Source organism: Pseudomonas sp. GZD-209 (assembly GCF_049310485.1).
Lineage (GTDB): Bacteria > Pseudomonadota > Gammaproteobacteria > Pseudomonadales > Pseudomonadaceae > Aquipseudomonas > Aquipseudomonas sichuanensis.
Window position 1 is genome coordinate 1 of the sequence record NZ_JBMOWQ010000091.1, and the last position, 44,700, is coordinate 44,700.

General features: G+C 67.4%; 35 protein-coding genes. 12 read left to right on the forward strand and 23 right to left on the reverse strand.

Going from position 1 to position 44,700, the window contains the following annotated elements; all coding sequences use genetic code 11:
- The first annotated feature begins 127 nt into the window (after window positions 1-127).
- From glyA to lipA, 3 genes are read left to right on the forward strand one after another with little or no spacing between them, the layout of a single operon-like run.
- Complete coding sequence (gene glyA, locus ACO6VM_RS11950; protein ID WP_422403308.1) at window positions 128-1,381, forward strand: serine hydroxymethyltransferase; 1,254 nt, start codon at window positions 128-130, stop codon at window positions 1,379-1,381.
- A 26-nt stretch (window positions 1,382-1,407) separates the two neighbouring features.
- Complete coding sequence (gcvT, locus tag ACO6VM_RS11955; RefSeq protein WP_401060403.1) at window positions 1,408-2,532, forward strand: glycine cleavage system aminomethyltransferase GcvT; 1,125 nt, start codon at window positions 1,408-1,410, stop codon at window positions 2,530-2,532.
- Between the two features lie 14 nt (window positions 2,533-2,546).
- Window positions 2,547-3,521: a lipoyl synthase gene (lipA, locus tag ACO6VM_RS11960; RefSeq protein WP_401060405.1), complete on the forward strand. Its 975-nt coding sequence runs from the start codon at window positions 2,547-2,549 to the stop codon at window positions 3,519-3,521.
- A 47-nt stretch (window positions 3,522-3,568) separates the two neighbouring features.
- Here the strand turns inward: lipA and chrA are convergent, their stop codons facing one another.
- A complete protein-coding gene (chrA, locus tag ACO6VM_RS11965; protein WP_422403309.1) occupies window positions 3,569-4,933 on the reverse strand; it encodes a chromate efflux transporter in 1,365 nt (454 codons plus the stop codon).
- Window positions 4,934-5,299: 366 nt separating this feature from the next.
- Here chrA and ACO6VM_RS11970 point away from each other — a divergent pair, with 366 nt between their 5' ends.
- Window positions 5,300-7,201: a potassium transporter Kup gene (locus ACO6VM_RS11970; protein WP_422403310.1), complete on the forward strand. Its 1,902-nt coding sequence runs from the start codon at window positions 5,300-5,302 to the stop codon at window positions 7,199-7,201.
- A 16-nt stretch (window positions 7,202-7,217) separates the two neighbouring features.
- Here the strand turns inward: ACO6VM_RS11970 and ACO6VM_RS11975 are convergent, their stop codons facing one another.
- The 12 genes from ACO6VM_RS11975 to ACO6VM_RS12030 all read right to left on the reverse strand — a co-directional run bounded on the left by ACO6VM_RS11975 (window position 7,218) and on the right by ACO6VM_RS12030 (window position 21,770).
- Window positions 7,218-8,003 (reverse strand): ABC transporter ATP-binding protein, encoded by a 786-nt coding sequence (locus ACO6VM_RS11975; RefSeq protein WP_347151389.1) that lies wholly within the window; start codon window positions 8,001-8,003, stop codon window positions 7,218-7,220.
- A gap of 11 nt (window positions 8,004-8,014) precedes the next feature.
- Window positions 8,015-8,770: an ABC transporter permease gene (locus ACO6VM_RS11980; protein WP_125858366.1), complete on the reverse strand. Its 756-nt coding sequence runs from the start codon at window positions 8,768-8,770 to the stop codon at window positions 8,015-8,017.
- Window positions 8,771-8,780: 10 nt separating this feature from the next.
- A complete protein-coding gene (locus ACO6VM_RS11985; RefSeq protein WP_401060411.1) occupies window positions 8,781-9,536 on the reverse strand; it encodes an ABC transporter permease in 756 nt (251 codons plus the stop codon).
- Window positions 9,533-10,708 (reverse strand): MFS transporter, encoded by a 1,176-nt coding sequence (locus ACO6VM_RS11990; RefSeq protein WP_422403311.1) that lies wholly within the window; start codon window positions 10,706-10,708, stop codon window positions 9,533-9,535. Before ACO6VM_RS11990 ends, ACO6VM_RS11985 begins: the two co-directional genes overlap by 4 nt.
- Complete coding sequence (locus ACO6VM_RS11995) at window positions 10,705-12,099, reverse strand: amidase (protein WP_422403312.1); 1,395 nt, start codon at window positions 12,097-12,099, stop codon at window positions 10,705-10,707. Before ACO6VM_RS11995 ends, ACO6VM_RS11990 begins: the two co-directional genes overlap by 4 nt.
- Window positions 12,092-13,507: an amidase gene (locus ACO6VM_RS12000; RefSeq protein ID WP_422403313.1), complete on the reverse strand. Its 1,416-nt coding sequence runs from the start codon at window positions 13,505-13,507 to the stop codon at window positions 12,092-12,094. The genes ACO6VM_RS11995 and ACO6VM_RS12000 overlap by 8 nt, the downstream gene beginning before the upstream one ends.
- Window positions 13,507-14,292 (reverse strand): ABC transporter permease, encoded by a 786-nt coding sequence (locus ACO6VM_RS12005; protein WP_422403314.1) that lies wholly within the window; start codon window positions 14,290-14,292, stop codon window positions 13,507-13,509. Before ACO6VM_RS12005 ends, ACO6VM_RS12000 begins: the two co-directional genes overlap by 1 nt.
- Window positions 14,289-15,071, reverse strand: a complete 783-nt coding sequence (locus ACO6VM_RS12010; protein WP_401060421.1) for an ABC transporter ATP-binding protein — start codon at window positions 15,069-15,071, stop codon at window positions 14,289-14,291. Before ACO6VM_RS12010 ends, ACO6VM_RS12005 begins: the two co-directional genes overlap by 4 nt.
- On the reverse strand, window positions 15,068-16,126 hold the full coding sequence (locus ACO6VM_RS12015) for an ABC transporter substrate-binding protein (RefSeq protein WP_422403315.1): 1,059 nt from the start codon (window positions 16,124-16,126) through the stop codon (window positions 15,068-15,070). The genes ACO6VM_RS12010 and ACO6VM_RS12015 overlap by 4 nt, the downstream gene beginning before the upstream one ends.
- A gap of 366 nt (window positions 16,127-16,492) precedes the next feature.
- Complete coding sequence (locus tag ACO6VM_RS12020; protein WP_422403316.1) at window positions 16,493-18,748, reverse strand: TonB-dependent receptor; 2,256 nt, start codon at window positions 18,746-18,748, stop codon at window positions 16,493-16,495.
- An 818-nt stretch (window positions 18,749-19,566) separates the two neighbouring features.
- A complete protein-coding gene (locus ACO6VM_RS12025; protein ID WP_125463773.1) occupies window positions 19,567-20,625 on the reverse strand; it encodes an ABC transporter substrate-binding protein in 1,059 nt (352 codons plus the stop codon).
- Window positions 20,622-21,770: an LLM class flavin-dependent oxidoreductase gene (locus ACO6VM_RS12030; protein WP_258706394.1), complete on the reverse strand. Its 1,149-nt coding sequence runs from the start codon at window positions 21,768-21,770 to the stop codon at window positions 20,622-20,624. Before ACO6VM_RS12030 ends, ACO6VM_RS12025 begins: the two co-directional genes overlap by 4 nt.
- A gap of 265 nt (window positions 21,771-22,035) precedes the next feature.
- On the opposite strand from ACO6VM_RS12030, the gene ACO6VM_RS12035 reads away from it, so the two are divergent.
- Window positions 22,036-22,776: a class II aldolase/adducin family protein gene (locus ACO6VM_RS12035; protein ID WP_422403317.1), complete on the forward strand. Its 741-nt coding sequence runs from the start codon at window positions 22,036-22,038 to the stop codon at window positions 22,774-22,776.
- Between the two features lie 41 nt (window positions 22,777-22,817).
- On the opposite strand, the gene ACO6VM_RS12040 is transcribed toward ACO6VM_RS12035, so the two are convergent.
- Window positions 22,818-24,047: an acyl-CoA dehydrogenase family protein gene (locus tag ACO6VM_RS12040; protein WP_401060695.1), complete on the reverse strand. Its 1,230-nt coding sequence runs from the start codon at window positions 24,045-24,047 to the stop codon at window positions 22,818-22,820.
- 282 nt (window positions 24,048-24,329) lie between these two features.
- On the opposite strand from ACO6VM_RS12040, the gene ACO6VM_RS12045 reads away from it, so the two are divergent.
- The 5 genes from ACO6VM_RS12045 to ACO6VM_RS12065 all read left to right on the forward strand — a co-directional run bounded on the left by ACO6VM_RS12045 (window position 24,330) and on the right by ACO6VM_RS12065 (window position 31,248).
- Window positions 24,330-25,415 (forward strand): ABC transporter substrate-binding protein, encoded by a 1,086-nt coding sequence (locus ACO6VM_RS12045; RefSeq protein WP_125463777.1) that lies wholly within the window; start codon window positions 24,330-24,332, stop codon window positions 25,413-25,415.
- Window positions 25,412-27,643 carry a TonB-dependent receptor gene (locus ACO6VM_RS12050; RefSeq protein WP_422403318.1) on the forward strand — a complete coding sequence of 744 codons (2,232 nt, stop codon included), beginning with the start codon at window positions 25,412-25,414 and terminating at the stop codon, window positions 27,641-27,643. Before ACO6VM_RS12045 ends, ACO6VM_RS12050 begins: the two co-directional genes overlap by 4 nt.
- Before the next feature lie 79 nt (window positions 27,644-27,722).
- Window positions 27,723-28,898, forward strand: a complete 1,176-nt coding sequence (locus tag ACO6VM_RS12055; RefSeq protein ID WP_258646305.1) for an LLM class flavin-dependent oxidoreductase — start codon at window positions 27,723-27,725, stop codon at window positions 28,896-28,898.
- A gap of 3 nt (window positions 28,899-28,901) precedes the next feature.
- Complete coding sequence (locus ACO6VM_RS12060) at window positions 28,902-29,726, forward strand: ABC transporter permease (RefSeq protein ID WP_401060699.1); 825 nt, start codon at window positions 28,902-28,904, stop codon at window positions 29,724-29,726.
- Window positions 29,719-31,248, forward strand: coding sequence for an ATP-binding cassette domain-containing protein (locus ACO6VM_RS12065; RefSeq protein ID WP_422403319.1), 1,530 nt, complete (start codon window positions 29,719-29,721; stop codon window positions 31,246-31,248). Before ACO6VM_RS12060 ends, ACO6VM_RS12065 begins: the two co-directional genes overlap by 8 nt.
- Here the strand turns inward: ACO6VM_RS12065 and ACO6VM_RS12070 are convergent.
- From ACO6VM_RS12070 to ACO6VM_RS12085, 4 genes are read right to left on the reverse strand one after another with little or no spacing between them, the layout of a single operon-like run.
- Window positions 31,220-32,176: an ABC transporter permease gene (locus ACO6VM_RS12070; RefSeq protein WP_422403320.1), complete on the reverse strand. Its 957-nt coding sequence runs from the start codon at window positions 32,174-32,176 to the stop codon at window positions 31,220-31,222. The genes ACO6VM_RS12065 and ACO6VM_RS12070 overlap by 29 nt on opposite strands.
- Window positions 32,176-33,756 carry an ABC transporter substrate-binding protein gene (locus ACO6VM_RS12075; RefSeq protein WP_401060705.1) on the reverse strand — a complete coding sequence of 527 codons (1,581 nt, stop codon included), beginning with the start codon at window positions 33,754-33,756 and terminating at the stop codon, window positions 32,176-32,178. The genes ACO6VM_RS12070 and ACO6VM_RS12075 overlap by 1 nt, the downstream gene beginning before the upstream one ends.
- Window positions 33,753-34,943, reverse strand: coding sequence for an LLM class flavin-dependent oxidoreductase (locus tag ACO6VM_RS12080; RefSeq protein WP_422403321.1), 1,191 nt, complete (start codon window positions 34,941-34,943; stop codon window positions 33,753-33,755). The genes ACO6VM_RS12075 and ACO6VM_RS12080 overlap by 4 nt, the downstream gene beginning before the upstream one ends.
- Window positions 34,940-36,019: a PhnD/SsuA/transferrin family substrate-binding protein gene (locus tag ACO6VM_RS12085; protein WP_422403322.1), complete on the reverse strand. Its 1,080-nt coding sequence runs from the start codon at window positions 36,017-36,019 to the stop codon at window positions 34,940-34,942. The genes ACO6VM_RS12080 and ACO6VM_RS12085 overlap by 4 nt, the downstream gene beginning before the upstream one ends.
- 262 nt (window positions 36,020-36,281) lie before the next feature.
- Between ACO6VM_RS12085 and ACO6VM_RS12090 the strand changes: the two genes are divergently transcribed.
- Window positions 36,282-37,352: a sigma-54 interaction domain-containing protein gene (locus ACO6VM_RS12090; RefSeq protein WP_401060710.1), complete on the forward strand. Its 1,071-nt coding sequence runs from the start codon at window positions 36,282-36,284 to the stop codon at window positions 37,350-37,352.
- Window positions 37,353-37,407: 55 nt separating this feature from the next.
- Complete coding sequence (locus ACO6VM_RS12095) at window positions 37,408-38,061, forward strand: SMI1/KNR4 family protein (protein WP_401060712.1); 654 nt, start codon at window positions 37,408-37,410, stop codon at window positions 38,059-38,061.
- 431 nt (window positions 38,062-38,492) lie between these two features.
- Here the strand turns inward: ACO6VM_RS12095 and soxR are convergent, their stop codons facing one another.
- From soxR to ACO6VM_RS12120, 5 genes are all read right to left on the reverse strand, one after another.
- Entirely contained in the window at window positions 38,493-38,942 is a 450-nt protein-coding gene (soxR, locus tag ACO6VM_RS12100) for a redox-sensitive transcriptional activator SoxR (protein WP_401060741.1), read from the reverse strand.
- 73 nt (window positions 38,943-39,015) lie between these two features.
- Complete coding sequence (locus ACO6VM_RS12105) at window positions 39,016-39,642, reverse strand: alpha/beta fold hydrolase (RefSeq protein ID WP_401060714.1); 627 nt, start codon at window positions 39,640-39,642, stop codon at window positions 39,016-39,018.
- Between the two features lie 148 nt (window positions 39,643-39,790).
- Window positions 39,791-41,170, reverse strand: a complete 1,380-nt coding sequence (locus ACO6VM_RS12110) for an APC family permease (RefSeq protein ID WP_422403323.1) — start codon at window positions 41,168-41,170, stop codon at window positions 39,791-39,793.
- Window positions 41,171-41,311: 141 nt separating this feature from the next.
- Window positions 41,312-42,694: an aspartate aminotransferase family protein gene (locus tag ACO6VM_RS12115; RefSeq protein WP_401060718.1), complete on the reverse strand. Its 1,383-nt coding sequence runs from the start codon at window positions 42,692-42,694 to the stop codon at window positions 41,312-41,314.
- 208 nt (window positions 42,695-42,902) lie between these two features.
- On the reverse strand, window positions 42,903-44,276 hold the full coding sequence (locus ACO6VM_RS12120) for an MFS transporter (protein ID WP_401060720.1): 1,374 nt from the start codon (window positions 44,274-44,276) through the stop codon (window positions 42,903-42,905).
- Window positions 44,277-44,700 lie beyond the last annotated feature (424 nt).

Consider the following 44,700-nt stretch of genomic DNA (forward strand, 5'->3'; position numbering starts at 1 on the left):
GGGGTGGGTGGGGAGGTCGGCGATACCCAACCACTCCCCCACCCCCCCCCCCCCCCCCCCCCCCCCCCCCCCACGCTAACCAGACAGATCAGCCGCACGGCCAAACACGAATAACAAGGAAAACACCATGTTCCACAAAAGCCTGACCCTCTCCGATTTCGACCCTGTGCTGTCCGCCGCCATGCAGCGCGAAGCGCAGCGCCAGGAAGACCACATCGAGCTGATCGCCTCGGAAAACTACACCAGCCCCCAGGTGATGCAGGCCCAGGGCAGCGAGCTGACCAACAAGTACGCCGAAGGCTACCCGGGCAAGCGCTACTACGGCGGCTGCGAGCACGTCGATGTGGTCGAGCAACTGGCCATCGACCGTGCCCGCCAGCTGTTCGGCGCCGGTTACGCCAACGTCCAGCCGCACTCCGGCTCCCAGGCCAACGCCGCGGTCTACCTGGCGCTGCTGCAGGCCGGCGACACCCTGCTGGGCATGAGCCTGGCCCACGGCGGCCACCTGACCCACGGCGCCAAGGTGTCGTCCTCGGGCAAGTTGTACAACGCCGTGCAATACGGCATCGACGCCGATGGCCTGATCGACTACGCCGAGGTCGAGCGCCTGGCCCTCGAGCACCGGCCGAACATGATCGTCGCCGGCTTCTCCGCCTACTCCAAGACCCTGGACTTCGCACGCTTCCGGCAGATCGCCGACCAGGTCGGTGCCTATCTGTTCGTCGACATGGCCCACGTCGCCGGCCTGGTGGCCGCAGGCCTGTACCCCAATCCGCTGCCCTACGCCGATGTGGTCACCACCACCACCCACAAGACCCTGCGCGGCCCGCGCGGCGGCCTGATCCTGGCCAAGGGCGATGCGGACCTTGAGAAGAAGCTCAATTCGGCGGTGTTCCCGGGCGGGCAGGGCGGGCCGCTGATGCATGTGATCGCGGCCAAGGCGGTGTGCTTCAAAGAGGCCCTGGAACCTGGCTTCAAGGCCTACCAACAGCAGGTCATCGACAACGCCCGGGCGATGGCCCAAGTGTTCCTGCAACGGGGTTTCGACGTGGTCTCCGGCGGCACCGACAACCACCTGTTCCTGCTCAGCCTGATCCGCCAGGGCATCACCGGCAAGGACGCCGACGCCGCCTTGGGCCGGGCGCACATCACGGTGAACAAGAACGCCGTGCCCAACGATCCGCAGTCGCCGTTCGTGACCTCGGGCCTGCGCATCGGCACCCCAGCGGTGACCACCCGTGGTTTCAAGGTCGAGGAGTGCCGCGCCCTGGCCAGCTGGATCTGCGACATCCTCGAACACCTCGGCGATGCCGACGTCGAGGCCCAGGTGGCACGCCAGGTCGGCGAACTGTGCAAGCGCTTCCCGGTGTACCCGGCCTGAGCCCCCTCGAACCCAAGGAGTCACCCATGTCCACACAAGAACTCCAACACACCCCGCTGCACGCCCTGCACCTGCAACTGGGCGCGCGCATGGTGCCTTTCGCCGGCTACGCCATGCCGGTGCAATACCCGCTGGGGGTGCTCAAGGAGCACCTGCATACCCGTGAGCAGGCCGGACTGTTCGATGTTTCGCACATGGGCCAGATTCGCCTGCGCGGTGCCCAGGCCGCCCAGGCCCTGGAGGCGCTGGTGCCGGTCGACATCATCGACCTGCCGGTGGGCATGCAGCGCTATGCGCTGTTCACCAACGCCGACGGCGGCATCCTCGATGACCTGATGGTGGCCAGGCTGGCCAGCGACGAGCTGTTGCTGGTGGTCAACGCCGCCTGCAAGCAGCAGGACCTGGCCCACCTGCGCCAGCAGCTGGAGGGCCAGTGCGAGGTCGAGTCGCTGTTCGCCAGCCGCGCCCTGCTGGCCCTGCAAGGGCCGGCGGCGGCCAAGGTGCTCGGGCGCCTGGCCTCGCAGGTGGGCGGCATGACCTTCATGCAGTTCGCCAGCGTCAAGCTGCTGGGTGTCGATTGCTATGTCAGCCGCTCGGGCTACACCGGCGAGGACGGCTACGAAATCTCGGTGCCGGTGGAGGCGGCGGCGCTGCTGGCCCGCACCCTGCTGGCCGAACCCGAGGTCGAGGCCATCGGCCTGGGCGCCCGCGACTCGCTGCGCCTGGAGGCCGGCCTGTGCCTGTATGGCCATGACATGGAGGTGCGCACCACACCGATAGAGGCCAGCCTGGCCTGGGCGATTTCCAAGGCCCGGCGTGCCGACGGCGAGCGCGCCGGTGGCTTCCCGGGGGCTGCGCATATCCTCGCCCAGCAACGCGAGGGCGTGGCCAGCAAACGGGTCGGCCTGCTGCCCCGTGAGCGGGTGCCGGTGCGTGAAGGGGCCTTGATCGTCAATGCCCGGGAAGAGGTGATCGGCCGGGTCACCAGCGGCGGCTTCGGCCCAAGCCTGGGCGGGCCGCTGGCGATGGGCTACGTGCAGAGCGAGTACACGGCGTTGCAGACCGAGGTGTTCGCCCAGGTACGCGGCAAGCTGGTGCCGATGCAGGTGGTGCGCACACCCTTCGTGGCCCCCCGTTACTACCGCGGTTGAACAGGAGCCTGCCCATGACCCAGCCCCAGGCTGTCGAGACCAAGCCCCAGCCCCTGCAGGCCGGGGTGAAACTGCGCGGCGCCGAGAAGGTGGCGCGCATCCCGGTGAAGATCCTGCCCACCGAGGACATCCCGCGCAAACCCGAGTGGATCCGCGTCGAGATCGCCACCTCACCCGAGGTGGCGCGGGTCAAGGCGCTGTTGCGCAAGCACAAGCTGCACAGCGTCTGCGAAGAGGCCGCCTGCCCGAACCTGGGCGAGTGTTTCGCCGGCGGCACGGCGACCTTCATGATCATGGGCGACATCTGCACCCGCCGTTGCCCGTTCTGCGACGTCGGCCATGGCCGGCCGCGGCCGCTGGACGTCGATGAGCCGAAGAACCTGGCCATCGCCATTGCCGACCTGGGCCTGAAGTACGTGGTGATCACCTCGGTGGACCGCGACGACCTGCGCGACGGCGGCGCCCAGCACTTCGTCGAATGCCTGCGCGAGATCCGCCGGCTGTCGCCGGGCATCCAGCTGGAAACCCTGGTGCCCGATTACCGGGGGCGCATGGACGTGGCCCTGGCCATCACCGCGCAGGAGCCGCCGGATGTGTTCAACCACAACCTGGAAACGGTGCCGCGCCTGTACAAGGCGGCCCGGCCGGGCTCGGACTTCGAGTGGTCGCTGGATTTGCTGGAGCGCTTCAAGCAACGGGTGCCGGGCGTGCCGACCAAGTCCGGGCTGATGCTTGGCCTGGGCGAAACCGACGAGGAAGTGCTCGAGGTGATGCAGCGCCTGCGCGAGCACCAGGTCGACATGCTGACCCTGGGGCAGTACCTGCAACCGTCGCGCAGCCACCTGCCGGTGCAGCGCTTCGTGCACCCGGACACCTTCGCCTGGTTTGCCGAGCAGGCCGTGGCGATGGGCTTCAGGAACGTGGCGTCGGGGCCGCTGGTGCGCTCGTCCTACCACGCCGAGCAACAGGCGGCGCAGGCGGTGGGGTAGATCTCGTGCTGCATGGGCCGGCCGACACTGTCGGCCGGCCTGCGCGCTCAGCCCCGCAACATGTGCACTGCCAGGCCCGCCAAGGCACAGGCGAGCAGCACTTGAATCACCCCACGGCGCCAGCGGAACAATGCCAGCGCCGCGCCCGCGGCAATCAGCGCCGAAGGCCAGTCGAATGCCCCAGCGAAGCCGTTTGGCCACAGCACGTGGTAGCCGAAGAACAGCGCCAGGTTGAGGATCACGCCTACGACGGCAGCGGTGATCGCGGTCAACGGCGCCGTGAACCTCATTTCGTCGTGGGTGGATTCCACCAACGGGCCGCCGGCCAGGATGAACAGGAACGACGGCAGGAAGGTGAACCAGGTGACCAGGCTCGCCGCGACCGCCCCGGCAAGCAACGGATGCTCGGCACCGAACATCGGTTGCAGGTAGCCACCGACGAAGCCGACGAATGCCACCACCATGATCAGCGGCCCTGGCGTGGTTTCCCCCAGTGCCAGGCCGTCGATCATCTGCGTGGGCGACAGCCAGCCGTAATGGCCGACAGCCCCCTGGTACACGTAGGGCAACACCGCGTAGGCACCGCCGAAGGTCAACAGCGCGGCCTTGGTAAAGAACCAGCCCATTTGCGTCAGGGTGCCGTCCCAGCCGAATGCCAGGGTCAGCAGCCCCATGGACAACAGCCATAGCGCGGCGCCGATCATCACCAGGCGCAGCAGGTGCCGCCAGCGAAAGCGCGCATGTTCGGGTGGGGGCGTATCGTCATCGATCAGCGCCGGCCCGTAGTGCTGCCGGGCGGCGCCATGGCCGCCACCGATGACGAAGGTGCCGGGCGCCAGTCGCCCGCCCGCATAGCCGACGATAGCGGCCACCAGCACGATCAGCGGGAACGGCACATTCAGGGCGAAAATGGCCACAAACGACGCGCCGGCGATGGCCCACAACCAGCCGTTCTTCAGCGCGCGCGAGCCGATGCGGTGGGCCGCATGCAACACGATCGCGGTCACCGCAGGCTTGATGCCGTAAAAGATGCCGGCCACCACCGGCACTTCGCCAAAGGCCAGGTAAACCCACGACAAGCCGATCAGGATGAACAGCGACGGCAGCACGAACAGGGCGCCGGCAATCACGCCGCCCCAGGCGCGGTGCATCAGCCAGCCGATGTAGGTGGCCAACTGCTGGGCCTCGGGGCCGGGCAGCAACATGCAGTAGTTCAGTGCGTGCAGGAAGCGTTTTTCACTGATCCAGCGTCGGCGCTCCACCAGCTCCTGGTGCATGATCGCGATCTGCCCGGCGGGCCCGCCAAAGCTGATGAAGCCCAGTTTGAGCCAGAAGCGCAGGGCTTCGGCCAGGCTTATCGGTTGCCTGGGCGCCCGTGGTTGTTCGCTGATCGGGGTGCTGCCTTCACTCATTGTCGATGCCCTCGTGTGGCAAAACCGTCAGCAGGAGTCACCCACCTTCGGCTGCCGAGCGGCGCCGCAGTCGGTGGGGGTGCGCAGGACATTAATCGATATCCGCTCGAAGTCGAAAGCCCGGTTTCGCTGCCCGACCCACATCCCAGCAGCACCGGCCGCTGCGATTGGCCTGGGGGCGCGGATACCGTGCTTTTTTACGCTCTTTTTACGGCCGGCCAGATCGCTTGCAAGGATACTGGCCGCCTCTGCTGCCCGGTCCGCAGGGCCTCAGGCAGGTAGCCGGGGGCGGAGCGGGCGCCACGCGAGGTCGTCATGCACAGGGAGGGCAGGCGCTTTCCACCCGCCAGCCCAGAGACGTCATCCGTGAGCCAGAGCGTTACCGCTGCAACCCCAACCCATCCCGGCAAGACCACCGCTATCGGCACCCTCGTTGCCGCGGTCGGCGTGGTGTATGGCGACATCGGCACCAGCCCGCTGTACACCCTCAAGGAAGTCTTCGCCGGCCACTACGGCGTCCAGGCCAATACCGTCGGCGTGCTCGGCGTATTGTCGCTGGTGTTCTGGTCGTTGATCTGGGTGGTGTCGATCAAGTACGTGCTGTTCATTCTGCGCGCCAGCAACCAGGGCGAAGGCGGCATCATGGCCCTGACCGCACTGGCGCACCGGGCCGCGGCGCCCTATGCGCGCCTGGGCAAGGGGCTGGTGCTGCTGGGGCTGTTCGGCGCCGCATTGTTCTATGGCGACAGCATGATCACCCCGGCGATATCGGTGCTCTCTGCGGTGGAAGGCTTGCAACTGGCCTTCGACGGCATCGAGCACTGGGTGGTGCCGTTGTCGGTGGTGGTGCTGGTGGCGCTGTTCGTCATCCAGAAGCACGGCACCGCGCGCATCGGCATCCTGTTCGGGCCAATCATGGTGCTGTGGTTCGTCGTGCTCGGCGCGCTTGGCGTGTATGGCATCGCCCAGCGCCCCGAGGTGCTGCAGGCGCTCAACCCGGCCTGGGCGGTGCAGTTCTTCGTCGCCCACCCGGGCATGGGCGTGGCCATCCTCGGCGCCGTGGTGCTGGCGTTGACCGGCGCCGAAGCGCTGTATGCCGACATGGGGCACTTTGGCCGCAAGCCCATCGCCAGGGCCTGGTTCCTGCTGGTGCTGCCGGGCCTGGTGCTCAACTACTTCGGCCAGGGCGCGTTGATCCTCGGCAACCCGGACGCGGTGCGCAACCCGTTCTATCTGCTCGCCCCCGAGTGGGCCCTGCTGCCCATGGTCGGGCTGGCCACGCTGGCCACCATCATCGCCTCCCAGGCAGTGATTTCCGGCGCCTTCTCCCTGACCCGCCAGGCCATTCAGCTCGGTTATGTGCCGCGCATGTTCATCCAGCACACCTCCAGCGAAGAGCAGGGGCAGATCTACATCGGCATGGTCAACTGGGCGTTGATGGTTGGCGTGGTACTGCTGGTGGTGGGCTTCGAGTCGTCCAGTGCACTGGCCGCCGCCTATGGCGTAGCGGTGACCGGCACCATGCTGATCACCACCTTGCTGGCCTCGGCGGTGGTGCTGTTGCTGTGGAAAACGCCACGCTGGTTGGCGATCCCGCTGTTGCTGGGCTTCCTGCTGGTAGACAGCCTGTACTTTGCCGCCAACGCCCCGAAGATCCTGCAAGGCGGTGCGTTCCCGGTGATCGCCGGGGTCGCCCTGTTTGTGCTGATGACCACATGGAAGCGTGGGCGCCGGCTCATCGTCGAGCGGCTCGACGAAGGCGCGCTGCCGCTCGACCTGTTCATTGCCAGCCTGCAGTACCAGCCACCCCACCGGGTCACGGGCACGGCGGTGTTCCTCAGCGCCAGGCCCGAAGCGGTGCCGCACGCGCTGTTGCACAACCTGCTGCACAACCAGGTCTTGCACGAGCAGGTGGTGCTGCTGACGGTGGTGTTCGAGGACCAACCGCGGGTCAGCGTGGGCAAGCGTTTCGAGGTCGAAGCGTTCGGTGAGGGCTTCTTCCGCGTAAGCCTGCATTTCGGCTTCATGGAAGAGCCCAACGTGCCGCTGGCCCTGAGCCGCTGCCAGCGTGACGATCTTGAGTTCGCCGCCATGCGCACCACCTATTTCCTCAGCCGGGAAACCGTCATTGCCAGCAAGCGCATGGGCATGGCCAGGTGGCGTGAGCACCTGTTCGCGTTCCTGCTCAAGAATGCCAACAGCAACCTCAAGTACTTCCAGCTGCCGCTGAATCGGGTGATCGAACTCGGGACCCAGGTCGAGATGTAAGCAGGTCGGGCTCTGTTCAGTGCCCGACCAACTCCCCCAGCAAGCGTTGCTTGAAGCCCTGCAGCAGCGCACTGTCGCGCTGCCGTGGGTGCGGCAGGTCGATGCGCAGGTCCTCGCGGATGCGCCCCGGGTGGGCATCCAGCACGATCACCCGGTCGCCCAGGTACAGTGCCTCTTCGATGTCGTGGGTGACCATGATCACCGTGCAGCGCTCCTGCACCCAGATCCGCTGCAGCTCCTGTTGCAGCCGCACCCGGGTCAGGGCGTCGAGGGCGCCAAGGGGCTCGTCGAGCAGCAGCACCTTGGGCTTGTTCACCAGTGCCCGGGCAATCGCGGCACGTTGGGCCATGCCACCGGAGAGCTGGTGCGGGTAGGCGCTCTCAAACCCGGTGAGGCCCACCAGGTCGATGTGTTCGGCCACCAGGCGGGCCTTTTCGGCGGCGGGCAGGGCGTGGTTCTTCAGGGCCAGGGCGATGTTCTGCTGCAGGGTCATCCACGGGAACAAGCGATGGTCCTGGAACACGATGCCGCGCTCCAGGCCCGGGCCGCGCACCGGCTGCTGGTCGAGCAGGATCTGCCCTTGATAGTCCTGGTCGAGGCCGACGACCAGCCGCAGCAGGGTGGACTTGCCGCAGCCACTGGCGCCGAGGATGCTGACGAACTCGCCGGGGCGGATGTCCAGGTCGATGCCTTCAAGCACCGGCACCTGTTGGCCCTTGAGCGGGTAGCACTTGCTCAGGCCACGGATGGACAGCGCGCCGGTGGCGGTGCTGGGGTCAAGCTTGGGAGCGATGGCGTTCATGGTCGGGCCTTTCAAGGGGTCGGGTGGCCGCGCAGCAGGCGGCGGGCAAGGAGGGTGCAGAGCCAGGACATCACATAGCCGCACAGGCCGATGCACAGCACGCAGACCAGGATGATCTCCATGCGCGCGCCGGCCTCGGCGTTCATCATCAGGCTGCCCAGGCCGGCGCCGGAGGCCAGGAACAGCTCGCTGCCCACCGCCGTCACCCAGGCGAAGGCCAGGGCCTGCAGCACGCCGGCGGCTATGCCCGGCAAGGCGGCCGGCAGCAGGATCAGGCGCAGCTGCTGGCTGCGGCTGAGCATCAGCACCCGGGCCGCCTCGCGGTGCTGGCCCTCGACCTGGCGCAGGCTTTCGAAGGTGTTGAGCACCATCGGGTACAACGCCGCGAGGCTGACGATCAGCAGCTTGGCGCTTTCACCGTTGCCCAGCCACAGGGCGATCAAAGGGATCCAGCCAAGCATCGGCACCTGGCGCAGGGCGTGGAACAAGGGTGCGATCAGGCGGTTGGCCAGGCCAGACAGGGCCATCAGCGCACCCAGTGCGGTGCCAGCGACGATTCCTACGGCCAGGCCGATGCAGGTACGCAGCAGGCTCGCCCACAGGTTGACCAGCAGCTCGCCATTGCCCAGCAGTTCGGCCAGGGCCGCGCCCACCTGGGCCAAGGGTACGAAAGCGTAGGCGCCGGCAGTGCTCTGGCGCGAGGCATATTCCCAGGCGGCCAGCAGCAGTAACGGCAGCAGCAGGCCACGCAGTGCGTTCAGTTTCATCAGCAGCTCCTTAGCGGCTTTGCCAGCCGGACAAGCGTCGTTCGACCCGGCGCAGGCCGACATCCAGGGTGAAACCGATCACCCCGGTGACCACCACCCCGACCATCACTACATCGATGCGCAGCATCTGCCGGCCCATTTCGATCATCTGCCCCAGGCCGCTGTCGGCGGCCAGCAGCTCGCAGGCCACCAGCACCACCCAGGCGCGGGTCAGGGCAATGCGCAGGCCGGTGACGATGCCCGGCGTGGCGGCGGGCAGAGCCACGCTCAGCAGCAGGCTGTACCAGGGCAGGCGATACACCCGGGCCACTTCCAGGTAGCGCTGGGGGATGTGGCGCACCGCCTCGGTGGTGGCCAGGGCCACCGGGAAGAACACGGTCAGGGCGACAATGGCGACTTTGAACAGCTCTTCGATGCCGAACAGCAGCACGAACATCGGGATCAGCGCCAGGCTGGGGAGCTGGCGCAGGGTATGGAACAGCGGCGCGCAATAGGCCTCGACCCGCGCTGACAATGCCAGCGCCAGGCCGAAGCCCAGGCCCGCCGCGCTGCCAAAGGCGAAGCCCTGGGCCAGGCGCAGCAGGCTGAACGCCAGGTGTTCGGGCAGCTCACCACTGGCGCACAGTTCAGTGAAGGTCTGCCAGACCGCTGCCGGTGCGATCAGCAGGTTGGCCGGGAACAGCCCGGCGCTGGCCGCCCAGTGCCAGGCCAGCAACAGCAACAGCGGTGAAGCCAGGCCGCTCAGGCGGTAGCCGATACGCTTCATGCCACCACCTCCTGTACCTGCTGGCGTGGCTGCCGGCAGCACCAGGCCACCAGCAGCAACAGCGGGATCCAGCACAGGAACAGGTTTGCCAGGCCAGCGAAGTGGCTGATCGCGCCACCCAGCAGGGCGCCGCCGAAGCTGCCGGCCATCGATGCCAGGTTGAACAGGCCGGAGAGCTTGCTGCTGTCCTCGCGCCGCTGGCTCAGGCGAGCCATGTTGACCAGGTGCACCGTCGCCGTGGCCAGGCTCACCAGCACCGCCGCCAGCACCAGCCAGCCGTAGCCATGGCCCAGGCCGCACACCAGCAGGGCCGTGATCGCCAGCACCAGGCCCAGGGCATAGGCGCGGCCCGGGCTGATCGAGCGCAACACCCGGCCGAGGCCGAACAGGGCAAGCACCGCGAACAGCGCTTCGATCATCACCAGGCTCACCGCATGGCCCTGAGGCACGCCGCCTTCCAGGGCCAGGAGGATGATGAAGGTGGTGAACAGGCTGGTGGTGGCGCTGTTGCTCAACTCCACGGTGCAGCTCTGGCGGATGCTGCGCTCGCCCAGCAGCTGGCGGACCTGGACCAGCATGCCGCTGGCCGGGGCCGTGCGGCTTGGGCTGGCATCGCCGGCGCCCTCCCAGAAGCGCAGGCTGTACAGCGCCATGCCGGCGAAGCTGGCGGCAATCAGCATGAAGGCCAGGGAGAACGCGCCGCGCTCGCTGAAGGCATTGCCCAGCAGCGGGCCGAGCAGGCCCAGGCCCAGGGTCAGGGCGCCGCGGTACCAGCCGGCCTTGTCGGTGCCCAGGTGCTTGAGCTGGCGCAGGAAGCTGCCGTTCATGGCGACGATGCGAAACGGGATGAACAAGCCGATCAACAGCTGCCCCAGGGCCAGCCACCACCAGGCGGCATACAGCGGGATCGCCAAGTTGACCAGCATCGGCCCGAGGCTGGACAGGGCGTACACCCGGCGCGCGCCGAAACGGGCGATGACGAAGCCGGCGGGCAGGGTCAGGAACAGCATGCCCAGGGCCTCCATCGCTGCGATGACGCCGATCTGCCAGGCGTCGGCGCCCAGCGCCAGGGCGTACAGGGTAATGACGATCTTGGCCATGCCCACGGTGGCGCCGCTGACCAGCGCCAGCAGCAGGAAGCGCGGCAGAAAACCGCTTGCAGGGTGACTCATGGCAGCCAGCGCCCCAGGTCTGGCGTGCCCCAGGGCAGGCGCTGTTGCAGGTGCGCGGCGACCCGCAGCAGGCGGTCTTCGGCGTACCACGGGCCAACCAGCTGCACCCCCAGCGGCCAGCCTTCGCGGCTGAGCCCGGCGGGCAGGCTCAGGGCCGGGTGGCCGCTGAGGTTGAACGGGTGCAGGTAGTGAATCCAGTCGAAGTCGTCGTCCGTGCCGTCGGCGGCCAGTGGCGGCGCCGACAGCGCCGGCGTGAGCAGCACGTCGACGTCGGCGAACAGCCCCTGGATACGCCGCAGCAGGCGGGTCCGGGCGAACTGCGCGTGCTGCAGTTCATCAGCGCTCAGTTGCGGCAAGCGGGCGTCCAGCCAGCCGCGAAAGCTTGGGTCGAGCTGATCGGCCTGGGCCGGGTAGCGCTCGCCGAGGAAGCGGCGCTTGAGGGCCAGCACCGTGGGCTCGAAGGCAGCGCCGCTGTCGCTCAGGTCCAGTTGATGCTGCGCCACCGTGGCGCCGGCCTCGCGCAGGGCGTTGGCCACGCGCTCGCCGGCCTGCAGCACCTGGGCATCGGCCGGGCCTTTGCCGACCTCCGGCAACCAGGCGACCCGCAGGCCGCGCAGGTCGCCGTCGGCCCGGGCGGCGTCGCGCAGTGCCCGCCGGGGTGCACGCAGCGACCAGGGGTCCCTGGGGTCGGGGCCGATCAATACCTCCAGTGCCAGTGCGGCATCCGCCACGCTGCGGGTCAGGGTGCCCTGATGGCCAAGGGCGTTGAACAGGTCGAGGGCATGCACCTGGGGAATCGCCCCGAGGGTCGGCTTGATGCCGAGCACGCCGCAGCAACTGGCGGGGATGCGCACGGAGCCGGCGATGTCGGTACCCACGGCAATCGCCCCGGCGCCCACCGCCACCGCTGCCGCCGCGCCACCGCTGGAGCCGCCTGTGGTGCGGCTGGGGTCCCAGGGGTTGCGGGTGATGCCGAACAGGCGGCTGTCGGTGCTGGCCTTGGCGCCGAACTCCGGCATGGTGGTGGTGCCCAGCAGGATGCCCCCGGCGTTGCGCAGGCGCTGCACGCTGGGGTCGTCGGCGCTGGCGACGTGGTCGCGGTAGAGCGCCGAGCCGAAGGTCTGTGGCGCGCCGGCCACCGGGATCTGCTCCTTGACCGTGAACGGCACGCCCAGCAGCGCCGGTAGCTCACCCCCGGTGCGGTAGCGGCGCTCGGCATCCAAGGCAGAAGCCCGGGCGCGCTCGCGGTCCTGCCAGGTGAACAGGCGCAAGTGCGGGTCGATGGCGTCGATGCGGGCGAAACTCTGGTCGATCAGCTCGACCGGTGACAGCGCACCACTGCGCAGAAGGCTAACCAGTTCGGCGACGGGCAGCAGGGTCGGGTCAGGCATCGAAAGGCTCCAGGTCGGGGTGGCGGTCGGTGAGCGCGAGCAGGGCTTCAAGCTCCGCCGCCACTTTCAGCAGCGGGCCGTCGGCGTACCAGGGCGCGACCAGTTGCAGGCCCACCGGCAGGCCATCGGCGCTGAAACCGGCCGGCAGGCTCAAGGCCGGGTGGCCGCTGAGGTTGAACGGGTACAGGTAGTCGATGTAATGGCGCGCCTGTTGCGCGCCTTCGCTGTTGCCGGCCAGGCCCGCTTCGGCGGCGATGGGCGGCCGGGTCAGGGTAGGGCTGGCGAGGAAGTCGAAGTCTGCGAACAGCGCCTGGACCCGGCCAAACACTCGGTTGCGCGCTTCGCCGGCATCGCCCAGGGTTTGCCAGTCGATGTCGGCGCTGCGCTCCAGGCGCTGGCGGTACACCGGGTCGAACAGCGCGGCGTCTGCGGCCAGGCGCGGGGCGTAGCGGGCGTGGTGCTGGCTGGAAACCAGAATGCCGAAGCGCTCGGCATCGCCGTGCAGGTCGAAGTCGATACGGGTGACCTGGGCGCCGAGGGCACGCAACCGATCCAGAGCCTGCAGGCCAATGGCGATGACCTGTGGATCGACGTCCGGGATGGGCAGGTCGAGCCAGGCGATGCGCACCCCGTCCAGGCGCCCGTCTGGTTGCGCCTGGCAGGCATAGTCCTGGCTCACAAGGCCCAGCGACCACGGATCGCGCGGGTCGGCGCCGGCCAGCAGCTCCAGGACCAGGGCGTTGTCGGCGACCGTGCGGGTCAGCGGCCCGATGTGGGCCAGCTGGGCGAAGCCATCGACGGCTTCCACCACCGGGATCACCCCGAGGGTGGGTTTAAGCCCGACCAGGTGGCAGCAGGACGCCGGGATGCGCACCGAGCCCGCCACGTCGGTGCCCAGCGCCAGCGGGCCGATGCCGGCCGCCACCGCGCCGGCCGAACCGCCGCTGGAGCCGCCCGGGGTGCGCGTGGGGTCCCAGGGGTTGCGGCTGACGCCATGCAGTGGGCTGTCGGTGGTGGCCTTGGTGCCGAACTCCGGCATGGTGGTGATACCGACCACGATCGCCCCCGCAGCGCGCAGGCGCTGGACCGCGACGTTGTCTTCGCGGGCGTGGTGGTCTTGGTACAGCCGCGAACCGAAGGTCTGCGGCGCACCCGCCACACCGAGGTTGTCCTTGATCGACACCGGCACCCCGTGCAACGGGCCGACGCTGCGGCCCTCGCGGTAGTCGGCGGTGGCCTGGCGGGCCTGTGCCAGGGCGTGCTCGCGGTCGAGCCAGGTGAACAGGCGCAGCGTCGGGTCGAGCCGGTCGATGCGGGCGAACACCTGCTCGATCACCGCCAGCGGCGACAGTTCAAGCTGGCGATAGGCCTGGGTCAGTCCGGCGATATCCAGGTACAGGGTGCTCATCAGCGGTCTCCCGAGTCGGTGGTGGCATGGCTGCCACGGGTCCAGAAAATCACCCGCCGCTCAAGCCAGCGCACCAGTTGCGAACCGGCCACCCCGAGCAGGGCGAGCAGCAGCACGGCGGCGAACATCAGCGGCATGTTCATGTTTACCGAGGCGGCCTGGACCAGAAAGCCAAGGCCGCCTTGGGCGGCGAGGAACTCGGCCACCACCGCGCCGATCAGCGCCAGCGACACGGCGATCTGCAGGCCGGCGAAGATGTCGCCGGCGGCGGACGGCAGCTTGACGTGGAAGAACAGGTAGGCGCGTGACGCACTGAACGCCCGGCAGGCGTCGAGCAGGTCCGGGTCGGCGCGGCGGATGCCGGAGAAGGTATTGACGAACAGCGGGAAGAAGCAGGTGAGGGCGACGATGATCAGTTTTGACGTGTGCTCGAAGCCGAACCACACCAGGATCAGCGGCGCCAGCGCCACCTTGGGCGCCGATTGCAGGGCCAGCAGCAAGGGGTAGCAGAAGCGTTCGAACAGCGTCGATTCCGAGAGCAGGGCGCCCAGCAGCAAGGCCAGCGCCGAGCCGCACAGAAAACCGCCGAGCACCTCGCCAAGGGTGATCCACACATGCTTGAGCAGGTCGCCCTGGTGCACGCCCTGCCACAGGGCCAGCAGCACGTCGCGGGGTGAGGCGAGGATGTAGTCGGGCACGCCGAACAGGCTGATCGCCAACTGCCAGGCGAGTAACAGCAGCAGCGTCGAAATCAAGGGGTAGGCGAAAGCGGGAAGGCGGCTCATGGGCTGAAGTACCTGCGCAGGTGTTGGCTGAGTTCGATGAAACGCGGCGCGGCCAGGGTGTCGAGGGTGCGCGGGCGCGGCAGGTCGATGGTGAGGTTCTCGACGATGCGCCCGGGGCGCGCCGACATCACCAGCACCCGGTCGGAGAGGAACACCGCTTCGGCGATGCTGTGGGTGATGAACAGCACCGACTTGGCCTGGGCCTGCCAGATGCGTTGCAGCTCCAGCATCAGGTGTTCGCGGGTCATGGCGTCGAGGGCGGCGAAGGGTTCGTCCATCAGCAGCAGCTGCGGGTCGTGCAGCAGCATGCGGGCGATGCCGACCCGCTGCTGCATGCCGCCGGACAGCTCGAACGGGTAGTTGTCGGCGAACGCCGCCAGCCCGACCAGCTCCAGCACCTGCTCGGCCCGCGCGGCGGCCTGGGCCTTCGGCAGGCCGAGGGTCTGGGCCGGCAGCAGCACGTTGGCGCGCACGCTTTTCCACGGCAGCAGGTTGGGTTTCTGGAACACCACGCCGGTTTCGCGGCGTGGCGCGCTGATGGGTGTGCCGTCGAGCAACAGCTCGCCCTGGCTGGCCGGCAGCAGGCCGGCGGCCAGTTTCAGCAGGGTCGATTTACCGCAGCCCGAGGGGCCGAGGATGGAGACGAATTCGCCGCGGCCGATGCGCAGGTCCACCCCGGCCAGGGCGTCGATCGGGCCGCGCCGGCTGGCGTAGCGCACGCCGACGTCGCGGGCGCTGAGCACGCTGTCGGCCAGGTGGGGGAAGATGGCCTGGTTCATTGGGCCGCCTTGGCGCGGGCGTCGAGGGCTGCGCGGTCATAGTCGGTGAAGGACGCGGCCAACTGGTTGGAGAACAGCGCCGGCAGGTCCAGCGCGATGCCCTTGAAGTAGCCCTGGCCCTGCATGGCCGCCAGGTAACCGGTGATGCGCGGGTGGTCGAAGCGGCCCTGGCTGGCGGCCGGGTCGGCTTCGATCAACTGCAGGCGCCGGCTCAGCAGGGTGACCGCGTCAGCCTCGTTGTTGATCAGCGCGCCCTGGCTCGGCCGGGTTTGCGGGTACTGCTGCCACACCGCGCGCACGCAGAACGCCGGGTTGGCCACGCAGGCCCGTTGCCCTTGGTTGTAAGCGCGGCCGAAGCGGGCCAGCAGCTCGGGCTGCTCGCGCAGGGTGTCGGCATGGGTGATGAATACCCCGGCGCCCAGACCGCGGAAGGCGTCCGGGTAGTGCAGGCGGCGCAGCTTGAAGCCGGTCAGCTCGAACATGTCGTTCCAGCTGTCGTTGAAATTCAGCGCGTCGATGCGCTGGCTGCGCAGGGCGTGGAAGCCCGCGCCGAGCACGCCGACGGCGGAGAAGGTGAAGTCGCGTTCGCCGATGCCTACCGACTTGAGCACCGCGCGGGTGGTGTCCACTTGCGGCCAGTTCAGCGCCCCGGTGCCGACCCGCTTGCCCTTGAGGTCTTCCAGGCGCTGGATGTTCGAGTCAGCGGCGACGGCGAACTCGAAGGTCTGCGGCAGCAGGTTGTAGAAGAAGGCGATGGGCAGCGTCTTGCCGGGGTTCTGCTGGTAATAGTTGAGGATCGGCTCGGGCAGGCCCACCGCCAGGGTCACCCGTTTGCTGGTCAGGGCGGGCAGGGTGTCGGTGATCTCGAAGGCTTCGACGTCGAGGTTGGCGTCCTTGAACAGGCCCAGTGCCTGGGCGGCGGCGAAGGGCGCCAGGCTGACCACGTTCGGCGCCGGGCCGAGGCCGACCTTGACAGTGTCGGCTGCCTGGCTGGAAAGGCTGGCCAACGCCAGGGCGAGGGCACTGAGGGTGGTGCGCACGGTAGTCGGGGTCATGGCGGGCTTTCCGGGAATGTCTTGAGGCTGAGATAGCAGGTTGCATGCCAGGCCCTGTGGGTGCGGGCAAAGCCGCGCCGTTGCTGGGCTGTGGCGTTGGGCAGGGGTGGCGTTGGTGCGGGGTTGCTGCTGGGGCAGCAGGTGTCGGGCGCCGGGGTGTTGCTCCAGCAGCAGCGGTGGGAGCAACTGTCTGTTATTGCCTGTTCAGGCCTCATCGCTGGCAAGCCAGCTCCCACAGGTTTTCCAGCGTCGTTGTGGGAGCTGGCTAGTCAGCTCTCACAGGTTTGCCAGCGTGGTTGTGGGAGCTGGCTTGCCAGCGATGAGGCCCGTATCAGCAGTGCAAGGCCGTTGCTTCTACCCCGTGGCTCAGAACTTGGCAGTAACGCTCACACCCGCAGTACGCGGATCGCCGTAGGCCGCCCAGTACGGCGAGCTGCCGCGGTTCAGCGACAGCCCGTGGACCTGGTACTGCTTGTCGGTGACGTTGTTGACGTAGCCGGTGACGCTGTACTTGTCGTCGGCAGTGGCATAGGTCAGGTGCACGTTGGCCAGGGCGTAGCCGTCCTGGTCCAGCCAGTTCCAGTCCGAACGCTGGTAGGCCGAGGTGAAGTACTCCTTGCTCTGGTAGCGCACGTCGCCACCGATATTGATCTTGCCCGGGATGTCCAGCGGCAAGCGGTAGTCCAGGCCCAGGGCGTAGACGTGCTTGGGCGAGCGCACGAAGCTGTTGCCCTTCCACAGGTCGCCGGTGAACTCGGTGTCCAGGTAGGAGGCGCTGAACTGCACCAGCAGGTCGTCGATCGGGCGTGCCTGGATTTCCAGCTCGGCGCCCCTGGCCTTGCCCTGGGCGTCGTTGGCCAGCAGCGAGACGATGCTGCCGCTGGCGGTGGTGGTGGTCGCGCTCACCTGCATGTCGTCGTAGTCGTAGTAGAAGATGTTGGCGTTGGCGTTCAGGCGCCCGTTGAACCATTCCGACTTCAGGCCCAGTTCATAGGAGTGCAGGGTTTCCGGGTTGACCGTGCTCAGTTGCTCCAGGCTGCTCGACAAACCGGTGTTGAACGCCCCGGAGCGGAAGCCCTTGGCGTAGCGGGCATACACCCGCAGGTTGTCGGTGAGGCGGTATTCCGGGGTCAGGTCATAGGTGACCGCGCGCCAGGTCTTGTTGCGCCGGGCGTTGCCGTTGGCCCCTGCGCCGGCGATGGCTTGTGGGTCTTGCAGGTTGCCGAAGTCCCACCAGTCGCCGCCGTCGCCGCCGGTGAAACCGCTGCCGGTGTACTGCAGCAGGTCCAGGTCGATGTCCTTTTTCTCTTGGGTCCAGCGCAGGCCGCCGGTCAGGGTGAAGGCATCGGTGAAGTCGTAGGCGAGGTTGCCGAACAGCGCGTAGCTGGTGCTGTTGTGGTCGAAGTCGATGCCGGTGTAGGCGGCATCGCTGTCCAGCACCGAGGTCGCCTGTTTGCTGATCAAGGCTTCGTGGAAGGCGTGGGCTCCGACGATCCAGCGCAGGGTTTCGCTGGTCGGCGAGGCCAGGCGCAGCTCCTGGGAGTACTGGCGCCAGCGGTTGTTGGTGTAGGCGTGGCCGCCTTCGACCGGGGTCAGGTCATCGTCGTTGGTGGCGCGCTGGCGGGTCTGGTCGTAGGCGGTGATCGAGGTCAGGCGGTAGTCGCCCAGGTCGTAGTTGAGGGTCAGGGAGGTGCCGTCGTGCTGGACCTTGGATTTGTTCTCGACGTTGCTTTCGATGTAGCGGCGGTGCGGGTCCTGCCGGGTGTAGCCATTCAGCCAAGGGAAGCGGCCCACCGGCAACAGGCCGTTGGCGTTGCCGCGCGACTCGCTGTTGTGGATGTTCCACAGCGCTTCCAGGTCGGGGTTGAGCTTGGCCAGGAACTGCAGGCGGAAGGCCTTGCGGTCGATGGCGTCGTTGTCGCCGCCGATATTGGTGTTGCTGACGAAACCGTCGCGCTCTTTGGAGTAAATCGACACCCGCGCGGCCAGGCGGTCCTCGACCAGAGCGCCGCCGATGGCGCCGTTGACGATCTGCTCGTTCTTGCTGCCGTAGGCGAGGGTGCCGTAGCCGTCGGTGTCGAAGGTGGGCCGCTTGCTGATCACGTTGACCGCGCCGCCGGTGGTGTTCTTGCCGTACAGGGTGCCTTGCGGGCCGCGCAGCACTTCGATGCGGTCGATGTCGAACAGCGGGTCGCCACCGGCCAGCGGTGCGTTGAGGTAGACGTCGTCGGCGTAGATGCCCACCGGGAACACCGTCGCGGCGCCGACGTCGCCGGTGCCGACGCCGCGGATGTACCAGCGTGGGCGGTCATCGCCGTCTGGGTTCTTGGCCTGGGCGTTGGGCACGAAGGTCAGGGTCTTGCCGACGTAGTCGGTGGCGGTCTGGCCGAGGTTCTCGCCGCTTACGGCGGTGACGGCGTTGGCGATGTCTTGCACGCTTTCTTCGCGGCGTTGGGCGGTGACTGTGACGGTTTTCAGGGCTGGGCTGGCTGCGGTGGTTGCCGGGGTTTCCTCGGGAGGCGGTTCGGCGGCGAACAGTTGGGGGCTGGCCAGGGCGCCGGTCAGCAGGCTGGCGTGCCACAGGGCGCGGGTGATGGGGTTGATGGGGGTGCGGATGGGCATGGTGGCTCCGTTGTCACTGGCAGAATATTTATGAGGGCGCCACGCGGCGTACTAGGCCATAGCAGACCTTGTGCCAGCTTTTTGAGTTTTCTAACTTGTTGATTGGTAACGATTATTTGTTTTTTTGGGTTGGGTGTGTTGAGCGGCGGGCAGTTGATTGCTCATGGGGTGCTGATCTGGCAGCAGTGACGGGGGCGGGGGATGGTGCATGGCGATAGAGGTGCAGCGATCTCACAGGCGCTGCAAAAACACCGGCAGGCACCTGGTGGCCTTCACCCAATCTCCTGCCATGCACCTGGTGGCCATTACCCAATCCTGAATACCCAGGGCCAGCGGTGTGACGCCCAAGGGCCTGTCTTGAAATCGCATGAGGGCTACCAGGTGTAGGGCGATAGAGGTGCAGCGCTCTGAAGATCGAGCGCCGCCCGCGCGGCGCATCGCGGGGCAAGCCCGCTCCCACATCTGTTTCGGGCCAATGAGTCCTGTGAAAGTACCGCTGGCCGCCTTGGCGCATGTCTTGAGTCATGTGATGCAGCGTTAGCGACCACGCCAAAACCGCGTCGTACCAACAAGGCGGACCAGGTGATGGCTCAGGAGAGACTGGCCCGAAACAAATGTGGGAGCGGGCTTGCCCCGCGATGCGCCGCGCGGGCGGCGCTCGATCTCACAGGCGCTGCAAAAACACCGGCAGGCACCTGGTGGCCTTCACCCAATCTCCTGCCATGCACCTGGTGGCCTTCACCCAATCTCCTGCCATGCGCCTGGTGGCCATTACCCAATCCTGATTACTCAGAGGCAGTGGTATGACGCCCACCCCCTCAAACCGCCAACCGCGAAGTCGACCGCAACACCGCCTCAAGCACACTGAAGTCAATCCACTCCCGCACATCAAACCGCCGCGGAATAAACCCCCACCGGTGCAAAAAATCGGTGAAATCCTGCAACCCCACAATCGACTGCTCATCAAGCATGGTCCGCAAGCGCCGATGCGCATCCTCCCCATAGGCCGTGGCCACCCAATGCTCACTGGTATTCAGCTCACGGGCCAAAAACTGCCGGGTTTCCTCCGGATGCGCCCAAGCCCACTGCTCGGCCCGCAACACACTATCAACGATCAGCCGCGCCGCCTCAGGATGATGCTGTAGCAGGTGGCCATCCATGGTCAGAGTCCGCGGCGTGCCGTTGTTCGAGCGGATCAACGGGTCAGGATGCGACCCCGTGTCGATGACCACATGCAGCCCGAACTCGTTGGCCAGGCTCACCGCATGGGCACCCTTGAGGAAGATCGCATCGATGTCGCCGCGCAACAGGCCGATCAGTTCGTTGTTGCGCAGGATCGGCCCGTTGCTGGCATAGGCCACCGTGGTGCCGTGCACGCGGCGAATCTGCTCGTCGCTGTGGGTGCCGCCGTAGGGGTAGTCCACCAGCTCCACGTCACTGACGCTCAGCCCTTCGAGCTTGAGGGCGTTTTCCAGGCCGCGCAGGGCCTGGGCACGGGTGAAATCTATCTGCACATTGGCCCACTTGGGCAGGCCGAAGCGCCGGTGGCGCAGGTCGCGCACGCTCTTCACGCCGCTGTCTGCGGTGGTCAGAATCAACTGCACCTCGTCGCTCCACGACAAGCCGAGCAGGCGCGTGTCGCGCCCGCTGGCGTAGGCCCAGATCGCCGGGATGTTGCCGCCATGGCGCACCGAGTTGGGCAGGTGGTGGTCGTAGTGGGCTTCGCGCACATCGCGCAGCGCCGACTCGCGCAGCGCCTGGATATTGGTGCCGTGCGGGCGCAAGGCCTCGGCCAGGCGCCCGGACTCGACAGCAAGGCCGAGCCCGGTGGGTACCGGGCTGTGGGTGTACCAGAGGGTGTCCAGTGGGGTGCTCATCGCAGGTCCTTGCGTGGCTGGTCGGGGGTGTTGCGCAGCAGCGGCAGGACTTCCTGGCCGATGCGCAGGGCTTCTTCGAGGTGCGGGTTGCCGGCCAGGATGAAGGTCGAGAAACCAGCCTCCTGGTACTCGGCCAGGCGTTCGGCGATGTTCTGGTGGCTGCCCACCAGGCCCACGGCCGGGCCGGGCTTGGCCTTGGCGAAACCGGCCCACAGGTTCGGCCCGATGACCAGGTCGTCGAAGCGCTCGAGGTGTTGGTGATAAGCCGTCTGGCGGGCGGCGCCGACCGAGTCGGAGCCGCGGGTGAAGTCCTGGCTGACCCGGCTGGGGCGGTTGCCGATGGCCTCGAACTGCCGGCGCAGGTCACGCCAGGCAGCGTCTTCGGTCTCGCGGGCGAACAGGTCCACGCGCAGGCCGAAGCGCACCTGGCGGCCCTGTTTGTCGGCCAGTTCGCGCACCCGCTCCAGGTGCGGCTTGAGCGCCGCCACCGGCTCCGCCCAGTTCAGGTAGACGTCGGCATGCCGGGCGGCAACGTCCAGGGCCGGGTCGGAGAAGCCAGAGAAATACACCGCTGGCTTGCGCTCGTGGCGCAGCTCTTCGGGCAGGCTGCCGTGCTCCAGGCGGTAGACCTCGCCCTCGTAGCTGAACTGCGGGTGGCGCCACAGGCCGTCGATGATGTCGAGGAACTCGTCGGTGCGCCGGTAGCGCTGGTCGTGGTCGAGGAAGTCACCGTGGGCCCGCTGGCTGGCGGGGTTGCCGCCAGTGATGATGTTCCAGTCCAGGCGGCCGTGGCTCAGGTGCTGGAGGATCGCGGCCTGTTGCGCCACGTAGGCTGGCAGCGTCCAGGCGGCCTGGAACGCCACCAGAAAACGCAGGCGCCGGGTTTCCCGGGCCAGGGCCGCGGCGGCGATCCACGGCTCGGGGCCGGTGGGTAGCAGGGCGCCCTCGAAGCCTGCCAGTTCGGCGGCCTTGGCCACCTGGGCGATGTAGTCGATGTAGGTGAAACCGTCGGCGCTGCCGCTGGCCGTGCGGCCGGGGGCGATATGGCCGGGCCGGGCCGAGAAACTGCCACGGTCGTGCAGGTCGGTGCTCAGCTGGTGGCCATCGCTGCCCAGCGGCAGGCGCCAGAAGAATTCACTGCTCATGGATTCGCGTTCCTGAACCAAAGGTAGGGGTGACAAGGGATAGCAATGCCCATGCCACGCCCCTGGCAGCGGGCCTGGCGAGGGCTTGCCAGTGGTCGCTGCTGCTGGAGCAGCACTGCGTCAGCAACGGCTGCTGGGGTGTCAGCAGCTGTAGGCCGCCCGCGTGCGACACAGGCCAGCGCGGGCGCGGCGCGGCCCACCTGGCACAGGTTCTGCTGACAGGCCTGGCAGCCATCAACGGCGCTTACCCTTGCCAGGAGTCAACATGAGCCAGATTTCCCCACTTCTCGACGCCGCCATTCTGGCCCAGGTCGAGCAGGCCAAGCGTGATACCGCCAAGGTATTCCGGGTGCTCAAGGACAGCCGCACGCTGACCGCCACCAACACCTTCCAGGCGCACCTGCGGGTGCCCGGCACGGACCTTGTGATCGCCCTGGCCACCCCCAGCCCGTGGGACGACGACCAGAGCATCCGCGCCGTGGTCGCCAGCTACGACGGCGTGGTCCACCTCGATGAATACCTGGCCCCGGGCGTGGCGCTCGGCGAAAGCCGCCAGGGCGGCGCGGGCAAGCGCTACGCCGCGGTGCTGCAACAGCGCCCCGAGGTCAATGTAGTGATCCACGTGCACACGCCTTACCTGGGCGGCTGGGCCGGCGCCCACCGGGCATTGCCGCTGGACTACGCCGCCGCCCAGCGCGTCACCCTGGCCCGCGAGCTGCCGGTGTACATCGACCGCCGCCAGCCGGAGTCGGCGTTCATCGTGCAGGTGATCGAGGCCAATCCGCACACCCCGGCGATTCTTGAAGCCAATGGCGGGGCGACGTTCTGGGGCGAGGGCATCCTCAAGTCGGCCAAGTGGATCCTGCTGTTCGAGGAGGGCGCCTACTTCCAGACGCTGGCCGAGGCGGTGGGCGGTGGCAAGCCGTTCGGGCCCGGCGTGCTGGAGCAGCAATGGCGCATGAGCGGGCTGTGGGAGCAGGGCCGGGGGCTGATCGCCGAGGTCTAGCCGCGGGTTGCCGCAGCGCCCGGGGGCGCTGCGGTGCTGGCTCAGCCCTGTTTGGCGCGCAGGCCCTTTTCACCCTTGGCCAGGATGGCGGTGTACTCGCCCGGGTCGACGCCGTTGAGGTAGTAGTTGCCGATGTGATGCAGGCGCCAGCGGATCGGGTCGTGGGTGGTGTGGGCCCGGGCATCGCGCCAGAAGCGATCGAGGTTCCATTTGCTGAGGATCGCGCTGGCACCCAGCAGCGAGAAGATGTCGCTGGCGATCTTCAACGCGGCGGCATCGGCATGGGCGCGGGCGGTAGCCACCGCCAGGATCAGTTCGTCCTGCAACGGCTTGTCGTCCTCGTCCTGCAGGTGCTGGTCGAACAAGCGGGCGGCCTCGCGCAGCACGGCTTCGGCGCCGCGCAGGGCCACGGCGTACTCGCCGACCTGGCGGATGATGTGCGGCTCCTCCCAGGCATGCTCCACACCGCTTTCCACCCAGGGCCGGGCGCGGCTGCGCAGGTACTCGCTGCCGGCCTGCAGGGCGCCGGCGGCGATACCGCTGTCGATGGCCGCGTGGAGGATCTGCGGGAAGGTCAGGCCGGTGCGCTTCATCGGCCCTTCGCTGGCGACGAAGAAGTCGTCGTCCACCTCGATGTCGTGGAAGTTGACCGTGCCGCTGACCGAGTGGCGCTGGCCGAAGGCGCGCCAGTCGTCGATCAACTCAAGGCCCGGCGCCTCGCGGTTGATCCACACGCCTGCGGCGCCCTCGCCGTAGCTGGCGGTAAGCCAGATCCAGTCGGCCAGGTAGGCGCCGGTGCAGTAGAACTTGCTGCCGTTGAGCAGCAGGCGGCCGTCGGCGCCACGCGCCAGCTGGGTCTTGATGGCGAATTTGTTCTTGCCGCCGACTTCCGCCAGGGCATTGGCCAGGCGCTTGCCGGCCAGCACGTCGGCGAGAATCCGGCTGCGGGCGGTGGCGCTGTAGCCCTCGACGATGCCGCGCAGCATCACGTTGTGGATCTGCAGGATCTGGCCAACGCCGCCATCGGCGCTGGCGATCAGGCGTACCACCTCGACGATGGTCGCCACCGACGCGCCAAGGCCGCCGTACTGGCGCGGTACGCCGATGGCGGTGAGGCCGCTGGCGCTGAGCAGCTCGGCCTGGCGGATGGGCAGTTGCTGTTCGCTGTGCGGGTCGCTGGCCAGCTGGCTGATTTCGGTGGCCACTTCGCGGGCCACGGCAATGGCTTCGGCCTCGCTGTGCAGGGTTCTTGTGTGGGGGGTGTGGCTCATGGTGGCTCCTGGGTCGGTTAGGCGAGGCAGGGGCAGGAGCAAGTTCTGCGCCAGCGCCCGCAAACACCCTGGGCATGGGCCTGGCAGCGGCGGGGCAGGGGCTTTTGACGGGCCGTTTGCGCAGCCAGCAGCAGCGCACTGCTGGCCAACTGCTGCTGGCGCAGCAATTACCCCTTTGCGTGAGCGCAAGGCCCCGGAATACCTGGGCTGCGGGGGTTGGCATGGGCATTGCGATGTGCTCGGCAAACGGCCTTTTCGGCCCTCTCAATCCTGGAGTACTTCATGCCAAACGCTGCCAGCGCACCTGCGTCGCCGCCCCCGCCTCTGGACCGCCTGTGGTTCACCCGTTGCCCGGTCCCTACCGCCTCCGGGCTGGCCTATAAACTGGGCTGGCTGCAACAAGAGTTTGCCGCCGACGGCATCCGCGTCGACACCTTGCAGGACGCCCGTGAACTGGGCCGCCATCACTACGACCACGAGCTGCCCGGGCTGATCCGCGAGGGCGGCAACGTGCCGGCCCTGGCGGCGCGCGCGGCGGGCTCGCCCACTCGGCTGATCGGCCTGACCTGGATCGAGGAGTGGCAGACCATCCTGGTTCGCCGCGATGCGGGCATCAGCCGCCCGGCCGACCTCAAGGGCAAGCGCCTGGCCCTGCCGGCCTGGAGCGAGGCTGGGCGCCCGGGCAGTTTCGTCCGGGCCATGAGCCTGCACGGCTACAGCAGTGCCTTGAAGCTCGGCGGGCTGGACTTCGACGACGTGCAACTGGTCGAAGTGCCGCTGGCCAGCCTCGACGACGGGCCGGGGCCGGCACGCATCGACCACCTGCAACGGCTGTGGAGCGGCCTGGATTACCTGGTGCGCGGTGAAGTCGATGCGGTCTACGTCAAGGGCGGCGCCGCAGCCGACGCGGCGCGGCGCCTGGGCCTGGTGGTGGGTATCGACCTCGACCTGATCGCCGCGCCGCGCTACCGCATCAACAACGGCACGCCGCGGCCGATCACCGTTCACCAACGGCTGCTCGACGAGCACTTCGACCTGGTGGTGCGCTTTCTCGCCCAGACCTTGCTGGCGGCCGACTGGGCCCGGGACAACCTTGGCCCGCTGCGCGCCATCCTCGCCGAGGAGACCGCTTCCGAGCAGGCGGGCATCGAGCAGGCCTACCGGGGCGACTTCCACGCCTCGCTGCACCCGGACTTGTCTGCCGAGCGCCTGGAATACCTGGCCCTGCAAAAGAACTTCCTCTACCGCCATGGTTTTCTCGAACGCGACTTCGAGTTGGCCGGCTGGGCCGACCCACGCCCGCTGCAGGCGGCCCACGAACTGATTGCCCGCCGTCATGGCGCCCGGCTTGGAGTGACACCCGCATGAAACCGCCTTTCCAGTTGCAGCGCCTGGCCTTGCTGATCGCCCTGGGTGCTGGCCAGGCCCTGGCCGCCGACAGCGTGGCGCCGCAAGCCGACCCGCAGACCTTGACCACGGTCACCGTCACCGCGCAGAAACGCGAAGAGTCGCTGCAGGATGTGCCGGCGGCGATCTCGGCGGTGTCCGCCGAGCAGATCCGCAACACCGGTGGCGGCTTCACCGCCGGCAAGGCGCTGCAGGATGTGCCGAACGCCATCGCCCCGGAGTTCGCCGGCCACCAGCGGCCGCGCTGGTACATCCGTGGCATGGGCTCGGGCGACATGGCCTCGACCACGGTGTACCCGGTGGGCATCTACACCGACGATGTGTATATCAGCCCCCACGTGGCCACGGGCTTCCCCCTGTACGACCTGGAGCGGGTGGAAATCCTGCGTGGCCCCCAGGGCACCCTGTGGGGCAAGAACACCACTGGCGGGGCGATCAACTTTGTGTCGCGCAAGCCGAGCTTTGCCGACCCCGCCAATGGCTACTTCAAGGTCGATGCCGGCAACTACGCCTCGCGGCTGTACGAAGGCGCCTATGGCGGCAGCCTGGTACAGGACCGCCTGGCGGCGCGGGTGGCCTTCAGCGAGCAAAGCCGCGATGGCCAGTTGAAGAACCTGGTGGACGGCCACACGGTCGGCGATATCCATGACCAGGCGGTGCGTGCGCAACTGCTCGCGCAAATCACCGAAGACCTGCAAGCGACCCTGCAGCTGCATGCCCGCGACTACCTCGGCCAGGGCATCGCCACCCGTGCCTGGGGCAGCGGCCCCGGCTACACCACGCTGTTCGGCCCGACCCCGGTGCTGGACACCGATGAAGCCGCGTTCACCGGCAAGGCCGAAGACCGCATTCGCCACAACGGCGTGCAACTGGGCCTGAAGTGGGAGCTCGGCGAGCTGCAACTGGACTCGATCACCGCCTTCGATGATGTCACCGAGAAGGCCCAGGGCCCGAACATGAGCATCTACGAGTTCGGCCGCTCCTATGGCGACGACCACTGGAAGCAGGTGTCCCAGGAGCTGCGCCTGTCGTCGCCGCGTGATCAGACCGTCAGCTGGATCGTCGGCACCCACCTGTTCCACGAAAGCCTCGACAGCGCCAGCAGCAGTGCCATCCTGCCGGCGGCCTACAACCAGGCGTTCGACGTCGCCAGCTATGGCCGTACCGACCTTGAGCAGAACACCACTAGCTACGCGCTGTTCGGCAGCAGTACCTGGCAGGCCACCGATGACCTGCGCCTGACCCTTGGCCTGCGCTGGACACGCGAGACCAAGGACATCGACCTCGACCGCGTGGTCGCACCCGACGCCGCCAGCGTGTCGGTGGGCAGCAATGCCGACTGGTGGCGCAGCTATAACGGCGCTCTGGTGACCGCCGCGCAGCAGGACGACAAGCGCACCTGGAACAAACTGACCTATGACTTCACCCCCGAGTACCAGCTGAACGACAACGCGCGGGTGTACTTCCGTTATGCCAAGGGCTTCCGTTCCGGTGGCTTCAATGGCGGCGCGACGGTGCAGGCGGAAACCTCGGTGGTGTCCCCGGAGACCGTCGATGCCTACGAACTGGGTATCAAGAGCGAATGGCTGGACGAGCGCCTGGTGGCCAATGCCAACGTCTTCTACTACGACTACTCGGACATCCAGGTCAACGCGGTGTCGGTGCGTGACGGCCAGGTGGTGTCGCTGCTGACCAACGCCGCCCAGGGCGTGATCCGTGGCGCCGAGTTCGAGCTGCAGGCGCTGCCGCTGGACAACCTGCACCTGAACGCCTCGGTCGGCCTGCTGCACACCGAACTGCAGGACTTCGTCTCTGGCGGCGTGGACTACTCCGGCAACCGCATCGCCCGCTCGCCGGCGCGCACCCTGTCGCTGGGCGCCCGCTACCGCATCCCGCTGGCCGGCGGCGATGCCGTGACCCTGGAAAACACCTGGCGCTACCAGGGCCGCATCTACTTCCTGCCCACCTCCCAGGAGGACCACAGCGTGTCCCAGGGCGGCTACACCCTGGGCAACGCCAGCGCCACCTACCACTTCGGCGGCGCGCTGGACCTGGATGTCAGCGCCTACGTCAACAACCTGACCGACAAGCAGTACAAGACCGACAGCGTGCCGTTGCCGTTCGACATCGCCTGGGATGCCCGTGGCGACCGACGCACCTACGGGCTGTCGCTCACCACCAACTTCTGACCGAGCGGGGGGCACACCCCGCCTTGGCACCCGAGCCGTCGCGTGCACCCGACGAACCTCTTTTCAAGGAACAACCCTGATGGCGATCAAACTGCTCTGGTACCTCACCGCCCCCGACGGCCCTTATCCGTGGGAGGCCGAGGGCCGCTGGCGAACCGGTTTCAACCACCTCAAGCAAGTGGCCGTGGCGGCCGACCGCCTGGGCTATTACGGCGCGCTGCTGGGCACCGGGCCCAACGCCAACCTGGTGACGGCGACCTCGCTGATCGACGCCACCGAGCGCCTGCGCTTTCTGGTGGCCCAGTACCCCGGCGAACTCTCGCCCGCGGTGTTGGCCCATTACGCGCTGACGTTCGACAAGTACTCGGGCGGGCGCCTGCTGCTCAACCTGGTCAACGGCAACGATGACGGGCTGGCGTCGCTTGGCGTGCATTTCCCCCACGCCGAGCGCTACCAGTTCAGCCGGGATTACTGGCGTGCGTTCCAGCATGTGTATGCCGGCCGTACCGAGGCGTTCGACAGCCCCTACGTCAAGCTTGCCGCCCGTGCGCCCGAGGACGCCGAGCACCCGCTGGGTGGCTGGAACGCGCCACGGCAATTGCCCGGCGTGCCGTTCTGGGGGGCGGGCAGCTCGCCGGCCGGGGTGGCCCATTCGGTGGAGCTGCTGGACGTTTACCTGAGCTTTGCCGACACCCCGCGCAAGCTGGGCGACAAGTTCCGCCGGGTCGCTGCCGAGGCGGCCAAGCTTGGGCGCACCTTGAGCTACGGCACGCGGCTGCAGATCATCGTGCGGGAAACCGAGGCGCAAGCCTGGGCGCATGCCGAGCACCTGCTGCAGCGCACGTCGTTGCAGACCGCACTGGACGCGGTCGCCAGCCAGTTGCCGGCGGGCGAGACGCTGCACAGCTACCGCAGCGAAGACCCGCGCGTGCAGCGTTGCCTGGAGGCCCTGAAGGCCGGGCGCTTACCGGCGCTGCGTGACCTGGAGGTATACCCCAACGTTTGGACCGGCCCCAGCCTGTTCGGCTTCGACATCCTGCGCCCGGCGGCGGGCACCTACCTAGTCGGCAGCGCCGAGCAGGTCGCCGAGCGCTTGCGCGAGTACCAGGCTGAGGGCGTTTCGGCGTTCATCCTGTCGGGCTTTCCGCTGGTGGACGAGGCGCAGCGGGTGGCCGACCTGCTGTTCCCGCTGCTGGAGCTGGACCACGGTTTTGCCGTGACCCCGCTCAACGGCTCCCATCGCCAGGAGGGCTGAGCCATGCGCCAGGTTGCCCAGGGTTCGGCAAAGCAGCTGTTGCGCCGTGGCCTGTTGTGGTTCGCGGCGATCCTGCTGTTGGCCTTGTGCGGCCCTTGGCTGGCACCCCATGACCTCACCGCCTTGCGCGGTGAGGTGTATGGCCCGGCGCTGAGCGGGGCGCCGCTGGGCTTCGACTACCTGGGCCGCGATGTGCTGTCGCGGGTGCTGGCCGGCGGTCGTTCGCTGGTGCTGATGAGCCTGGCCGCCGCCACCCTGGCCTTGCTGGTGGGCACCGCACTGGGCCTGCTGGCGGGGTTCAGCCGCGGCTGGGCGGACCGCCTGTTGCAGTGGTTGGCCGACCTGTCGCTGGCTTTTCCGGATTTGATCCTGGTGCTGCTGGTGGTGTCGTTGCTCGGCCGTGAGCCATGGCTGATCGTGTCGAGCGTGGCGTTTGCTTTCTTGCCGGGCACCTTGCGCCTGGCCAGGAGCAGCGCCCTGGCCCTGGCTGGGCAGGAGTTCGTCGAGGCAGTGCGGCTGCTGGGCGTGCCGCGCTGGCGGATCCTGCTCGGCGAAATCCTGCCGAACATGCTCGGGCCGCTGTTGGTGCACTACGGCAACCTGCTGACCTGGGCGGTCGGCATCCTCTCGGGCTTGAGCTTTTTGGGCTACGGGGTGGCGCCACCGGCGGCCGACTGGGGCCTGATGATCCAGGAAAACCAGATGGGGTTGCGCCTGCAGCCTTGGCCGGTGCTGTTGCCGGTGTTGTTGATCGCTTCGTTTGCCTATGCCTGCGACCTGCTGGCCGAAGGCGTTTCCCGTTGTTTCCAGGAAGGTAGCCATGTCTGAACACCTACTCACTGTCAGCGGCCTGCGGGTGGCCCTGGCCTCGGGGCGCGAGGTGCTCAAGGGGATCTCGTTGAACATTGCCGCCGGGGAGATCGTTGCCCTGGTGGGCGAGTCCGGCGCGGGCAAGTCGACCCTGGCCCTGGCGCTGTTGGCCCACGCCAGGCGCGGCGCCAGGGTCAGTGCAGGGCAGGTGCTGGTGGCCGGCCAGGCGCTGCTGGGCTTGCAGGGCGAAGCCCTGCGCCAGGCCCGTGGCGCTCTGGTGGGCTATGTGCCGCAGGACCCGGCCATGGCTCTCAACCCGGCACGGCGCATCGGCAGCCTGCTGCTGGAAACCTTGCGCGCGCATCAGCGCCTGGCGGGCCCCGCCGAACAGGCGCGGCTGCGCCAGACCCTGGTTGATGTCGGCCTACCCGACGATGCCGGGTTCCTGCGGCGTTATGCCCATCAGCTTTCGGGCGGCCAGCAACAGCGCCTGCTGCTGGCGTTGGCGTTCGTGCTGCAGCCGCGGCTGATCGTGCTGGACGAGCCGACCACGGCGCTCGATGTGACCACCCAGGCCCATGTGCTCGAGACCTTGCGCGGGCTGTGCCGGCAGCGCGGGGTGGCGGCACTGTATGTGTCCCACGACCTGGGGCTGGTCGAGGCGCTGGCCGATCGGGTGCTGTTGATGCGTGACGGTGAGTTGCTGGAGAGCGCCACGGCCACGGCGTTCTTCCGCCAGCCCCGACATGCTTATGGCCAGCAGTTGCTGGCCGCCATGCCGCAACGCTCGACGCGCAGGCCTTGTGCGCCGGGGGCCGACGCGCTGCTGAGCGTGAGCGGGCTGTCGATCCGCCAGGGCGGGCGAGCCTTGCTGAGCGCGGCGGCCTTCACCTTGCACGCGGGCGAATGCCTGGCGCTGGTCGGCGCCTCTGGTTGCGGCAAGACCAGCCTGGCCCGGGCGTTGGTTGGCCTGGGTGAGGAGGTGAGCGGGCAGTTGCTGCTGGAGGGTGCGCCGCTGCCCTTGCCTCTGGACAAGCGCGATGCCCGGCAGCGGCGCGCGGTGCAGTACGTGTTCCAGAATGCCTACCGGGCGCTGAACCCTCGCTTGCGCATTGCTCAGAGCCTGGCCACGCCGCTGCGCCACTGCTTCGGCCTGGCCGGTGCGGCATTGCAGGCGGCCTTGGCCGAGGCGCTGGCCAAGGTGGCGTTGCCGTTGGAGGTGCTGCGCAAGTACCCCGGTGAGTTGTCCGGTGGTGAACGCCAGCGGGTCGCCATCGCCCGCGCCCTGGCGTGCAGGCCGAAAGTGTTGGTGTGCGACGAGATCACCTCGGCGCTGGACGCCGCCACCCAGGTGGCGATCCTCGACCTGCTGCAAGGTTTGCAGGCCGAGGGCCTGGCCGTGCTGTTCGTCACCCATGACCCGCAGGTGGTGCGCAGCCTGGCCAACCGGGTGCTGACCTTCGACGCCGGGTGGCTGCTGGAGCGCCCGGCGGACCTTGCGCCGGCGTTGCTCAACCCGCCGTGCGCAGCCGTGGGGTAAGCAGTACCGTCAGCGCATCGGCCAGCAGATTGACCAGCACCACGAAGGCCGCGACCAGGCTGATGCCGGCCTGGATCAGCGGCACGTCGCGGCGGCGCAAGGCGTCGTTGAGCAGATTGCCCAGCCCCGGGTAGTTGAAGGCGATTTCCACCAGCAACACGCTGCTGAAGAACACGCTGAGCACCAGGGCCATGCCCTGCACCAGCGGCAGCACGGCATTGGGCAGGGCGTGGCGCAGCAGCAGGCGCCAGGGCGCGATGCCGCGCAGGCGGGCGGCGTCGAGGTAGTCGCTGTTCCAGGCTTCGATCATTGCCGTCCGTTGCAGGCGCACCAGGTAGGGCGCGGCCGACAGCAACAGGGTCAGTGCCGGCAGGGCCAGGTAGCGGGGCTGGGCCCAGGGCGAACGCTCGCTGTCGAGCAGCGACATGGCCGGCAGCCAGGTGAACACGCTGGTGGCCAGCAGCATGATCAACAGCACCGCGACGACGAACACCGGCAGCGACTTGAACAGCGCCAGCAGCGGCAGGCACAGGCGGTCGAGCCGGCCGCCCTGGCGCAGCGCCAGCAGGCTGCCCAGGGCCAGCGCCAGCAGCAGCGCCGGCAGCGCGAAGGCGCCGAGCAGGGCCAGCGAGGCGCCCAGGCGCTCGGCCAGCAGCGGCACCACGGCGACGTGGGAATCCAGCGACTGGCCGAAGTCACCGCGCAGGGCGCTGCCCAGCCAGTCCAGGTATTGGCTGGCCAGGGGCCGGTCCATGCCCAGTTGGTGCCGCAGGGCCTGCACGCTCGATGCCGGCGCGCCGGGGCCGAGGATCACCCGTGCCGGGTCCGAGGGCAGCAGGCGGATGGCGAGGAACACCAGCAGGCTGATGCTCAGCACCCCCAACAGTCCGCCGCCCAGGCGCAGCGTGAGCCAACGCAAGGGCCGCATCAGGCGTGCTCCTTGAGCCACAACTGGTCGAAGCGCCAGGTGGGGAACAGGGTCTTCTCGGCGTGCGCGCCGCCCACCCGGCTGGAGACGCCGTCCAGCAGGTTGGCGTAGCCCCATACCAGCAGGCCGCCGCGCTCGTACTGGATTCGTTGCGCCGCGTGGACCAGCGGGGTGCGTTTGGCAAGGTCCGGCTCGGCCAGGGCCTTGAGGAACAGCTCGGCAAACTGCGGGTCGTTGAAATGGGTCTTGTTGGCCACCGACACCGGCGCGTCGGCGTGCAGGGCGCAGGTGAGGAACGGCGCACCGATGCTGCCGCCGGTGCTGAAGGCCCATTCGGTGTGCTGGGGGCCGTTGAAGGTGGCGCTGTCGACCTGGCGCACCTGGACGTCGACGCCGGCGCGCTTGGCCTGTTCGGCGAACACCAGCGCCGAGGTCACGGCGGCGCCGTCCTGTTCGGCCACCAGTTCGACGCTGAGCTGCTCGTGGCCGGCCTCGCGCAGCAGCGCCCTGGCCTGCGCCACGTCGTGGGGGCGCGGGGCAATGCTGTGGTCGAAGGTCGGGTCGTGGGGCGCGTACAGGTCGTTGGCCACCCGGCCCTGGCCGTTCAGGGCGCGGGCCACCAGCTCTTCGCGGTCGGCCAGCAGGCGGAAGGCCTGGCGCACCCGCACGTCATCGAACGGCGCTTTTTGCGTGTTCATGTCGAAGCTCAGCCAGTTGCTGGTCACCGAGCTGAGGGTGTGCACGTTGGGCACGCCTTGCAACAGGCGCAGGTGCTCGCCGGCCAGGGCGTTGGCCAGGTCGATCTGCCCGGCCTGCAGCGCGGCCAGGCGGGCGTTCTGGTCCTTGAAGTCGATGATCTCCAGCTCGTCGGCGTAGGGCTGGTTGGGCTTGTAGTAGTTCTCGAAGCGGGTGAACAGCGAGCGCTGGCCGGGGGTGAAGCTTTTCAGCTTGTAGGGGCCGGCGCCGACTGGGTTGGTTTGCGGGTGGTAGTCCACCGGCACGATGCCGCCGAAGTTGACCCAGGTTTCCGGCAGCGGCACGAAGCCGGCGCCGTCGACGAAGCGTACGCGGATGGTGCGGTTGTCGAGCTTTTGCAGGTTGTCGCGGTCGATCCAGTGCAACAGCGCGGCGTAGGGCGAGGCCAGTTGCGGGTCGGTGAGGCGGCGCACCGAGAAGATCAGGTCGTCGGCGTCGATGGTCTTGCCGTGGTGGAACTCCAGGCCCTGGCGCAGGCGCAGGGTCCACACCTTGCCGTCGGCGCTGACCTCGGCCTCTTCGGCCAGGGCCAGACGCGGCAGCATGTTTTCGTCCCATTCCCACAGTTTGCTGTACAGGGCGAAGCCGCGGACGATGCCGCCGCCCATGGGCTTGTGGGCATCCAGGTCGCCGCCGGGGCCGCCGTCGATGATGCCCAGGCGCAGGCGCCCGCCATGGCGCGGGCCGCTGTCGCCGGTGCTGCTGGTGGCAGGGCGCGGGGCTTGGTCGCAGCCGCCGAGCAGCCCGGCGCCCAGCGCCAGGCCGCCGAGGGCCAGGCTGGCGCCGATGAAGCGACGCCGGCCGAAAGGTGGGCGCTCGATCATGCCGGCACCCCCGGGTTGCTGGCCGCTGCCTGGCGGCTGGCGGGGCGGCGCTGCTGACGGAAGTGCGGCAGGATGTGCTCGCCGATGCGGTAGCTTTCTTCCAGGTGCGGGTAGCCGGCGAGGAAGAACAGGTCGATGCCCACCGCGTGGTACTCGCGGATGCGCGCCACCACGTTCGCGTAGCTGCCCACCAGGGCGATGCCCGGCGGCAGGCCGATGTAGCCGAAGCCGGACCAGACGTTGGGGTGGATGAAGAAGTCATCGAAGGCCACGCCTGCGTGCTTGTCGCCGTATTCGTGTTCGAAGCTCAGCTTGCGCGCCGAGCGCAGCCCGGCATGGGCGGCCAGGGCCTTGACCACGCCCTTGGCGATGCCTTCGTCGAAATAGCGCTTGGCTTCGGCGAAGGCTTCCTCGTCGCTGGGGCGGGTGATCACGTCGATCGACAGGCCGAAGCGGATCCCGGGGTTGCCGTGGGCGCTGGCGCGCTGGCGCACATCGTCGATCAGGGCGCGGATATCCTCGGGGCGTTCGGCGCGCATCAGGTAGTAATCAGCGTGCCTGGCGGCCAGCTCGCGGGCCGCCTCCGAGGAGCCGGCGGTGCAGATCAGCGGCAGCTCGGCTTTTTTCTGCGGGCCGCGCAGGCCGCCGCCGTCCGCCTGGTAGTAGGTGCCCTGGTAGTGGAACTGCTCGTTGTGCCAGTAGCCCTTGACCACGTCGAGGAATTCGCTGGCGCGGCGGTAGCGGTCGTCGTGGTCGGTGAAGTCGCCGACCTGGCGCTGGATCACCTCCGAGCCGCCGTTGATGATGTTCCACACCAGGCGGTTGCCGCTGGCGCGCTGGTAGGTCGCGGCCATCTGCGCGGCGGCGAAGGGCGAGAAGTGGAAGGGCTGGAAGGCGGTGACGAACTTGAGCCTGCGGGTTTCCCGGGCCAGCAGCGAGCACACCGTCCACGGCTCTTCGCCGCTGGGGGCGTTGACCATCAGCACGCCGCCGAAGCCGTTGATTTCGGCGGCGCGGGCGATCTGGCCGAGGTAGTCGATGTAGGTGAAGTCGTCGCCCACGGCAAAGTCGGAGACTGCGCCGCCTTCGTTGGATGCTGCCTGCCAGTCGCCGCGGTTGCGTGGGTCGCCGGGCAAGTGAAGGGTTTCGCCATGCAGCGGCAGGCGGGTGAAGAAGTCGATGCTCATGGGGTAACTCCGGTGGCGTTCTGGGCAGTGTCGAGGGCCGGCCAGGTGTGTTGCAGGTTCTGTTCGAGCAGGGCCTGGCGGGTGAAATGGGTGGCCAGCGCCGGGGCGATGTCGACCTTGGCGCGGACCAGCTTGTTGTCCAGGGCGTACTGGCTCAGGGCGTTGTAGTGGGCCAGCAGTTGGGCGTCGGTTTTCGGTGCCCAGCGCTGCGCCCACGGCACCGGGTCGCCCTGGCTTTCCCGGCGCAGCACGCTCTCTGGGGTGCCGGCGCGCGAGGCGTAGCGGTAGAAGGCGTCGGCGTTCTGTTCCTGGGCGATCCAGCCGGCGGCGCGCACCCAGGCGTTGGCGACCAGTTGGGTGAGGTCGGCGTGGTCGTTGACGAAGCGGTCGGTGGCCCACAGGTCGGAGACCAGGCGCCAGTCGTTGCTGCCTTGCTTGGTCGACCAGATCACCTTGGCCACCTGCTTGTCTTCGAGCAGGTAGCTTTCGCTGAGCAGCACGGCGGCATCGACCTTGCCGGCGGACACGGCGGCGGCGCCTACCTGGGGGTTGAGGTTGCTGATCTTGAAGTCGGCCAGGCTCAGGCCCTTGCTGGCGAGGAACTGGCTGAAGGCGAACTCCCAGGGGCGGCCACGGTGCAGGGCCAGGCGTTTGCCCTTGAGGTCTTCGACAGTGGTGGCGCTGGAGTGGGCCGGCACCACCAGGTAGACGTTGTCGCCGTTGCCGCCGGGCACCACCAGCTTGCCCGGCACGCCGCCGGCCAGGGCGATCACCGAGGGCAGGTCGCCGCGCACGGCGAAGTCCAGGCTGCCGTTGGCGAAGCCTTCGTTGATCTGCGGGCCGGCGTTGGCGTGGGGCAGGGCTTGCCATTGCAGCTCGGCGCCGCGCTCGCGCAGGGCCTGTTGCAGCCAGCCTTCTTCCACGACCCGCCCGGCGATGCCGCCGAACACCGGCTGGCCGCCCTGGGTGAAGGAAACGATGGCAATCCTGACCGGTAACAGGGGCGCGGCCTGGAGTGGCCAGGCGCAGAGCAGTGAGGCGAGGGCGAGCAGGCCGTTACGGCAGAAAGTGAGCATGGGCGCGATCCTTGGACGAGTGCGATGCCAAGGCGTCGGCAAGATGCATGCCAGGGTTTTTTCGCCGGTTTTAGCGGGCTGCAGGCGGCACGCCTGCTGGTTCGGGGGCAGCAGCTGCTGCTGCACTGCTGCTGGAGCAGCAGTGGGTTGGCAATGCGTAAAAAGGAATATGCAAAGACGAATTTATAATTATTTGGCCTAACAGGACTTGAGGCATGATGCGCCATGGCACGCTCATCGCCGCCGTTGTAAGGAAACGATCATGACCCAGCTGACCCACCCACACGCCCGTGAACTGACCAAGTCGGTACGCGCCACCGTGCTGGTTTTCAAGGACCCGCGCTCCCAGGAGTTGCTCAGCCGCATCGAGCGGCTGGCGCCCAGTGAAGCCAATGCGTTGATCATTGGCGAAACCGGTACCGGCAAGGAGCTGGTCGCTCGCCATGTGCACCACCTTAGCCGGCGCAGCCAGGCGCCGTTCGTGGCGGTGAACTGCGGCGCCTTCCCCGAGTCCCTGGTGGAAAGCGAGCTGTTCGGCCACGAAAAAGGCGCCTTTACCGGCGCCACCAGCAACAAGGCCGGCTGGTTCGAGGCGGCCAACGGCGGCACCCTGTTCCTCGACGAGATCGGTGACTTGCCGCTGGGCATGCAGGTCAAGCTGTTGCGGGTGTTGCAGGAGCGCGAAGTGGTGCGCCTGGGGTCACGCACGCCGATCCCGATCAATGTGCGGCTGGTGGCCGCGACCAACGTCAACCTGGCCGACGCGGTGGTAGCCGGGCACTTTCGCGAAGACCTGTTCTACCGCCTGCACGTGGCGACCATCCGCCTGCCGCCGCTGCGCGAGCGGCCAGGGGACATCCTGCCGCTGGCCGAGTTCTTCCTCGAGGAGCACTGCCAGCGCCTGGGCTACCAGCGTGCGTGCCTGAGCGAGGAGGCCGAGCGCAAGCTGCTCACCCACCCGTGGCCGGGCAATATCCGCGAGCTGGAAAACGCCCTGCACCATGCGCTGCTGGTGTGCCGCCACCAGCGCGTGCAGCCGGGCGACCTGAACCTGGCCGATCTGCGGCCCAACTTGCCGGCAGCGGCCGCCGCCGGCTACGCCGCGCCCTTGGAGGTGAGCCTGGAGGCAGCGCTCAATGCGCTGTACGAACAGAACCTGGACAACCTGTACGAGCACATCGAGGCCACCATCTTCCGCACGGCTTACCGCTATTGCCACGGCAACCAGTTGCAGACCGGGCGGTTACTCAACATCAGCCGCAATATCGTGCGCGCGCGGCTGGAGTTGATCGGCGAGCTGAAGCCTTCAGCCCAGGCGGCCGGCCAGGGGTGAGGCGCTGTGCCTGGTCCTGCTCTATGCTCAAGCCTTCGTCCATAGGGGGTTTGTGATGAAAGCAGTATTAGAGCGACTGGATACGTGGTTGGAAACCAACCTGGACGAAGTACATGCAGACTTGGCGCCAGGCTGCTCGGAGGCCGCGCTGGCCGAGTTCGAAGAGCTGGTTGGGCAGCACTTTCCTGAAGGTTTGAAAGCACTCTACCGGTGGCATGACGGGCAAAAAGGCGAGGCGAGCACTGGGCCGTTCTTTGGGCTGACTTTCCTGACTTTGGCGGAGGCCCTTAAACACTGGGCGTCGTGGAAGGACCTGGTCGAGGAGTGGTCTGACGAAGATATGGCGGCGGCCAGTGACTTCTGCAGCTCGGTACCACCGGGTGCCATCAAGCCGCTCTATGCCAACCGTTACTGGATTCCGTTTGCCTACGACTATGGCGGCAATCACCTGGGGGTGGACCTGGACCCTGCGGAGCAGGGCAGCGTGGGGCAGGTCATCAATTTTGGTCGCGATGAAGAAGAGAAATTCGTGGTGGCCAGTTCATTGGAGGCCTTTGTGGAGTGGCTGGTCGAGCAGTTCGAGACTGGCAATGTGGCGATCAGGGTGGAGGATGATGGGGCGCGCAGCCTGAATACCAAGGTGCCGGAGCTGCATCACTTTTTGGATTCGGTGCAGGTTCTGTTTGCTGAGCAGCGGCCGGGGGGGTGAGGGTGGATTCCAGGTGCCTGCCTTGCAATCGCATGTGGGCCACTAGGTGCTCGCCGGTGTTTTTGTAGCGCCCTCAAGATCGAGCGCCGCCCGCGCGGCGCATCGCGGGGCAAGCCCGCTCCCACATTTGTTTCGGGCCAGTCTCTCCTGTGCCATTACCTGGTCCGCCTTGTTGGCTCGACACAATTTCAGCGTGGGCGCCTTGGCTGCCTCGCAGGGCTCAAGATATGCGCCAAGGCGGGCAGCGGTACCTTCACAGGACTCATTGGCCCGAAACAGATGTGGGAGCGGGCTTGCCCCGCGATGCGCCGCGCGGGCGGCGCTCGATCTTGAGGGCGCTGCAAAAACATCGCCGAGCACCTGGTAGCCTCGATGCAATCTCCTGAAGGACACCAAGCGGCCTTGAGCATGGTCGATGCCGGCCATCGCGATCAAGACTCGCCAGTCGAGCGGCCACCCTTCTCGAGAATCCTCGGCCCCGCACCTTCCTGACCCAACACATCCCCCGGGTTGCGCAATGGGCAATCCTCCAGCGACAGGCAACCGCAACCAATGCAATTGTCGAGGCTGTCACGCAGGGCCTCCAGCGTGCGAATACGCGCGTTCAGGTCCTCCCGCCAGGCCGATGACATCTCCCCCCACTGGGCAGCGGTGAGCTTGCTGTTGGGGGCGTAGCGGCCCAGGGCACGCTTGATTTCCTCAAGGGGAATGCCCGTGCGCTGTGCCACCTTGATGATGGCGATGGTGCGCAGTACCAGTGCCGGGAAGCGCCGCTGGTTGCCCGCCGTGCGGGTGCTGGCGATCAGCCCCTTGGCCTCGTAGAAGTGCAGCGTGGACACCGGTACGCCGCTGCGTCGGGTGACTTCACCCACGCTAAGCATCCGTGTGCTGTCGGTGGTTGTTTTCGCTGCCACGGCTATTGGCCTCAAGTTAAGTTGAGCTCTTATAGTCCCGTCAGATCGTTCCCGCAATCGTTACAAGGTGCCTGTCGATGAGTTGCGCGACAGCCTTGGCATGCGTATGGCCAAGGTCATGGCCAGCCTCGGGGAACACTTGCAGCCTGGCATCCGGTATCAGTTGCGCCAACCGCTGGCCAACCGCGAGCGGGCTGATAGGGTCCATGCCACCCCACAGCAGCAGTACCGGCAACTGCAGTTCCTGCAAGCGGGCAGACAGGTCGGTGCGGTCGTCCAGGAACCAGCGTGGCAGGTTCGGGTTATCTGACTCGAACGCCGTGCGCCAGTCCTCGGCCCCCAGAGCGGGGAGGTTCAAGCCGCCCGAAGTGACGGCGAGGACCAGGTGAGTGATCAGGTCGGGGCGCTCGAGTGCGATCTGCACCGCGACAACCCCGCCCATGGATTGCGCCACCAAGGCTGTGGGCCTGTCGATCTCTGCGATCGCCAGCGCGGCGAGGTGCTCAAGGCAGGTGACATTCGGGTTGGCTGGCGTATTGCCAAAACCGGGCCAGCCCATGTGCTGCACGGCAATCGACGTTTCGAGGGCTTCGGCGACGGGGCACCAGAACTGGGTGTTGCCGGAGGCACCGGGGAGGAAGAGAATTTTTTCGGGGGAAGCAGTCACGGCTCGGTCCTTGAGTCAGGGGTGAAGCAACCTACGGCCATTCGCAGCCATTGGCAAACGATGTCCGTTCAGGATCGAAAGTTGATAACCGCCATAAAACGAAAAGGAGCACAAATGTGCTCCTCTGGGTTTTCACCCACTCAAGCCCTCACTCCGCCATCTGCAACGCCGGCAACTTGACCCGAAACGCCTTGGTAATCCCCAGCAGACACAGGAACCCCAACGCCATCCAGCTCAAGCCGATCATGAACGACATGCTCGACAGGCTGGTCCACAACCAGATGGTGGTCAGAAAGCCCAGCGCCGGAATTGCGCCATACAGCAGCCAGTTGCGCCCCCCGCGCAGTTTCTGGTCCACCAGGTAATGCTTGACCACCGCCAGGTTCACCGCCGAGAAGGCGAACAGCGCGCCGAAGCTGATCATGTTGGCGACGGTGTCGAGGGTGATGAACAGGGCAATCAGCGACAGCAGGCTGACCAGCATGATCGCGGTGGCGGGCACGCGCTTCCTGGTGACCAGGCGGCCGAACACCTTCGGCAGTGCGCCGTCGCGGCCCATGGCGAACAGCACCCGCGACACGCTGGCCTGGGACACCATCGCCGAGGCGAAGCAGCCGGCGACGTAAGTGGCGGTGAAGGCGGTGACCATCAGCTCGCCGCCCAGCCGGCGCATCACGTCCAGCGAGGCGGAGTCCGGGTCTTTGAAGATGGCCCACTCGGGGAACACCATCTGCGCACACCACGACACGATCAAGAACAGCAGGCCGCCGAACAGGGTCACCGCCATGATCGCCAGGGGGATGCGGAACTTGGGGTTGGCGGTTTCCTCGGCCATGGTCGACACCGCGTCGAAGCCCAGGAACGACAGGCACAGCACTGCCGCGCCGGTCATGATCAGCGGCATGTTGAAGCCTTCGTGGTGGAACGGCTTGAGCAGCGAAACCGGCTCGGCCTGGGCGCCCAGGTTGTGGATCGACAGGCCGACGAAGACCACGATGAACACCAGTTGGGCCACCACCAGCACGCAGTTGACCCGGGTGATGGATTCGATGCCGATCAGGTTGAGGAAGGTCACCAGGGCGATGGAACCGAGCACCCACACCCAGGCGTGCACGGCGGGGAAGTATTCGGCCATGTAGATGCCGATCAGCAGGTAGCTGAGCAACGGCAGGAAGATGTAGTCGAGCAGCAAGGTCCAGCCGGCCATGAAGCCGAAGTAGCTGCCGAAGGCCTTGCGGGTGTAGGTGTACACGGAGCCTGAGAACGGGTGGGCCTGGACCATGCGGCCGTAGCTGTAGGCGGTCAGCAGCATGGCGGCCAGGGTCAGCAGGTAGGCGGTGGGCAGGTGGCCCTTGGTCATCTGGGTGACCAGGCCGTAGGTGGTGAACACCGCCAGCGGCACCATGTACGCCAGGCCGAACAGCACCAGCGCGGTAAGGCCCATGGTTAGCCGGAAGCGACCGCTTGCGCCGGCCTGCGACGGGGACGGATGGGCGTGAGCATCGGCTGTATTTGTTGTTGTATGCATTGCGAACTCCTGGAAATTGACGACAGGACGCCGCGGTACACGCGGGGCGCGCACCGTCTGGAGAGCTTCACTTGAGGCGGGGGCGGCCGGGGCCGTGCACGCAAGCCGCCCACCCTGGCAGGGGTGGGCGGCGGGTTCAGGTCAGAGCTTGCCGACCAGGCGTGCGGTGCGGTCGACGGCGATGCGGGTCTTTTCCACCAGCTCGTCGAGTTCGCTGCGGGTGGCGATCAGGGCCGGGGCCATGATCATGCGGCCGAGGGTGGAGCGGATGATCACGCCCTCTTCGAAACCGAAGGTGCGGCACTGCCAGGCCAGGTCGTTTTCGTTGGCGAAGCGCTTGCGGGTGGCCTTGTCTTCGGCGAACTGCAGGGCGCCCAGCAGGCCGGTGCCCTGGATGTCGCCGATCAGCGGGTGATCGCTGAAGGTTTCGCGCAGCAACTGCTGCAGGTAGGGGCCGGTGTCGTCCTTCACCGTGGCGACGATGCTTTCGTCGCGCAGGGCCTTGAGGTTGGCCACAGCCACCGCAGCGGCCACCGGGTGGCCGGAGTAGGTCAGGCCGTGGGCGAACACACCGCCGCGCTCCACCAGAGCTTCGGCAATGCGCTTGCTCAGCACCAGGCCGCCCATGGGCACGTAGCCGCTGGTCAGGCCTTTGGCGATGGACAGGGTGTCGGGCTGGAAGCCGAAGTATTCGTGGGCGAACCATTCGCCGGTGCGGCCGAAGCCGCCGATGACTTCGTCGGCGCACAGCAGCACGTCGTACTGGCGGCAGATGCGCTGGATTTCCGGCCAGTAGCTCTCGGGCGGGAAGATCATGCCGCCAGCGCCCTGGAACGGCTCGGCGATGAAGCCGGCGACGTTCTCGGCGCCCAGTTCGAGAATCTTCTCTTCCAGTTGCAGGGCGCAGCGCTTGCCGAACTCGGCCGGGGTCAGCTCGCCGCCGGCGGCGTACCAGTAGGGCTCGTCGATGTGGGCGATGTCGGGGATCAGCCCGCCCATCTCGTGCATGAACTTCATGCCGCCCAGGGCGGTGGCCGCCAGGGTCGAGCCGTGGTAGCCGTTCCAGCGGCCGATCATGATCTTTTTCTGCGGCTGGCCGACGACCTGCCAGTAACGGCGCACGGTGCGGATCAGCACCTCGTTGGCCTCGGAGCCGGAGTTGGTGTAGATGGCGTGGCTGTAGTGGCCCGGCAGCAGGCTGAACAGCAGCTCGGACAGCTCGATCACCGCCGGGTGGGTGGTGTGGAAGAACATGTTGTAGTAGGCCAGCTGGTCCATCTGCGCGGCGGCGGCGGCGGTCAGGTCGCGGCGGCCATAGCCGAGCTGGGTGCACCACAGGCCGGACATGCCATCGAGGTAGCGGTTGCCGTCGTTGTCCCACAGGTTCAGGCGCTCACCGCGCACCATCACCCGCGGCCCTTCGGCGTTCAGGGCCTTCTGATCCAGGAACGCATGAATGTGGTGAGCGGCGTCGGCCTGTTGGTAGTCCTGGGTCTGGCGTTGCGGTGCGAAGGGAGCATTCATGGCTTTTTCTCTTTCTTGGAAGTCGCGCAAGGGGGATGCAATCGGGGGGCAGGTCCTCTGCTTGAACGGGCGCCGGTCCTGGGCCCTGGGGTTGGAGAAATGCTCCCACACCCGCGCAATCGCCGAAATCACCCGTTTTGGTGAGTGGCGCGTCTTCCAGAAGGCATGTGCCAGATAGCAAAAGGGCCGCTGAGCGGCCCTTGGTTTGTTAGTGAGTGAACGCCTTCAAACTGCCCTTGCGGCTGGCCTCATAGGCTTCGCGCTCCATGGGCTGGGCCTGCGGATTGCCCAGGTCTTCCATGGCCAGGCGGTGCGTCTCCGGCGCGAGGTACGCGGCAAAGGCGCACACGCAGGTGATGAAGAACGCCAGGCCACCGACCACCATTGGGATGTTGTCCGAACCCGGTGGCGCCACCAGGGCGAACAGGGCCGGCAGCATGGCGGTGAGCATGGTGCCGATGTTCTGCGCGATGGCCATGGCCGAAACCCGGTAGCGGGTCTGGAACAGCTCTGGGTAGAAGCTTGGGAATACCGCGTTGTAGCCCTGGTAGACCATGCCCCACATGACGATCGAGGCGACGAACGCCAGCGGCACGTTCTGGATGCTGATCGCGTACAGGTAGACGAAGGCCAGCAGGCCCGAGCCCAGGCAGCCGGCGATCATGGTCGGGCGGCGGCCGATCTTGTCGGAAAGGTTGCCGACGAAGGGGATCACCAGCACCGCGACGATGTTGCCCACCACCGGGATCCACAGGTACACGCTCTTGTCGAAGCCGATGCCGTAGGCCGGCTGCACCGCGTAGGCCGCGCCGAAGATGGTGGCGACCACCGGGATCACGTTCATCAGGGCCATGAACATCACCAGCACCATGTGCTTCCAGCTGTGGCGGAAGGCTTCGCTGATCGGCGACTTGGCCACCTTGTCCTGTTTTTCTTCCTGGACGAAGGCCGGGGTCTCATGCACCTCTTTGCGGATGATGAAACCGGCGATCAGCACCACGGCGCTCATCAGGAACGGAATGCGCCAGCCCCACTCGTTGAACGCTTCGCTGGGCATGAAGTAGGCCAGCGGCAGGAACACCGCCGCCGCCATCACCTGGCCGGCCTGCACGCCCTGCAGGGTAAAGCTTGCGTAGTAGCCGCGGCGGCCGAAGGGGGCGTGCTCCATGATCATCGAGCTGGCCCCGGAGATTTCGCCGGCCACGGCGAAGCCCTGCACCAGGCGCAGCAGCACCAGCAGCGCCGGGGCGAGCAGGCCGATGTCGTGGTAGGTGGGCAGCAGGCCCACGGCCATGGTCGACAAGCCCATCAGGAACATGCACAGCAGCAGCACGTTCTTGCGCCCACGGGTATCACCCCAGTGGCCAAGCACGAAGGCACCCACCGGGCGCGCCAGGTAACCCACGCCATAGGTGGCCAGCGAGGCGATGATGGCCATCTTCGGGTCGGTGTTGGGGAAGAAGATCTGCGGGAAGATCAGCGCCGCGGCCTGGGCATAGATGAAGAAGTCGTAGTACTCGAGGGCAGAGCCGATCCATCCGCTGGCGGTGGCTTTCTTGGCTTGGGAACTTGAGTGGGCCATGTTGTCTCCGTTGTTCTTGTCAGGGGCCGGTGGTCAGCGCGCGCGGGGCACGGCAACGGGGCTATGGGGAGAAGACGAACGTGGCGATGCGGATCGCAGGGCGAGGAAGCTGTGCATAGGTCGGTACCCGTTTTATTGAACTTATTATGTGGTGACGTTGGGCTGTACAGCGCAGGTTCCGCCGAACGACCGGCGTGGCAGCAAGAAAGGCCGGCGGGCCTGCGACTGGTGATCATGGTTGTTCACGGGGCGGGGTGAATCAATTCGTCGAAACGGGTTTTGTTCGGTAATCGAACAAAAACTAACCGTTTCGTACAAAGTGCATTGCCGGGGCGACTTTACCTGCGAATAATCGATCGTGCCAGCTGATCGCGGGGGGGGGAAACACGACCCCGAACCCCCTCGGGGGGGGAGGGTTCCCTTA

What these genes read in the sequence shown, in the direction of transcription:
- glyA (WP_422403308.1), top strand. Translation starts at nt 128, where the DNA reads ATGTTCCACAAAAGCCTGACCCTCTCCGATTTCGACCCTGTGCTGTCC.
- gcvT (WP_401060403.1), top strand. Translation starts at nt 1,408, where the DNA reads ATGTCCACACAAGAACTCCAACACACCCCGCTGCACGCCCTGCACCTG.
- lipA (WP_401060405.1), top strand. Translation starts at nt 2,547, where the DNA reads ATGACCCAGCCCCAGGCTGTCGAGACCAAGCCCCAGCCCCTGCAGGCC.
- chrA (WP_422403309.1), bottom strand. Translation starts at nt 4,933, where the DNA reads ATGAGTGAAGGCAGCACCCCGATCAGCGAACAACCACGGGCGCCCAGG.
- ACO6VM_RS11975 (WP_347151389.1), bottom strand. Translation starts at nt 8,003, where the DNA reads ATGAACGCCATCGCTCCCAAGCTTGACCCCAGCACCGCCACCGGCGCG.
- ACO6VM_RS11980 (WP_125858366.1), bottom strand. Translation starts at nt 8,770, where the DNA reads ATGAAACTGAACGCACTGCGTGGCCTGCTGCTGCCGTTACTGCTGCTG.
- ACO6VM_RS11985 (WP_401060411.1), bottom strand. Translation starts at nt 9,536, where the DNA reads ATGAAGCGTATCGGCTACCGCCTGAGCGGCCTGGCTTCACCGCTGTTG.
- ACO6VM_RS11990 (WP_422403311.1), bottom strand. Translation starts at nt 10,708, where the DNA reads ATGAGTCACCCTGCAAGCGGTTTTCTGCCGCGCTTCCTGCTGCTGGCG.
- ACO6VM_RS11995 (WP_422403312.1), bottom strand. Translation starts at nt 12,099, where the DNA reads ATGCCTGACCCGACCCTGCTGCCCGTCGCCGAACTGGTTAGCCTTCTG.
- ACO6VM_RS12000 (WP_422403313.1), bottom strand. Translation starts at nt 13,507, where the DNA reads ATGAGCACCCTGTACCTGGATATCGCCGGACTGACCCAGGCCTATCGC.
- ACO6VM_RS12005 (WP_422403314.1), bottom strand. Translation starts at nt 14,292, where the DNA reads ATGAGCCGCCTTCCCGCTTTCGCCTACCCCTTGATTTCGACGCTGCTG.
- ACO6VM_RS12010 (WP_401060421.1), bottom strand. Translation starts at nt 15,071, where the DNA reads ATGAACCAGGCCATCTTCCCCCACCTGGCCGACAGCGTGCTCAGCGCC.
- ACO6VM_RS12015 (WP_422403315.1), bottom strand. Translation starts at nt 16,126, where the DNA reads ATGACCCCGACTACCGTGCGCACCACCCTCAGTGCCCTCGCCCTGGCG.
- ACO6VM_RS12020 (WP_422403316.1), bottom strand. Translation starts at nt 18,748, where the DNA reads ATGCCCATCCGCACCCCCATCAACCCCATCACCCGCGCCCTGTGGCAC.
- ACO6VM_RS12025 (WP_125463773.1), bottom strand. Translation starts at nt 20,625, where the DNA reads ATGAGCACCCCACTGGACACCCTCTGGTACACCCACAGCCCGGTACCC.
- ACO6VM_RS12030 (WP_258706394.1), bottom strand. Translation starts at nt 21,770, where the DNA reads ATGAGCAGTGAATTCTTCTGGCGCCTGCCGCTGGGCAGCGATGGCCAC.
- ACO6VM_RS12035 (WP_422403317.1), top strand. Translation starts at nt 22,036, where the DNA reads ATGAGCCAGATTTCCCCACTTCTCGACGCCGCCATTCTGGCCCAGGTC.
- ACO6VM_RS12040 (WP_401060695.1), bottom strand. Translation starts at nt 24,047, where the DNA reads ATGAGCCACACCCCCCACACAAGAACCCTGCACAGCGAGGCCGAAGCC.
- ACO6VM_RS12045 (WP_125463777.1), top strand. Translation starts at nt 24,330, where the DNA reads ATGCCAAACGCTGCCAGCGCACCTGCGTCGCCGCCCCCGCCTCTGGAC.
- ACO6VM_RS12050 (WP_422403318.1), top strand. Translation starts at nt 25,412, where the DNA reads ATGAAACCGCCTTTCCAGTTGCAGCGCCTGGCCTTGCTGATCGCCCTG.
- ACO6VM_RS12055 (WP_258646305.1), top strand. Translation starts at nt 27,723, where the DNA reads ATGGCGATCAAACTGCTCTGGTACCTCACCGCCCCCGACGGCCCTTAT.
- ACO6VM_RS12060 (WP_401060699.1), top strand. Translation starts at nt 28,902, where the DNA reads ATGCGCCAGGTTGCCCAGGGTTCGGCAAAGCAGCTGTTGCGCCGTGGC.
- ACO6VM_RS12065 (WP_422403319.1), top strand. Translation starts at nt 29,719, where the DNA reads ATGTCTGAACACCTACTCACTGTCAGCGGCCTGCGGGTGGCCCTGGCC.
- ACO6VM_RS12070 (WP_422403320.1), bottom strand. Translation starts at nt 32,176, where the DNA reads ATGCGGCCCTTGCGTTGGCTCACGCTGCGCCTGGGCGGCGGACTGTTG.
- ACO6VM_RS12075 (WP_401060705.1), bottom strand. Translation starts at nt 33,756, where the DNA reads ATGATCGAGCGCCCACCTTTCGGCCGGCGTCGCTTCATCGGCGCCAGC.
- ACO6VM_RS12080 (WP_422403321.1), bottom strand. Translation starts at nt 34,943, where the DNA reads ATGAGCATCGACTTCTTCACCCGCCTGCCGCTGCATGGCGAAACCCTT.
- ACO6VM_RS12085 (WP_422403322.1), bottom strand. Translation starts at nt 36,019, where the DNA reads ATGCTCACTTTCTGCCGTAACGGCCTGCTCGCCCTCGCCTCACTGCTC.
- ACO6VM_RS12090 (WP_401060710.1), top strand. Translation starts at nt 36,282, where the DNA reads ATGACCCAGCTGACCCACCCACACGCCCGTGAACTGACCAAGTCGGTA.
- ACO6VM_RS12095 (WP_401060712.1), top strand. Translation starts at nt 37,408, where the DNA reads ATGAAAGCAGTATTAGAGCGACTGGATACGTGGTTGGAAACCAACCTG.
- soxR (WP_401060741.1), bottom strand. Translation starts at nt 38,942, where the DNA reads ATGCTTAGCGTGGGTGAAGTCACCCGACGCAGCGGCGTACCGGTGTCC.
- ACO6VM_RS12110 (WP_422403323.1), bottom strand. Translation starts at nt 41,170, where the DNA reads ATGCATACAACAACAAATACAGCCGATGCTCACGCCCATCCGTCCCCG.
- ACO6VM_RS12115 (WP_401060718.1), bottom strand. Translation starts at nt 42,694, where the DNA reads ATGAATGCTCCCTTCGCACCGCAACGCCAGACCCAGGACTACCAACAG.
- ACO6VM_RS12120 (WP_401060720.1), bottom strand. Translation starts at nt 44,276, where the DNA reads ATGGCCCACTCAAGTTCCCAAGCCAAGAAAGCCACCGCCAGCGGATGG.